Origin of the sequence: Maribacter spongiae (genome assembly GCF_047345125.1) — a bacterium.
Taxonomy (GTDB): domain Bacteria; phylum Bacteroidota; class Bacteroidia; order Flavobacteriales; family Flavobacteriaceae; genus Maribacter.
On sequence record NZ_JBLFEQ010000010.1, the window covers coordinates 57,672 to 105,361 of the forward strand.

Sequence of the window (47,690 nt, forward strand, 5' to 3'; positions counted from 1 at the left end):
CCCATGTTCATAGGTAATACTTATGGATGCCCCATCATACTTTAGTTCACAGGTATATTCTACAGGAACATCGCCCAGGTTTCGCTGGATACGCTTTTCCCAATCCTCCAAATCTTCCTTGGAATAGGAGTTGGCCAAAGAATACATACGATGCTCGTGTACTATGGTCTCGAAATTTTTGGTAATCATGCCCCCTACCCGCAAGGTGGGCGAATTGGCATCATAAAACTCGGGGTGTTCACCCTCCAATTTCTGAAGTTCCTTCAATTTCATATCAAATTCAAAATCCGAAATGGTGGGACTGTCCAATACATAATAATTGTAATTATGTTCACGCAGTTCGTCCCGAAGTGCATTAATCTGAAACTCAATATTCATCTATAATTGTTCTTTATTGATCCATTTGGGCAACGGAAGCGGTCTGTAATTTTCCATTTTGTCGATTAATTTTTCAATATCCGTATCTTCCATGACCATCGTATAACTTTCCTGCGCCACAAAGCCTTTGCCGACCATTTTCCTGAGCATTGCCAACAGTTCATCATAAAAGCCGTTGGTGTTCAGAATACCGATCGGGTATTGGTGCAATCCCAATTGTGACCAGGTAAGCATTTCAAAAAACTCCTCTAAAGTACCATAACCTCCGGGCAACATAATAATAGCATCGGACAGCTCATGCATTTTCAGCTTGCGTTCGTGCATGTTTTGGGTAACGATCAATCGGGAAAGCGAATCGTGGAATACTTCTTTCTTCTTTAAAAATTCCGGGATGACCCCGATTACCGTCCCACCTACATCCAAGGCACCCTGGGCTATCTTTCCCATAACACCGATCTTTGCACCGCCGTATACTAACCTTATGTGTTGTTTTGCCAAAAATCGACCCAAAGCATACGCTTGGGCAGTGTATTCCCGCTCCAAACCTTCACTACTCCCACAAAAGACCACAACGCTTTTCATCCGCTCATTTTTAAGGTTTATCCCTTTCTTGCTTTTAGCATCCGGTCGTTCCCGAACATATCCTTTCGCAATTCAATATCCTTAAAATTATAATTTTTGAGCAGTTCTATCATTTCTTTTCCTAAATATTGATTGATTTCCAAAAATATCCACCCATCCTGGGAAAGGTTATGTTCACCAAAGTTTAAAATATGCCCATAAAACAATAATGGGTTTTCGTCCTCCACAAATAAAGCGATATCGGGTTCATGGTCTTTTACATTATTGCGCATTTCCACCTTTTCCTGCATACGTACATAAGGGGGATTGGAAACAATGATATCAAACTCAAGGTCAAGGTCAAGGTCAAGGTCAAGAATATCCGCCTGAAAAAAATCAACGTCCACCTTATTCGCCTTTGCGTTCATTTTTGCAGTATTCAAGGCTTCTGTTGAAATATCCAACGCCTTCAGGTTTACATTTTTCATGAACTTGGCCAATGCGATCGGAATACATCCGCTTCCGGTACCCATATCCAGAATAGTTATCGGTCTATGGGAAGTCTTTACATCACTCAATATCCAACGCACCAATTCCTCCGTTTCTGGTCTAGGGATAAGTACGCCGGGCCCCACTTTAAGGTCCATCTCCATAAAATGCGCAGTACCCATAATATATTGAATGGGTTTTTCTTCTTTTAACTGGCTCAAGGCCTCGAAAATCAGGCTTTCCTGTTCTTTGGTGATTATATAATCCGGTTGAACCACTAAGATGAATCGTTCCAAATTAAAATAATGTGCGATCAACAGATAGAAGAAACTGGCCGTTTCTTCTTGTCCGTATATTACATCCAACTCCGTATGAAAGATATTTTTGATTTCCCTAAGCAGCATTGTCATATGTCTTTGATCATCCAAACCGGACAGGAATAATGTCCCGTATTTCCCATAGGGGCATCAATATAGGTAAATCCCGATTTTTGATATAATTTCTGGGCAGCCTCCATATAGGGCATGGTCTCTAAATAGCATTGGTCAAAACCAAATTCCCGGGCCCTTTCCAAACACACATTCATCATTTGGGTTCCCAGGCCCCTTCCCCGGGCCGCTTCTAAAAAATACATTTTTTGAAGTTCGCACACATTGCCCTCAAAATTATCCAATTGCGCCACTCCGGCACACCCTATTATTTTTCCATCCTCTTCAATAACAAAATAAGTGGCCCTGGGCACATTATAATTTTCATACATATGATCTAACGCTTCATCGGCATAGGCCGTACCCACTTTTGGTACGCCCAGATCTACCAAAACCTTACGGACGACCTTTGCCACTTCTGGGTTGTCATTCTTTTGTATTTCCCGTATAACAGCACTTCCCATGTTATTTTCGGTATAGCTTTAAAGTGTTATTTTTGATGAGTGAATATACATGAAATGACCATAAGGATAAAGTGGGATCTACAGAAAAAACAGGATAATGTCAACAATATCTGAACATAGCACTCCCTTATTGCATGTTGATGAAAAGCACATGTTACGCAGTATCCAAATTGCCAAAAACGGACTGGGTTTTACCGCTCCCAATCCCATGGTAGGATGTGTAATCGTTCATGAAGGAAACATTATCGGCGAAGGGTTTACCAGCCCCTATGGAGGTTCCCATGCCGAGGTAAATGCCATTAACGCCATTGCCGATGTATCCAAGTTGGAAAAATCCACACTCTATGTAACCTTGGAACCTTGTTCTCATTTTGGCAAAACCCCGCCCTGTGCGGATTTCATCATAAAACACAAAATCCCAAAAGTTGTTATAGGGCTTAAAGACCCCCATAAAAAAGTAGCGGGAAAAGGAATTGAAAAGCTTAAAAACGCTGGCTGTACGGTAAAAGTGGGAGTGGCAAAAGAAGCCTGCCGGGAGCATCACAAACGTTTTTTGACCTATCAAATCAAAAAACGCCCTTTTATTATTTTAAAATGGGCAGAGACCCAAGACGGGTTCATTGCGCCCGAACATAACCAACGAAATGAAAATCCCGAACCCTATTGGATTACCAATCCGTTCTCAAGACAACTTGTACACCAGTGGCGAAGTGAAGAACAGGGTATTTTGGCAGGCACCAATACGATTCTGGCGGATAACCCTAAACTGGATGTCCGGGATTGGACGGGAAAATCCCCCGTTCGTATCGTTTTGGATGCAAAAGGAAAGCTATCCAAAAAATTTCATGTGATGGACGGTTCACAACCTACCATGGTATTTACGTCACTTGAAAATCCCAAAGGGGATATGGATGGAATTGAATACAGGACCATTGATTATAAAAAGGACATGGCCTTTCAAATCTGTGAGGAGCTATATCGGTCAAATATGCAAAGTATTATTATAGAGGGAGGGGCACAGACCCTGCAAACGTTCATTGATGCCGGATTATGGGACGAAGCCCGTATATTCAAAGGTCCGTCCATTTTTAAAAATGGGGTCGGGGCCCCAAAAATTTCAGGAAGTACCGTGTACTCCAGATACATTCGAGAAGATCAACTTACTGTCCTAAAAAATGATTAAAAACATCATCTTTGATTTTGGCGATATTTTTATCAATTTGGATAAAGCCGCTTTTTTTAAGGCCATGTTCCGTTTGGGTTGTACTACGTTGACCCCGGAACTAGATGTTCTGTCCAAAAACTATGAAATGGGCCTTATAAGTTCCCGAGAATTTACCTTGGACATACAAAAGGTTTTCCCAAAGGTTACGGAAAAGGCAATCCGTTCCGCATGGAACTCCATGATATTGGATTTTCCGGAATATCGTTTGGAATTTATAAGGCAATTAAAATCGGAAAACAAGTACCGCCTCTTCCTTTTAAGTAATACCAATGCATTGCATATAGATCATGTAATCAAAACCATGGGAAAAGGCAGGTATCTTAAATTCAAAAATTGTTTTGAGCAATTTTACCTTTCGCATGAGATTCATCTACGAAAACCAAATGGCGATATTTACGAGTTTGTCCTGAAGGAAAACAATTTGATCGCCCGTGAAACTTTTTTTATTGACGATACCAAAGAGAATACGGATACCGCCGAAAGCATGGGAATTAGATGCTGGAACCTTAAGGTAGGGAAAGAGGATATTGTTCAATTAACCAACAAGCTATAAATGTTTTATCTCATACTCAGCGTTCTTTTTTCGAGTCTTATTTTTGTGATCTTCAAACTGTTCAGTGTTTATAACATTCAAACGCTTTATGCTATTATAACCAATTACATTGTAGCGTGCCTTGTAGGTTTAATAGTATATACCGGGGATATGTATTTGATGGGGATTCCCTCAAAAAAATGGTTTTTGGGGGCTATGGCCTTGGGGGTATTGTTCATTATCGTTTTTAATCTTATGGCCGCCACCTCCCAACGATTGGGGGTTTCGGTCGCATCCGTAGCTACAAAAATGTCTTTTGTAATGCCGGTAATCGTTGGGGTTTTGTTATATAAAGAAGTACTGGGGAGCATAAAGATCATTGGAGTTTTAGTCGCTATTTTAGCCGTTTATTTGGCTTCCCTTAAAGAAAGGGCCATAAAATTCCGCTCTTCGATGCTGGTCTTGCCCTTATTGGTATTTTTAGGTTCTGGTTTGATCGATACTGCTATAAAGTACTTTCAGGAAACCTTGGTGCCACAAGAGGAATTCCCCATTTTTTGCGCAACGGTTTTTGCCGCTGCCGCAGTCACGGGGCTTTTGTTCATCGGCATTAGTGCCATAAAAAAACCAATAAAAAAGAATTTTAGAAACGTATTGGGAGGCATAACATTAGGTGTTCCCAACTTTTTCTCGATCTACTTTCTTTTAAAAGCATTGCAATTTGAAGGGCTTACCAGCGCGGCCATTTTCACCTTGAACAATGTTGCCATTGTAATGCTTTCAACTATTTTTGGCATACTGCTCTTTAAGGAACGTCTAAGTGTAAAGAATTGGATAGGAGTGGGAATGGCGGTAATCAGTATCCTGCTGGTCGCTATATTCTAAATTGAACCCTAGTTTTTGAGCAATGAATACGAGCAATGGAAATAAAAGATACGTATAGGACCATTTCCAAGGCCTCCGAGGAAGTGCTTTTTAAGGATAGAAAAAGTAAGTTTTTTGGATATGCCTTCCCTATTGAAAGCGAAGAAGCCGTAAAGGATCACATTGATCGGTTAAGAAAACAACACCCTACGGCAAACCATGTATGTTATGCCTGGCAAATAGGTACATCTACCATAAGCTACCGTGCAAATGATGATGGGGAACCCAATAATTCTGCGGGAATGCCCATTTACGGTCAAATACAATCCTTTCAACTCACTAATATATTAGTAGCCATAGTCCGTATTTTTGGTGGCACCAAACTTGGGGTGGGCGGTTTGATAAATGCCTATAGGAATGCTGCCAAAATGGTACTGGAAAGTTCAACAACCGTAGAAAGGATATTAAAGGAACACTTTTTCATAAAATTTGATTACGATCAAATGAATACGGTCATGCGTTTTATAAAAAAGTATGATCTTATACTCCATTCCCAAGATTTAGGACTTCATTGTGAAATGGAAATTGCCGTTCGAAAAAGAGATCTTGAACACATAAAGGAATCCCTAAATGCTTTACATAAGGTCAAGGTGAGTTTCAGGAAATAATGGGATCCTTATTTTAATTTATCAAGGATATAATCGGGACATTTTATGGGCTTTTTCCTATTAGCGTCCATGAAGGCCAAAACAGTATTTGCCCGTACCAGAATTTCACCCTGTTCATTGTTAATGATATAATCAAATTCAATTCTTACGGAAGGTATTTTTTTTAAAACGGTCTTAACGGTTATTACATCATCATATAAGGCGGGTTTTAAATATTTTGCTTCAAGGCTTATAACGGGCAACATAATGCCCCTAGTTTCCATTTCTTTATAGGAAACTCCCAATTTTCTCAACCATTCCACACGTCCCATTTCAAAATACTGCGCATAGTTACCATGGTACACTACGCCCATCTGATCCGTTTCCCCATATCTGACCCTAAAAGAAATCTCGTTAAAAACCATTATTTTTAAAGTAAAAAGTATATATTTAAAGCACCCCCATATCGGCAAGCGAACATGAGAAAAAAAAAGGTCAAATTCAATAGGAATTGATTTTTTTTTTAGAATTTTTGTTCACATATTTGTCTACCATATAAAACCAGATTCGACCCGGTTAATTTTGGCTCTATAAGTTTAGTACCGACCAACAATTAGATTGATTTTAAATAATGAGTGTGACTGCAAATTCCGTTTGGAAAAACTGTTTAATGTTTATCAAAGATAACATTCAGCCGCAGGCATTTAAAACATGGTTTGAACCTATAAAACCTGTTAAGTTAACGGAGAATGCGCTCAGCATCCAAGTCCCCAGTAAATTTTTCTATGAATGGCTGGAAGAACATTATGTAAAATTGCTTAAAGTAGCCTTAACAAAAGAGTTGGGGGAATCCGCCAAATTGGTCTACATTATCCGCATGGAGAACACTTATGGCAACAAGGAACCTTTTACCGAAAAAATCCCCAGTTCCAACAGGGGCAATATGAGTCCTCAAGAAATGGACGTTCCCATAAAATCCAAGAACCCGGAACTCAGAAATCCCTTTGTCATTCCCGGAATCAGGAACATAAAGATAGAATCCCAATTAAATCCGAGTTATAATTTCGATAACTTTCTGGAAGGGGATTCCAACCGCCTGGCCCGTTCCGCAGGTATGGCCGTTGCCAATAAACCTGGCGGCACCTCCTTTAACCCCTTATTGGTCTTTGGGGGGGTCGGACTTGGCAAAACACACTTGGCACATGCCATTGGTGTTGAAATAAAGGATAAGTATCCGGAACGTACCGTATTGTATATTTCCGCCGAAAAGTTTACACAACAATACATAGATTCGGTAAAAAAGAATACCCGAAACGATTTTATTCATTTCTATCAATTGATAGATGTGCTTATTATTGATGATGTTCAGTTCCTTTCGGGGAAATCGGGCACACAGGATGTTTTCTTCCATATTTTCAATCATTTGCACCAAAACGGAAAGCAAGTAGTACTTACATCCGATAAGGCACCCGTGGACATGCAGGATATTGAACAACGTTTACTATCCAGATTTAAATGGGGGCTCTCCGCTGAATTACAAAGTCCGGATTATGAAACCCGCATATCTATTCTTAAGAACAAATTATACAGGGACGGTGTTGAAATGCCTAACGATATTGTGGAGTATGTTGCCAAGCATATTAAGACGAATATTCGGGAGTTGGAGGGTGCTATCATTTCCCTGATCGCACAATCTACCCTGAACAAGCGGGAAGTAACGTTGGAACTTGCGCAACAGGTAGTGGAAAAATTCGTAAAGAATACCAAGCGGGAAGTGTCCATAGATTATATCCAAAAAGTAGTATCGGATTATTTTGAAATGGATGTGGCCACTTTACAGTCCAAGACCAGAAAAAGGCACATTGTCCAGGCAAGACAACTTGCCATGTTCTTTGCCAAAAAATTCACCAAAGCCTCACTTGCCAGTATTGGCTCACAAATAGGCAAAAGAGATCATGCCACCGTTTTACACGCATGTAAAACGGTAGATAATCTCGCCGAGACCGATAAACAGTTCCGCAAGTACATAGACGACCTGACAAAAAAACTCTCCTGATCTTTAATGAAGACGAAAGTGTTAATGGTTTGCCTTGGGAATATCTGTAGGTCGCCATTAGCGGAAGGTATTTTACAGAGCAAGGTACATCCCGATACGGTTTTTGTAGATTCCGCCGGTACGGCCGGTTATCATATTGGGGAACCGCCCGATAAAAGATCCATAGCCGTTGCTAAAAAATACGGTGTAGATATCAGTGGGCAGAAGTCAAGAAAATTTACGGTTTCCGATTTTGATAATTTTGATGTGATCTACGCCATGGACAAAAGCAACTATGCCAATATCATCGGTTTAAGCAAAAATAAAGAACAGGCCGCCAAAGTTTGTTTGTTATTAAGCGAAGTAGATGACTTTGAAAAGGAAGTACCAGACCCTTATTACGGCGGAATCAATGGGTTTGAGCATGTTTATAGGTTAATAGACACCGCCTGTGATATTATAACCGAAAAACTTAAAATGGTATAACAAGCTATGGAAATACAAAAAAAAGGGAAACTGTACTTGATACCTTCAACTTTGGGCGATATTGCCCCGCTCGAAGTACTGCCCATCTCCATAAAAAGAGCCATTGAACATATTGATCATTATGTGGTCGAGAACGAAAAAACGGCACGGCATTTTATAAAAAAGGTAAGTTCCAGAAAATCCCAGCCCGCACTGCAGTTATTTTTGCTGAATAAGTTTACCGAACCTTCGGAAATACCAGGGTTCCTCGATCCCTGTTTGGATGGGTTGGACATGGGTATCCTTTCGGAAGCCGGCTGTCCGGGGATAGCGGATCCCGGAGCCGCTGTTGTAGAAGTGGCCCACGAAAAGGGAATTCAGGTAGTTCCACTTGTTGGCCCTTCCTCTATATTCCTGGCATTAATGGCCAGTGGCTTTAACGGTCAAAATTTTGCGTTTAACGGTTACCTGCCCATAGATACCACCGAGCGTAAAAAAGAAATAAAAAGACTGGAAAAAAAATCAAGGGAAGAAAAGCAATCCCAAATATTCATTGAAACGCCCTATAGAAACAATAAATTAAAAGAAGAATTGGAACGTACCCTGGTTCCAAACACCAAATTATGCATTGCCGTGGACATTACCTTAAACACGGAATATATTGCCACCAAGACCATAACACAATGGAAAGGCGAGCAAATTGACCTCCATAAACGCCCTGCAATCTTTATCGTTCAGGCATAAAAAAAACCTTGACAAAAAAAGCCAAGGTTTCCCATTTTCATATTTAGATTTAATCTTAAATTCTTGGATTGCGCTTTGCGGAGACCAAAGAAATATCATAGCCCGAAAATTTCTTGATATAGGTCGCTATGGTTGTTCCGTACCCATCCATAACATCTGTTCTCCCATAAGACCTAAGGTAGTGCTGTACATTACCGGGACCTGCCAAATGGGCCGCGGCCAAAATACCCGATTCCGTAATCTCCGTACCCTTTATAATCTGGCCTACATATCTTTTGATGTCCCTCCTTAAAATCCATTTGTTACGTGAAAGGTTCATACGGAATACTTTTTCCTGTAGGATGGGGTCACCAAGAAAATGGTCGCCGTTATATACCCCGATCAACGCCAGCGTATGTATACCAAATTGGTACTTTCCTAAATAGCCATACGTGTTTACGGAAAAATAATTACCTCTGGACTCCTTGAACGCCAAGGCTTCCTTAAAGCCAACATACCGGCTTCCGAGATAAGGGGGCATAATTTCAGTTTCAATCTTTGAAATTTTGTCTTTGGGAAACAAGACTTCAGTAGGTTCATTTGCTCTAAGCAATTCCGGTACTTCTACTTTAGAAACACTAAACCCGAAACCAAATAAAACAAATATCACGATAAGTTGACAGAAAGTTACTATCCATCTTCTCATACATTGTTTTTCTTAAGACTCATAGCCACAAGGGCTTGCTTAAATTTCACAAGGCAAAGTTAAGGTGGAAAATACGGTACTTTGGAAAGGATTTGTTAAAAATATCCAATTTTAGTTAACATGTCTTAAAATTCGGACAATTAACCTATCTATTGATTTTTTGGGCATTTATCCAACGGATATATTGCTTCTTATTCCGGTTGTGCTGTGTTAAATTTTCAGCAAACATATGGTATCCAAAATTCTTTACATTGGCCACAAAATAGTAATAGTCATGCTTTTCGGCATTGAGCACGGCATCCACGGCACTAATGTCGGGCATAGTAATAGGGCCTGGCGGTAATCCGGCATATTTATAGGTATTATAGGGGGATTCCAATTCCAGATCCTTATACAAAACTCTTTTGATGACCTGATCAAAATTTCCCGACGCTTTCTTTAGGGCATAAATTACGGTAGGATCGGCCTGAAGGAGCATCCCTTTTTTAAGTCTGTTTATATATACCCCGGCCACTCTGGGGCGCTCATCTACTTTTGCCGATTCTTTATGTACGATCGAGGCCAGGGCAACGACCTCTTTTGGGCTCATTCCCAGGGCATCCGCCTTCTTTTTTCGCTCCCTGTTCCAAAAGCGGTCGTACTCCTTTAGCATACGTTTCCTAAAATCGAAGGCAGACGTATTCCAAAAAAACTCATAACTATTAGGAATATAAAGGGACAGGGCATTGTCTTTATCAAAACCGTTTTCTCGTAGAAAATCGACCTCCTCGAATGCCCGGAGCAAAGACAGGCTATCCGCTTCAATCTGAATGGATATCCTTCCCGCCAAACTCTGAAGTGTCTCCTGATTGTTAAAGGCCACTTTTACGGGAATGTTCCCACTTCTTAAAGAGTTGATCAGTTCATTGTTGTTCATTCCCTTCTTGATCCGGTATTTCCCTCCCTTGATATTACTGGCATACCCTTTCCTTTCTGCAGCGGACTCAAATGTGTCCAAATTCTCAAGCAGCGGTTCCAATTGATCCTTTACCTCCTTAAATGAAGCCTCAGAGGGAATATATAGATAAGCTTCCGGATTGTTAAATTTTGTATTTGGGACAAAAAAGGCATTGTAGACCATATAAGCAAAGGCTCCCCCGACCAAAAGACCACCCAGGACTATCACCAAAAGTATGCGTTTAATGTACATTAGTTATTTATCTTTTGAAATAGGATTTCGTTTTTATAGGTTCCGTTACTACGGATCCAATCCGTTTTTACACCCACTTGTTCGAAACCAAGTTTTTGGAACAAATGGACACTCCGGGAGTTTTCCTCCAAAATATTGGCATAGACCTGCCTTAATTCCAATGCTTCAAAAGCATAATTGCAGAGCAACCGAATAGCCGATGCCCCTGTTCCTTTGTCCCTATCTTGTTTTTGTGAGATGATAATTCCTATTCCCGCCCTTTTGTTGATCGGATCAAAATCGAACAGATCTATCAATCCCAATGGTTTATCGTTCAAATCACAAACGACCAATCGCAATTGCTTTACATCATAAATATCCCTATGGGCATTATCCAAATACAATTGAAGCACATTTCTTGAATAAGGGGTAACGGTCCCACTAATTTCCCAAACGGCCGTATTATTTTCCAACTGGTAGAGAAAATCCAGGTCCTCTGGCTCCAGAGCCCTTAAATATATTTGTTTTCCTTTTAATGTTACCACGTTATTTCCCCTTTAAAAACCTGTTTGGCGGCACCTTTCAAATAAATATTTCGATAACCTTTGCCGTTAGCGGTAAAGCTCACTTCCAATTCGCCCCCCAGTGCCTTAATGACGACTTTGTCCGAAACCGCTTTTTCCAAATGATGCATGGCCAGGGCAGCGGCCGTAACTCCCGTTCCACAAGATAAAGTTTCATCCTCTACCCCCCTTTCATAAGTTCTTACGGCAAATGTTTCATTATCTATAGGACTCACAAAATTTATATTACTCCCTTTTTCGCCATAGAGTCCATACCTTAATTTCGCTCCCTCTTTCACTACATCGTAATCCTTAAGGCCATCCACCAATTGTATATGGTGTGGAGAACCCGTATCCATAAAAATGGAGTTGGGTTTTGTTTTAATTTCGGAAACTTCCTGCATTTTAAGACTAACATTTTCCCCCTGGATCGTGGCTTCATGCAACCCATCCACGGCCATAAACGAGGTTTCATCTTTTATAACCCCCAAAAACCGGGCAAAGGCCACTATACATCTTCCTCCGTTCCCGCACATACTACCTTCCTTTCCATCCGCATTAAAATAGACCATTCTAAAATCGGTCCGCTCATCATGCTCCAATAAGATCAATCCGTCGGCACCAATACCAAACCTCCGATCACATAGGTTTGCCACCAAGTTCGAATCCGATTTAGGAAAGCTATTGGACCTATTGTCAATAACAACAAAATCGTTCCCCGTACCTTGATATTTATAAAAAGTCAATTCCATCTATCGATCCTTAATTTGTTTTTTATCAGTACCCGTAATTCTTTGATCGGCATTCTTAACGATATTGGCTTAATGGCCATGGTTCGTTTCACACCTAGGGCAAAGCACAAAGATAATGCTTTATTCAAGGATTCTTAGCCGTTAAAAAGTCGTTAAACACAGAAGAAAAAATAGAAAATCGATTAATTTTACGATGAATTTGTTAAAAAATTACCGGGTTATGAAGAAAATAGGAAGTCTGTTTTTCGTTTCCGTTTTTGCAGGGGCAATTACCCTGGGAGCTTATAAATTTTTCTTTGAGCGACCAAATTATACGGTCATTGCACCGGAAAATAATGGCAGTAGTATCGTAAATACGAGCTTTACCCCTACTTCCGCCAAGGGAGCAGGGATCAATGAAGTGGATTTTACCTTAGCTGCCGAAAATACGGTAAATGCGGTGGTGCACGTTAAAAATGTATCGTTAAACAAAGGAACGAACAATCTATTCGATTTTTTTTATGGGTCGGGCGGAAACGCCAAACCTCAGGTAGGTACGGGATCCGGTGTCATCATTTCACAGGACGGATATATCGTTACCAATAATCATGTTATTGCCAATACCAGTCAATTACAGGTAACGCTGAACAATAATAGAATATATAATGCGGAACTGATCGGAACAGATCCCAATTCCGATATCGCCCTGATCAAAATTGAGGCCGATGACAAATTGCCTTACTTGGTTTTTGGTGATTCCGATAACACTAAAGTCGGGGAATGGGTATTGGCCGTGGGCAATCCTTTTAACCTTACCTCTACCGTAACCGCAGGGATCGTTAGTGCGAAAGCCAGAAGTTTGGATATTCGTAAAAACCAATCTTTTATACAAACCGATGCTGCCGTAAATCCTGGAAATTCGGGCGGAGCGTTGGTAAATACCAATGGGGAGCTGATCGGCATCAATACGGCGATCACATCCCAAACAGGATCCTATGTCGGTTATTCATTTGCGGTACCCAGCAATATTGCCAAAAAGGTAATTGATGATATTTCCGAATATGGCAATGTACAAAAGGGGATTTTGGGTATTGAATCCCCAAGGTTAAATACCCAATATGCCATAGAGAATAAATTCAATGAAATTGATGGTGTTTACGTTGACGGGGTAAATGAGGATTCCGGAGCATACGATGCAAATATCGAAAGAGGGGATATCATCAAAAAAGTAGATGGCCAAAAAGTAAGAAAGTTTCCAGATCTTACCGGATATACTTCCACAAAACGACCGGGCGATGTAGTCATACTCACCGTTCTAAGAGAGGGGGAAGAACTTACGATTCCGGTAACCTTAAAGAAAAGACAGACCATCACCGTACCCAATATGGGCTTGGAAGTTAAAAATCTAACGGAAAAAGAACAGAAAAAATTAAAAACAAAATACGGCGTAAAGATTATAGGTGTTCCGGAGCGCTATAGGGGATATGGCCTATATGGCAAAATTATCCTTAGTGTGGACAACAAGGAAATAAAGGACATTACCGATGCCAAAAATGCATTCGGGGCCATTTCCAGATGGGGCAAGACCGTAATAACCATGCTCAACGAAGATGGTGAAAAAGAGCGTTTAATATTTCAATAATACTCTTAACGAGTTCATTTTGACATTTTCCATTCCTTAAAAAATGGTCTAAACCCATCTATATTTCGTTGCTTTTCTTATCCGTATCAGTGCTGTGTATTTCAAAAAGTATCTGGTCTGGATAAATTTCAACTCATTTTCGGTCAAGAAGACGCGTTTAATATATTGATTTTGAACCTCTATTTTAATGAATGCTTTTTTATTTGAAATTTGTTACAAAAACATTTAAAAAGACTAATTTTGAACAAAAATACAACAACTAACAATCAAAATGTCCAATAAAGTGTCCTACGAAAAAGAATTGGCCTTTCAGGCGGATAGAAGAAAAGCGACTACTGAATTTATAAAAATCGCCAGTAATCTATGGTATGATAAATCCATAGAAATCGTACTCTTTAAAAATCAGGTGATCGATAGAAATGTCAGTGATATTATTCATTTACATGAATATGCCGGGGAATTTGTACAAAAGCCCATTTCCATTTTCGATTCCGTTGAAATATTAAGGGCCATAAACGATATAAAACTGCCTCCTTCCAAATTGGATATTGGCAAATTAACCTATGAATATCATTCCGACGACAATAATTTTAACAACGTAAAGGCATTTGTCATTGAAAAACTCAAATCGGCACATAACGCTACAGATATAAAGGCAAAGGATGTCGTGCTTTATGGTTTTGGCAGAATTGGTCGTTTACTGGCCCGAGAATTAATGTCCAAGATCGGTAAAGGAAACCAACTGCGATTACGGGCCATTGTCGTTCGCGGTAATGCAGATGTGGAGACACTGGAGAAAAGAGCAAGTTTATTACGAACGGACTCGGTCCATGGAAATTTTATGGGAACCGTTACCGTAGATGTAAAAAACAAAGCACTCCTGATCAACGGAACAACGGTTCATGTCATCAATACGGAAAACCCTGAAAATATTGATTATACGAAGTACGGTATATCCAATGCTTTGGTCATTGACAATACCGGTGCATTCAGAAACAAGGCACAACTATCCAGACACCTAAAGGCGAAAGGGGTCAATAAGGTATTGTTAACGGCCCCTGGAAAAGAAGTACCCAATATTGTACACGGCGTAAATCATTTGAATTACGATCCTGACAAAACAAAAATATACTCGGCCGCTTCCTGTACCACAAATGCCATCTCCCCTATCTTAAAGGTTATTGAAGATTCCTTGGGCATTAAAAAAGGGCACTTGGAGACGATACATGCCTATACCAATGATCAAAATTTGGTGGACAATATGCACGGAAAATATAGAAGAGGAAGAGCGGCAGGCCTTAATATGGTCATTACCGAAACCGGTGCCGGGGAAGCCGTGGCCAAAACCTTGCCTTCGTTAAAAGGCAAATTGACATCCAATGCCATTAGAGTTCCCGTCCCCAATGGGTCCTTGGCCATTTTAAATTTGGAAATAAAAAACCAGACTTCCTTGGATGGCGTAAATACAATATTGAAAAAATACGCCTTGGAAGGGGATTTGGTAGAACAAATAAAATACGCATTGAGCAAAGAGCTCGTTTCTTCGGATATCGTGGGGACTTCCGCTCCTTCCATATATGATAGCAAGGCGACCATTGTTTCCAGCAATGGCAAGAATATCGTTTTGTATATATGGTATGATAATGAATATGGTTATTCCCACCAGGTAATGCGTTTGGCAAAATATATTTCCAAAGTTCGCAGATACACTTATTATTAAAATTTTCAAAGAGCTTAACGTCCTAAAACTACTGTTTTACGTAGATATGTAGTGGGTAACAAACTTTATCCATTTTTTTAGTATTTGATTTTATTCAATTACTTTAGTCCACTCTAAATCAATTTTTAACAGTAATCACTAAGTAAATGAAAATTTGTAGATTGTTAATGGTGTTTACGGTCCTACTTACCGTAAACATTACCTATGCACAAGATTCCAATGTGGACAAACCATCCTTGGACAAGGGTTCTATTAGTTCACAATTTGATTATATTTCAAAAAAATCGGGCAACTACAGGGCAGATGGTGTGCGATATGAGGTCGTAAGAGAATCGAATTTATATAAACTGAGAAAAAACGTCTTGGATTCCATTGCGGCAAAGAACAAAAAAACAGGGGAACTTAAAGTGACCATTTCCGAACACGTAACCACCATTGCCTCATTAAATAAAAAATTAGAGGAAACCACCACTAACCTAACCGATGTAACGGCAGAAAAGGACAGCATGTCCTTTTTGGGTATGCAGGTATCCAAAGGAACATACAATTTTATTCTTTGGACAATTATTAGTGGGTTGTTCATATTGTTGGGCCTTTTCATTTATAAATTTAGAAATAGCAATATACTAACGCAGGAAGCCAAACAAAACCTCTCGGAACTGGAGGTAGAATATGAAGATCACAGAAGAAGGGCCTTGGAACGGGAACAGAAGATCAGCAGGCAATTACAGGATGAACTGAACAAACAGAAGAAACCCAAATAAACCGTAAAGCTCCCATTAGGAGCTTTTTTTAGGATAATAATAGATTATAGAGAACGGATACCTTCCTCCTTTCTTTACGGAAAGCACCCCACTATTAGGAAAAAATGCCAAGAAATAATAATGGCCAACACTGCACCACAAATTTTATGTGGAAAATCGGGATAGAAAAAGGATAACCATTGTTTTCATTATTTTTGACTGCCGATTCTTAATCCAAAGCATACCATGAGAATTGATATTATTACCGTACTACCAGAACTCCTTAAGAGTCCGTTTGAAGCTTCCATTCTAAAAAGAGCGATAGATAAGGGATTGGTCGAAGTTCATTTCCATAATTTAAGGGACTATACGGATAATAAATACAGACAAGTAGACGATTATCAATTTGGGGGCGGAGCCGGAATGGTCCTTATGATAGCACCTATTGATAAATGCATCTCCAAACTCAAAGGAGAAAGATCATATGATGCTGTTATCTACATGACCCCGGACGGGGAAACTTTGGACCAAAAAATGGCCAACAATCTTTCACTTCAAAAAAACATCATTATACTATGCGGTCATTACAAAGGCGTAGATCAAAGGGTTAGGGATGCTTATGTTACCAAGGAAATTTCGATAGGGGATTACGTGCTATCCGGTGGTGAATTGGGTGCTGCCGTACTCTGTGATACCATTATCCGGTTGATTCCGGGAGTACTTGGCGATGAGACATCCGCCTTAACGGATACTTTTCAGGACGGATTGTTGGCGCCTCCGGTCTATACCAGACCGGCGGACTACGATGGAATGAAAGTCCCCGATGTTCTTTTGACCGGAAATTTTGGCAAGATAGAACAATGGCGGGAAGACAAGGCCCATAAAAGAACCGAGAAACTGCGACCGGACCTTTTGGAGTAGAAAAAGTCAAGATGGGTTCATTGTAAAAATCACTTAAAAATACTTGTAGTTTCTAATTTTAGAATTACTTTTGCACTCTGTTAAATTAACCTCTGACGAAAATCGTGAATGTTGCTTTAAAATAAATTCCAATATTAAAAAAATCATGGAATCATTAATTAAGTTTGTTCAGGAAGAATTTGTGACCAAGAAAGAATTTCCAAATTTTTCCTCGGGAGATACCATTACAGTTTACTATGAAATTAAAGAAGGTGAAAAAACACGTACACAGTTCTTTAAAGGTGTCGTAATCCAAAGAAGAGGTACAGGAGCTACAGAGACATTTACCATTCGCAAAATGTCCGGTACGGTTGGGGTAGAACGAATTTTCCCTGTCAATATGCCGGCCCTGCAAAAAATTGAGATCAACAAAAAAGGGAAGGTGCGCAGATCTCGTATCTACTACTTTAGAGGTTTGACCGGTAAGAAGGCAAGAATCAAAGAAGTAAGATCCTAAAAACTAAGGACAACTATTAAAGAGCAAGCCGGTCATAGACCGGCTTTTTTTATGAACATTTGTGAACAACGATAGTTCATAAGGTGTTGATTATTAATTTTTTGCAATAAATATACATTTCGGTTTTTTTTATTATCTTTAAGTATGATTTAAGCAAAACATCGCTAAAGGATGTGCGTGGAGGTCATCATGAGGTTTACGTTCTTTATGTTGTTATTTAGCAAAAAAAGCAAGTTGGACTGTTTAATAAAATGGTTTTTCCTGTATTTGCGAGTAATCGTTCTAAAGGCTGTCGCTTTTATCGAACATTATGGATTTATCGATTTTTTGAATAGACTTGTTTATTCGAAAAGAAATAGGTTAAGATAACGAGAAGAAAAAACAAAGTAATCGCTTGATTGAATAATTGAGGATAAAATGTGATTCAAACGTTGAATTTGTGATGCAGATGCAATCAATGGTTGCCGTTTTAATTGAATAATTGAAACAAAAAGTCTGTAAACTCATTCTAAAAAGCCATATCAATGTATTTATACAATGATATGGCTTTTGTTATTCTAAGTTTTAAGTCAATCCTACATCGGAAACCCTAAAGATTAAGGGCAATCCATGTATTCATGCCTTGGGAAAATTGTATATTTGCTGCGCTTTAAAATAAAATACAGCTAATGTCCAAGATTTTTTATACAAAAACGGATGAGGCACCGGCCTTGGCAACGGAGTCTTTTCTACCTATAGTCCAAGCATTTACAAAAACCTCTGGAATAGAAATAGAGACAAAGGATATTTCTCTTTCGGGAAGAATAACCGCTACTTTCCCAGATTTTTTAGAAACAGGACAAAGAATAAGCGATGATTTGAACGAATTGGGAAAGATGGCGAAAGAGCCGGAGGCCAATATCATAAAATTACCCAATATAAGTGCGTCCATACCTCAATTAAAAGAAGCTATAACAGAACTACAAGCTAAAGGGTACGCTGTTCCCGACTATCCGGACGAACCCAAGACGGACACCGAAAAAGAAATCAAATCAAGATACGATAAAATAAAGGGAAGTGCCGTAAACCCTGTACTCAGAGAAGGTAATTCCGATAGAAGGGCGCCAAGGGCAGTAAAAAATTATGCCAAGAAAAACCCGCACACAATGGGTGTTTGGAGCAGTAGCTCCAAGACGCATGTTGCCACCATGTCCGAAGGGGATTTTAAATCCAATGAGAAATCCTTGACCATAAAGAATAATAGAGCCGTAGAAATTGTATTGATTTCCGATAATACGGAAGAAACCATACTTAAGGATAAGATCGATCTTTTGGCCGGTGAAATTATAGATGCCACGGCCATGAACAAAAAGGCCCTATTAAAATTTCTTGGGGAACAGGTACAGGATGCCAAAGAAAAAGATGTGCTTTTTTCGGTCCATATGAAGGCTACCATGATGAAAGTGTCGGATCCCATAATTTTTGGCCATGTGGTAGAAACATTCTTGAAACCTGTTTTCGAAAAACATGCCGAAACTTTTGAGAATCTAGGTATGGATCCGAACAACGGTCTGGAAGTATTGTTCAATAAATTGGAAAATTTGCCCAGTGATATAAAAACCGATATTGAAAATGACATTAAGACCGTCATGGAGAATGGTCCGGACCTGGCCATGGTAAATTCGGACAAGGGCATTACCAATCTCCATGTGCCTAGCGATATTATTATTGATGCCTCCATGCCGGCCATGATCCGTAATTCCGGGCAGATGTGGAATGCGACGGGTAAACCTCAGGACACCAAGGCCGTAATACCGGATAGCAGCTATGCCAGTATTTACACCGCAACGATAGATTTTTGTAAAGAACATGGGGCTTTCGATCCCACGACTATGGGAACGGTACCCAATGTTGGCCTTATGGCCCAAAAAGCGGAAGAATATGGTTCCCACGATAAAACCTTTGAAATTCCCAAAAAAGGTAGTGTACAGGTTAGGGATATAACCTCTAAAGAAACCTTATTAGAACATAAAGTTGAAGCAGGGGATATTTGGCGTATGTGCCAGGTGAAGGATGCCCCCATTCAGGATTGGGTAAAACTTGCCATTTCCAGAGCAAAGGCCACTCAAGTCCCAGCTGTTTTTTGGCTGGATGAAAATAGGGCACATGATGCGGAACTGATCAAAAAGGTCAACACCTATTTGCCGCAACACAATATTGACGGTTTGGAGATACACATTATGGCGCCGGCCGAAGCTACGAGGTTTACCTTAAAAAGAATGAAAGATGGTAAGGATACCATTTCCGTCTCGGGAAATGTATTGAGAGATTACCTTACCGATCTATTTCCTATTTTAGAAGTGGGTACAAGTGCCAAAATGCTTTCCATTGTTCCATTAATGAACGGAGGAGGGTTATTTGAAACCGGTGCCGGTGGCTCAGCGCCCAAACACGTGGAACAATTCATAGAAGAAGGCCATCTAAGGTGGGATTCTTTAGGAGAGTTTTTAGCCCTTGGTGTATCCTTGGAATTTCATGGTGACAAGAACAACAATGCCAAGGCAAGGGTCTTGGGCAACGCTTTGGACGAAGCGACCGAAAAATTCCTGGACAATGACAGGTCACCTTCCAGAAAGGTCAACGAACTGGATACCAGGGGTAGTCATTTTTATTTATCCATGTACTGGGCAGAGGCTCTGGCCGATCAAGATGAAAACGATGAGCTAAAACAGATTTTTTCAAAAGTCCATGGACGGATAAAGGAAAACGAAAATCAGATTTTACATGAGCTGACCGAAGCACAAGGGAGCCAACAGGATATTGGCGGTTACTATAAACCGGATACCCAGCTGGTTTCGAATGCCATGCGACCGAGCAGGACATTCAATGAAATTTTAGAAGATATTTCTTAAACTATACCAATGACCCTCGAATACCGAGGGTCTTTTTTTTTGAATAAAGTTTGTTAAGATTTTATATATTCCATTATTTCCCGTCTATCTTTAAACGAGTTCTAACAAAAAAAGGATGAACAAAAACCACATAGCTTTACTATTGCTATTTTTTTCCTTTTCAACCCCTCTATTTTCACAACAAAAATATACCCTTAGTGGTACTATTACAGAAAATACCAGTAATGAAACCCTGATTGGCGTGACACTGGTGTTTCCTAGCCTGCAAACGGGAGTCACCACAAACGAATACGGTTTTTATTCCATAACCCTGCCCAAAGGGGAATACCAGGTTTTTATAAGCTATTTAGGTTTTAAGGATATGGCCCGGACCGTCTCCTTGAACCAAAACACCAAGATAGATTTTAAATTGGAGGAAGAAGCAGAGAAACTGGAGGAAGTAATGGTGACCGAGAATGTGGAAAAGATGGATATTCGCAAACCACAAATGAGCGTGAATACGCTATCTGTGGAGACCATCAAAAAAATTCCGGTGATCCTAGGCGAAGCAGATGTTATCAAATCCATTCTTTTGCTTCCCGGTGTCACCAATGCAGGGGAAGGTGCTTCGGGTTTTAACGTGCGGGGCGGGGCGGTAGATCAGAACCTGATTTTATTGGACGAGGCCACCATCTTCAATTCCTCCCATTTATTCGGTTTCTTTTCGGTTTTTAATCCGGATGCCATAAAAGATATCAAATTATACAAAGGAGGTATTCCCGCACGCTATGGCGGTAGGGTTTCTTCCGTATTGGATATTTTTCAAAAAGAAGGAAACAGTAAAGGGTTCAAGGTAAATGGCGGTATCGGTGCCGTTGCCAGTAGGCTTTTGATCGAAGGCCCTATAGAAAAGGATAGAGCGGCCTTTTTGATTGGAGGAAGGGCTTCCTATGCCCATTTGTTCCTTCCACTTTTTGATATTGACAATACGGCCTATTTCTTTGATCTGAATACCAAATTGAACTATAAGTTAAATGAGAACAATAATTTTTACCTCTCCGGTTATTTTGGAAGGGATGTTTTTGGCATTAGTGAAAGCTTTGTAAATACATACGGTAACACTGTGGGCAATTTTAGATGGAACCATCTATTTTCCAATAAATTGTTCTCTAATTTATCACTAATATATTCCGATTATTATTATGGTCTAAAATTGGATTTTGTAGGCTTTGATTGGAATTCGGGTATCCGAAATTTCAACATCAAGTATGACCTTAAACACTATGTAAACGATAAACTACGGGTCAATTATGGATTAAACAATATTTATTATCAATTTAATCCTGGAAAGATAACCCCCAGCAATGCGGATTCCGGTATTATAGAGGAGCAGTTGATCCAAAAATATGCCAATGAATTTGCGGCCTATATTGATGTGGAACATCATGTGACCAAGAATCTTAGTTTAGGATACGGACTTCGTTTCAGTCATTTTATAAGATTGGGGCAAGATGAATTGAATGTATATGAAAATGGCGATCCGGTAAGTTTTGACCCTATATTACTCATCTATCGAGAAGCGGATCCCATAAATGTCATAAGCCCGGGAAGAGGGGGCAGTTTAGCTACATATAGTAATATAGAACCCAGAGCCTCCTTGGCCTACACTTTTGATTCCAAAAGTTCCATAAAGGCCAGTTATACCAGATTGGCGCAATACCTGCACCTGTTATCCAATACCAGCTCCCCCACTCCATTGGATGTATGGACCCCCAGTGGACCTTTTGTAAAACCACAATTATTGGATCAGTATGCCTTGGGTTATTTCAGAAATCTTAAAGATGGAAGGTACACCTTTGAAAGTGAAGTTTTTTATAAGAACATCCAAAATAGGATAGATTATATAGACGGCGCCAACCTTATAGCCAATAACGCCATTGAGCAGGTAATTTTAAGCGGCCAGGCAAGAGCTTATGGCCTAGAGTTGCTTTTGCGAAAGAATGAAGGTAAATTTCAAGGTTGGCTTGCCTATACACTATCAAAGTCCGAACGACGTACACCGGGCAGAGCAGCCTCGGCCGACAATGGAAGAAGCAATTTGGAAACCGGGATCAATTTTGGCGAATGGTACAACACGCCCTATGACAAGACCCATGACATTTCGGTATTCGCAAGCTATGATCTGAATAAAAAATGGAGTTTCAACACCAATTTTGTCTATCAGACAGGGCAGCCCACCAACTATCCTATAGGCCAATTCGAATTTCAAGAACTTGTCATTCCCTACTTCGGTCTGCGAAACCGGGAACGCTTACCCGATTATCATAGAATTGATGTTTCCGCTACACTTACCCCAAAGAAAAACAAAAAAAGAAGGTTACAGGGAGAATGGGTCTTCAGCATCTATAATATTTACAATAGACGAAATGCAGCTTCCATCAACTTTCGTAGAAATCAAGATACGGGTGTAAACGAGGCGATCAGAACTTCTATATTTGGCGTTGTACCGGCCATAACTTATAATTTTAAATTTTAGGGGATGAAGAAACTATTTTATTTTCTAATAACCGTAGGTGCATTTTTATCGTGTGAAGATGTAATTGATATTGAAACCCCTACCGAACCTCCAAGGTTGAATATAGATGCAGTAATACGTATAGATAGAAGTAATCCGATAACAACGGCGTGCATCAAGGTCGGTTTGACCAGTCCTTTCTTTGACAACAACGATATAGCCGAAATTGATGAGATTACCATTCAAAATACCGATTATGAACCCTTGGGGCCATTGGATTCAAATTTCATCGTTTTTGAAGAAATAACACCGGGAATGTATAAAGCATCCAAACGAACCCCGTTTTTTACTTCGGGAGATTTGTTTTTAACCGTAAAACATGGGGGAGAGACCTATTCGGCATCTACCTCCTTTGTTCCTACCGTTCCCATAAATAGTTTGGAACAGGGCGATGAGACCTTATTCTCCGAGGACGAAACAGAGATCAAGGTAAGCTTTACAGATAATGGGGAGCGGGACGATTTTTATTTGTTCGATTTTGATTTTGGAGAATTTCTGGTTACCGAAGACGAATTCTATCAGGGGCAGACTTTTGAATTTTCCTATTTTTATGATGAAGAAGTGGCACCGGGGAGCACTCTGGAAATCAGCATCCTAGGTGTTGACGAATCTTTCTATAATTATATGAATCAGATCATAGTACAATCAGGTGGGGATCAAGGTCCTTTTCAGACCCCTGCGGCCACGGTAAGGGGCAATATTATAAATACCACCAACATGGATAATCCGGCTGTTTTTGATAATATAGTGCGAACCGATAACTTTGCATTGGGTTATTTTGCCATCGTAGAAGAATTTAAGGAAACCCTGACCATAGAATAAATTGAGGACGAACAAGGATTTATTGATCAAAGGCATAAAACGGTTGCTCTATACCGTTTTATTGATGTTTAGTGCCCCATATATCGTTTGGCAAGCGTTCAAGAACACAGGGCATCCTTTTTATTGGCCCGTTCTTATCATTGGGTTATTATTGGGTATTGCAGCGATTATCATGGGGTTTTTGGGCATTAAATCCTTGATGGATGCCCTGTTCGGAAAACAAAAGGATTGACGGTCTAATTCTTTTTACCTAAGGACGTAGGCTTTTTCCATTTATTATAAAGCTCTGCATAATTATAGTCCAAAACCGTTTTCTGCCGATCTAATTTTCCGGATGCAAAGGCCCGCTGTAAAATATCCTCGATCAAATAATCTTCTTCTACCTGATCGGGGTGAAATTCCTCTTTAATACTGATTTTAAAGAATTTGGCCGTAGTGTTATACCAAAAGGCACGCCAACCGTTCCGCAGTTCCTTGACCAGATCAAATGCCGTAGTACCGGTTTGCCTATATATGAGCTTTACCAAGATTTGACCTTCGGTACGTGTCAATTTTTTTAATTCTTCCGAAAATTCCCCCTCTATATATTTCTGTACTTTTTTAGTATATTTTTTGCGTTTTCGGTTTTTCGTGATTTTTGTCAAGCTATCATTCAATTCCACCAACCGCTCTGCGGCCAGTTTTGCATAAGGATAAACTTTATGCGTTTTCCTTCTAAGGATATAGTATCTTAATTTTTCCTTATAGGAGGAAAATTTCAATCTTCCAAAAACATAGGCTTCCTCTAACGTTATAGAACTTTTCACAACGGAATCCCCCTCAACAATAATCAACTTTTCGGTTACCGAATCCAGTGGTCTTTCCTGTACCTGGGGAAATACTTTACACATGGTCAGCAGTAAAAGAATTAAACCGATAAATTTTCTTTCCATAGTCGTTACACCCTAAAGCTGTACCAAAATTAACGATAATTACAGAAGCATATTATTAAAAACAATTGAATATTGCTAAGTTTGCACGCAAACTAATTTTACATGGCCAAAACAGATATCATCACTAAAAAATCATTAGCTTTTTTTGAGAAATACTTGAACAATGCGGCACCCACAGGTTACGAGTGGGAAGGTCAAAAACTATGGATGGACTATCTACAGCCCTATGTGGATACGTTTATTACGGATACCTATGGCACGGCCGTTGGCGTAATTAATCCAGACGCCAAGTACAAGGTCGTAATCGAGGGGCATTCCGATGAAATTTCATGGTATGTAAACTATATTACGGATAATGGATTGCTTTATGTAATCCGAAACGGAGGTAGCGATCACCAGATAGCGCCTTCTAAATGGGTAAATATCCATACCAAAAAAGGCATTGTAAAAGGTGTTTTTGGATGGCCTGCCATTCACACCCGCAAATCCGGAAAGGAAGAACCCCCAAAACTGGACAATATTTTTATAGATATAGGAGCCAAGGACAAGGAAGAAGTAGAAAAAATGGGTGTTCATGTAGGTTGTGTCATAACCTATCCTGATGAGTTCCACGTATTGAACGGCGATAAATTTGTTTGTAGGGCCATTGATAACAGGGCAGGCGGATTTATGATTGCCGAAGTGGCCCGCCTTCTACATGAAAACAAAAAGAAATTGCCTTTTGGACTGTATATTACCAATGCCGTACAAGAGGAAATTGGTTTAAGGGGTGCGGAAATGATCACCCAGACCATTAAGCCCGATGTCGCCATTGTTACGGATGTATGCCATGATACGACCACACCTATGATCGATAAAAAAGTACAGGGCCATACGGAAATTGGTTCCGGACCGGTTATTTCATATGCTCCTGCGGTACAAAATAAGCTGCGCGAGCGTATTATTGAGACGGCAGAATCCAAAAAGATACCATTTCAACGCATGGCGGCTTCCAGGTTTACAGGTACGGATACGGATGCTTTTGCCTATAGCAACGGCGGTGTGGCCTCTGCCTTGATTTCCTTGCCGTTACGTTATATGCACACTACGGTAGAGACCGTGCATAAAAACGATGTGGAAAATGTAATTCGATTGATCTATGAAACGCTGTTGACCATAAAAGAAGGCGAAACTTTTAGCTATTTTGATTAAACCCTGACCCTCCCCAAAAAGGAGGGTCTTTAATTTTTGAATGGACGAGCTTGTTGACATATTAGATCCTGAAGGGAATCTTACAGGAAAAACGGCAATGAAGTCTCTAGCACACCAAAAGGGGCTCTTCCACCCTACCGTGCATGTTTGGTTATATACCCGGCAAGGCGAACTATTACTACAGCAACGTGGTAAGAACAAAGATACTTACCCAATGTTATGGGATGTTTCCGTCGCCGGACACATAGGTGCGGGTGAATCTATCACAGCATCGGCCATTAGGGAAATCGAGGAAGAAATCGGATTACATATAAAACCGGAGGGTTTAAATAAAATAGGGGTTTTCAAATCCGTTCACAAGCACCATGAAGACCTTATAGACTGCGAATTCCATCATACATTTTTAAGTGAACTTAAAGTTCCTTTCGGCAACTTGATCAAACAAGAAAGCGAAGTAGAGGATTTAACGCTTGTCCCAATTGATCAATTTAAAACTGAATTAACGGATAAGTCAAAAAAAGACAAATACGTACCTCATAAAACAGCCTATTATCAGGCCGTTATTTCTGCCATAGAAAGTCTTATAGGGAAGTTATAAAATCTTTAACAGATTCAAGTTTGTAGGTATGCTGTTCACCTGTATTCATGTTTTTCACCACAAAAGACCCATTGTTCAGTTCTTCCGTGCCTAACAAAATCACATAGGGAACTTGGCGGCTATTGGCGTATTTAAATTGTTTCTGAATTTTTGCATTGGAAGGATACAAATCTGCCTTTAGGCCAGACTTACGCAATGTAGTCATCAGTTGTAGAGCGGCAAATGCCTCTTCATCTCCAAAATTAAGGCACAATACATCCAACGACCGGTCAATTGCCTTTGGAAAAAGGCCTAATTCTTCCAAAACCAAATAAATACGATCCAGACCAAAGGAAATTCCAACACCGCTCACATCTTTTAAACCAAAAATACCAGTAAGGTTGTCATAACGCCCCCCTCCTCCAATGGAACCTATTTTAACCCCTTTCGGAGCACCGACTTCAAAAATGGCCCCGGTATAATAATTGAGCCCCCTGGCCAATGTAACATCTATGGCAAGTTTGGCGGATTGCAGTCCAAGGGAAGTTATGTGCTCTATCATAAACCGCAACTCCCTCACTCCCTTACTACCCTCTTCAGAATCACCAAGAAAGGCTTCTAAAATCGCCAACTGGTCGGTATTACTTCCAGTCAATTTAAACAATGGGGCGGCCTTTTGGATGGAAGTTTCCAAAATACCCTTGGCCAACATCTCTTTTTTAACGCCTTCCTCCCCTATTTTATCCAATTTATCCAGGGCAACGGTAAAATCGACCAATGCATGTTTGGCCCCGATAACCTCGGCTATACCGGCCAGTATTTTTCTATTGTTCAATTTTATGGTGGTACCTTCCAGGCCCAAATCCGTAAAGACGGCATCATATAATTGAATCAACTCTATTTCTTGCAATAAGGAATTGGAGCCCACAACATCCGCATCACACTGGTAAAATTCTCGAAACCGTCCTTTTTGCGGCCTATCGGCACGCCAAACCGGTTGTATCTGATAGCGTTTAAAGGGGAAATCAATCTCATTTTGGTGCATGACCACATACCTCGCAAAAGGTACCGTTAGATCATAGCGTAATGCTTTTTCCGAAATTTTTGCTGTCAGGGAATTGGAATTTTTAGAGCTATAGGTAACATCATCGACCTTATTAAGATAATCTCCTGAATTCAATATTTTAAAGATCAAACGATCGCCTTCGTCCCCATATTTCCCCATTAGGGTATCCGAGTTCTCAAAAGAAGGGGTTTCTATGGGCTGAAATCCAAAAGTCCGGAAATGCTTTTTTACGATATCAAAAATATAGTTGCGTTTTGCGATTTCGGAAGGGGTAAAATCCCTTGTACCCTTGGGTATGGATGGTTTCTGGGCCATTTGAATTTAATTGTGCTGCAAATATATGTGTTTAGAGGTTTTGATGGTATCGAAAACCCTTCAAAAACAACCCTAAAACCTTCTATTGATCATTTTAGAATTACTTGAGGAGAGTCTTATCTCTTTGGCAGGTACCAGAAGGATTTTTTTATGAAATATCGATTACCCTATCAAACCATTGATACAGCTCCCCTTTGGTAATAACCGCCCCTTGTTGGATCAATTGAAACTTATCTGCATTCCTATCTTCCGAATACATTTTGGAAGCGGTCAAATACTCTACAAAATCCGATTGCCAATTCTTTTTGAACCAGTCAAAACCGATCTTAACGGTTAAATCCACATCGGGATTCATCACTTTAACGGCGATCAGTTTCATTTCTTTCTCCGTTAAATGGAATAAATGCATCTGTTGGGCAGAGATGTTTTCCAAATAGGTTACTTTGTTCAGGACACCTTCCCATACAAGATCGCTAAACACGTCCAATTCCTCTTCCGCTACTTGAGGTTTATTTTCTTTGATCTTGCCCCATTCATCTGCCGTAATGGATTGTGTAGCCAAAAAATTGATGAACTCCGGGTGCAATTCCTCGAACTGCTCTTTTGAAAGACGGGTATATTTCATCTGTACAGGTGATTTATTTTTAATTATCGATCAGATGTGCTTCACTATGATGAAAATCTTGCGAAAATCCAAGATTATTCGTGGCTCGTTCCGTTCATTAAAAAACAAAGCCTTTCAGTAAACTGAAAGGCTTATACATTATCTAAATCAAATTCTATTTCTTCTGTTCCGCAACGACCTCAAAAGGAAAATCAATGATCACCTCTCTGTGCAAACGGATTTGGGCACTGTAAGATCCCGTTCTTTTAACGGAACCTCCTGGTATAGCAATAAACTTTTTATCGATAGCATGCCCATCTTTTTCAATTGCCGAGGCCAAATCGGTCGCAGTGACAGATCCGAATAATTTATCACCGGCTCCGGTCTTGGCAGGAATCTTCAATTCCAATTTTCTAAGTGCGTCCGCAACCTTGTTGGCGGCATCTATAACTTTCTTCTCCTTGTGCGCTCTTTGTTTTAAATCTTCGGCCAACACCTTTTTAGCGGAAGGAGTAGCCATTGTGGCCAAACCTTGCGGGATAAGGAAATTTCTTCCGTATCCGTTCTTAACGGTTACCAAATCATCTTTAAAACCTAAATTCTGTACGTCTTCCTTTAATATAAGTTCCATGACACTTTTTTTTATTTTAATAGATCACCAACGTAAGGCATTAAAGCCAAATGACGAGCCCTTTTAACGGCCTGGGCAACTTTACGTTGATACTTTAAGGAAGTTCCCGTAAGTCTTCTCGGTAATAATTTACCTTGTTCGTTCACCAATTTCATCAAAAAATCAGCATCCTTATAATCTATATATTTGATGCCCGATTTTTTAAATCGGCAATATTTCTTTTTGGTATTGGTCTCTATGTTCAATGGGGTCAAATACCTGATTTCCCCATCCTTTTTACCTTTTGCTTGTTGTTGTAATGTTGACATCGTACTTAAGCTTTAGCTGTTTTTAACCTTGTTCTTCTCTTTTCTGCCCATGCAACGGCGTGCTTGTCCAATTTAACGGTCAAAAAGCGCATAACACGTTCATCTCTTCTAAATTCCTGTTCGTAAGGCATTATTGCCTCACCGGGAACAGTGAATTCGAACAAGTGGTAAAAACCACTTTTTTTGTTTTGAATAGGGTAAGCCAGTTTTTTTAGGCCCCAATTTTCCTTGGAGACCATTTTGGCTCCATTCTTAATTAAGAAATCCTCGAATTTCTTAACTGTTTCCTCTATCTGAACATCAGATAGAACGGGATTCAAAATGAAAACAGTTTCGTAATGGTTCATATTATATTTATTTTAAGGAGTGCAAAAATAGCTATTATTTTAAAATAATTATAAGAAACCTAAAAATTATTCGTTATAGGAAGAAGCAATAATAAATTGAATATAACCAAATCTTAGTAAATGATCATCACCGATTACACAATGAACAATGCAATGTTTACATCTTTTGTTGCAGTTAAGCATGTTTTTTTGGTAATTTGTCGATGATTTAACCCCACAAATCAGCCCTTATGAAATTAAGAAGTATTATCGTTGACGATTCGTCCATGCAAAGGATGGCCGTCGCAAAGTTGGTAAACAACCATCCCAACTTGGCCATGGTAGCGGAATACAGCAATGCTATCGAGGCAAAGAACGGTATCAAGAACAATGAAATCGATTTGATTTTTCTTGATGTCGAGATGCCGATCATCACAGGATTCGACCTACTCGAGTCCCTAGACAACAGCCCTCAGGTGATTTTGATCACTGGTAAACCGGATTATGCCCTCAAGGCCTTCGACTATGACGTAACGGATTATCTCCACAAACCGATTACCATGGCGCGTTTTGATGCCTCCGTAAAAAGAGCGGTCGCAAAGTATGAACAGATGCACCGGGTAAACGAGGATGAAGAACATATCTTTGTGAAGAGCAATCTTAAGAAAAGGAAGGTCATTTTAAATGATATCAAGTGGATAGAAGCCCTTGGTGATTACATAAAATTGGTTACGGACGAAGCCAATATCGTAATTTTATCAACAATGAAATCTTTTGAAAAGCAATTGCCGGAAGATAAATTTTTACGTATTCACAAGTCATATATTATAAACTTGGAAAAAGTAGAAAAATTCAACAGTAAAAACGTAGAGGTCAGTGGACGTTCTATTCCGTTAAGCAGAAACAAGAAAACAGAGTTGGCGGAAGCACTCAGCAATGTATAAATTGCTTATGATATAAACTTTACTTCTAAACCGTTTCTGATGAAACGGTTTTTTTGTACAAATGTTTGAACGACCATAAAACTGTAAAGGAAAGAATGGCCCGGATTACAAGGTCATGTAGCTCCCTATTTCAATAACCTATTAATCCAATGACCGGAAAAACCAAAACACCTATAAAAATTAGGATATCGGGCAAATTAAATATGATCTACATTATAGATTACCCGAACGCTCCGGTACATTGAAATAGCATGGAAAGATTTTTCTATTCTCTTAATATTGAGTTTTGTTCTTCCTATAGTCTCTCTTTTATCCATTTTGATCATAAGATGCTTTAGGTACTGATTCCGGATCCTGGCCACAGGAGGGTATTCCGGCCCCAGCACATTTCCTCCAAAATTCGTTTTTAACGCATTGCAGAACCAATCTGCCGCCTCATTGAGCACGTTATAGTTTTTGTGTTTAAAAGTTATTTTGATAATCCTATTTACCGGTGGATATTTGTACTGTTCCCGTTCATAAAGCTGTTCGGCATACATACCTTTATAATCCCCTGTGGAGACCTGTTTTAGAATCTGATGATAAGGGTTATAGCTTTGGACGATTACTTTTCCACGTTTTTTTGTTCGGCCTGCCCTTCCGGCTACTTGTGTCAATAATTGAAAACTCCGTTCATGTGCCCTGTAATCCGGAAAATTCAGGAGTGCATCCGCATTCATGACCCCTACTAAATTTACATTCCTAAAATCCAATCCCTTGGTCAACATTTGCGTACCTATAAGAATAGCTATTTCTTGTTGTTCAAAAGCGGTAATGATTTTTTCATAGCCGTGTTTTCCCCTGGTAGTATCCAGATCCATCCGGCCTACTTTAACATCAGGAAACAATGCCTTTACTTCCTGCTCTATTTGTTCGGTACCAAAACCCTTAGTGTCCAATTCCGGACTTCCACAGGCCTGGCAATTTTCGGGCAAAGCGGTATGATGTCCACAATAATGACAACGCAATTGTTTCCGATATTGATGATAGGTAAGACTTACATCACAATTTGGGCATTGAGGCGTATGGCCACAAGTGGAGCATTCTAAAATAGGTGCATACCCTCTCCTGTTCTGAAATAGGATAACCTGTTCCCCAGCCTCCAAGGTCTTGTTTATTTCCTCCAGGAGCCGTTCGGAAAAATGCCCTTTCATTCTTTTTTTTCTATGGGCCTCTTTTATATCTACCAATTCCACATCCGGAAGCAGTACATTCCCGTACCTCCTGTTTATTTCGGCGTATCCATATTTTCTCGTTTGCGCATTATGAAAACTCTCGATACTCGGCGTGGCAGATCCCAGTATTATATTCGCTCCGTGCAAACTGCCCAATACAATGGCGGCATCCCGGGCATGGTAGCGTGGCGCAGGGTCAAACTGTTTAAAAGAGCTTTCATGTTCCTCATCTACTATGATCAATCCCAGATGGTTAAAGGGCAACAGCATTGCAGATCTTGCCCCGATCACAATTTGTGCCTTTGGTTCCCCGGAAAGTACATTGTTCCATACCTCTACACGCTCCTGTACATTGTATTTTGAATGATATACCGATATTTTCTCACCAAAATAATCCCGTAACCGGGCAATAAGCTGGGTAGTCAACGCTATCTCCGGCAACAAGTACAGTACCTGTTTTCCTTTTTCTATATAGGATTCTATGAGTTTTACATACACTTCAGTCTTTCCGGAAGAGGTTATTCCCTTTAATAAGGTGACTTTTTGTTTTTCAAAGTTTTCATTAATGTCTGCTAAAGCTTTTTCCTGATGTTCGTTCAATCCTTTACTGGGCGATTTTTCACCTATCCTTTCATAGTTTATCCGATCTTTTTGAATAAAATATTCTTCCAGGATATCCTTATCCACCAAACTTTTAATTATTGCCCTGGAAACATTCGCCGATTTCTCCAGATCAGCCACGGATATTGGTTTTTTAGAATTTCCCTGCAGTTGAAAAACTGCTAGGACAACCTGACTTTGTTTTGGTGCCCGGGACAAGGACTGTAGCAGTTTTTCCAATTTTTGATCGTCCGCATAAACATCGGTCAATCTAACATATCTGACCAATTTGGGCTTATACTGCTCATATACTTCCTCTTTTAACCGGATGGCCTTTTTTTCCAATAGTCGTTGCAAAACGGGCAAGGCGTTCTTTCTATCGATTATTGCAGCTATCTCCTGGATTTTTAATGTGGATTGGTGCTGCAATGCCTCAAAAATCAAAAATTCGTCATCTTTTAGGGAAAGTTCATCTACAGGGGCATTTTCATTGCGCAATACCAACGTCTCACTTTCCAACAGGAACGCACCGGGTAAAGCGCTCCGCATTACTTCTCCCAGGGTACACATATAATAATCCGCGATCCATTGCCAATGCCGAAACTGTATCGGAGCCACTATTGGATGTTCATCCAAAACCTCATGGATGTCCTTGGCCTCATAGATTTCCGGTGGGGTTGAATGTACACTTTCAACCAATCCTGTATATATTTTTGATTTTCCAAAAGGTACGGCAACACGCATTCCTGTTTTTAGAAGCTCGGCTTCCTCAAGGCTTACGCTATACGTAAAATGCCTTTCCAAAGGAATGGGCAATATTACATTGATAAAATAGGCCATACCGATCAATCTTTCATCCGAAGCCAAGTCTGCGTTCTGTACAAAAAGGCGAGGTATCCCCTAACTTTAAGTTCATTAGGGTTATTGGGGTTCAACCATATCTTGCATCTAAAAGTCATGGCCTGTTCCGGGTCAAAAAGTCTTTTCCCCTTCCACTCCCCATCTTTATTCTCCTTTGCCGCCGTTATAATCTCCATACCAACAACAGGTTTATCCTTAAGGTCGCCCTTACACTTGATACATATCGCGTTCTCTTTACCTTTTTCCAATATCTTTAAAACTTTGCCGTACATGAGTCCATTCTTTTTATATATTTTAATGATCCCCTTAGGTTTTCCCGTGCGATCATCAATGGTCTTCCATTTTCCAAAAACGCTTTGTGCGGTCAAAAAACCTGTAAAACATACACATAGGATAAAAAGCAAACTCTTTTTGCTGTGCGTCATTCTTTTCTAGCCATTTTCCTCAATGAATTTAATGAGGCGTTCAATTCAAAACCGAGCAGCAAGATATTGGAATTTAACCAGATGTAGATCATTAATATCAATAATCCTCCCAACGCCCCGTAAAGCTCATTGTATCGTGCAAATTTTTCAACATAAATTCCGAATAAATAGGAGGTTATCAAAAAAAGAACTGTGGTCATTAATGCGCCAACCGAGAAAAAACGGGCCTGTTTACCTTCTCGCGTACCAAAATAATATAAGATGGCCGTTGTAAAATAAGAAAGTATGATAAAAAACAGCACTTTTGCGATCTGTACACCAATAATTTCGCCGTCCCCCAATACGTAACCTCCTTGCCTGGCCGCAAACTCACTTAGGTATTTAAGAACGTATACCTCAAAGTACACAAAAACCACAAAGCCTATAATAATTAAAATGGAGAGAATAAGGCCCACCATCAATGCAAAAAGGTATTGTCTAAAAAAATTACGGGTAAGTTCTATGTGATAAGAGGTCTCAAAGCCACCAAATATGGCGTTGACCCCATTGGCAACCAAAAAAATAGATAGGATAAAAGCGGATGACAGCAAGCCTCCCCTTTTCTGGTCCTTTATTTGTTGAAAGACTTCTCCAAAATACTCACCGGTCGCCGAAGGTAAAAATGATTCTAAGAAAAGAGGGAAATCACTATCAAAGTTTGTGTTTTCCAGACTAAAAATAGAAATTAAAAAAGGTACGAGCGTAAGCATAAAAATCAACAAGGGAAACAATGCCAAAAACAGGCTAAAGGCAATAGCACTGGCCCTTGTGGAAAGTGTTCCTTCCACAATACCAAGAATATACATTTCTATAAGATCGTAAATAGACAGTCCTTCAAAGCCGGGAAGCCGAATATTTTTCAATAAACGTACCAACCAATTTACAATGGGGATTTTTTGGAGTTTCTCCTCTATTTCTTTAGACATTTAGACTGCTTTTAAGCTTAAATCCATATTGTACACCGAGTGGGTCAGTGCCCCGGATGATATATAATCTACACCACATTCGGCATATTTTCTAATGGTCTTTTCATTGATCCCGCCCGAGGATTCCGTTAAACAGCGATCCCCGATCATTTCTACCGCTTTTCGGGTATCTTTATAATTAAAGTTATCGATCAGGATTCTGTAAACACCTTCAGATCTTAGGATTTCCTCTATTTCATACAAATCCCTTGCTTCTAAGATAATTTTCAAATCCCGCCCGGTCTCCTTCAAATATTTTTTTGTTTTGTCTATCGCTTTTGTAATCCCTCCCGCAAAATCGATATGGTTATCTTTTAACATGATCATATCGTACAATGCAAACCTATGGTTCTCGCCACCACCGATCTTAACGGCCCATTTTTCCAATGCACGGATTCCGGGCGTAGTTTTTCTGGTATCCAATATTTTGGTTCCGGTACCTTCTAAAAGTTTAACATAGGCATTGGTCTTCGTGGCAATGGCACTCATGCGTTGCATGGCATTCAAAACCAACCGCTCCGCTTTTAAAATACTTTGTGCCCTGCCTTCTACATAAAAGGCGATATCGCCATATTTGACCGTGGAACCGTCTTTGATCAATATTTCGACCTTAAAGTCATCGTCCACATGGTCAAAAACTTGCTTTGCAAAATCAATTCCGGCAATTACCCCTTCGTCTTTGACCAACAATTTGGCCTTGCCCATGGCATCTATGGGAATACAGGATAACGAACTATGGTCCCCATCGCCAACATCTTCCCTGATTGCGTTTTTTATGATGTTTTCTATTTCAAAATCGAATTTTTTGGAAGAAATCATAAGTTTAGTTTTGATACGGACGAAATTAACAAATTGTTCGGGTTGTTGGCGGTATTTCCCTTTTGAGTTCTGAAAATTTGGTATGAATTTTACAAATTTACATTGCCCGACAAAAAATGACATTTGGATTTTGAAGCTTGGATTTTGAAATTTCCAAGATTACATTTGCTGCATGACCATAAAACTATTGGCCGTTGGCAAAACGGATCATAAAGCGTTACAAGCCCTTATTTCTATCTATGAAAAAAGGCTTTCACACTACATTAAATTTGAACTTGAGGTAATTCCGGATGTTAAAAACGTTAAAAACCTGTCCGAGGAGCAACAAAAAATCAGGGAAGGGGAACTTGTATTAAAAAAACTGGGCCCTATGGACAGTCTCATATTATTTGATGAAAAGGGAAAGCAGTATTCATCGGTCGAATTTGCTACTTTTTTACAGAAGAAAATGAACTCGGGTATAAAACGCCTGGTATTCTTAATTGGAGGCCCATATGGCTTTAGCGAAGCGATCTATAATACCGCCGAGGGCAAAATCAGCCTCTCCCCGATGACGTTCTCCCATCAAATGGTCCGCCTTTTTATAACGGAACAAATTTACCGGGCTTTTACCATCCTGAAGAACGAACCGTACCATCATAAATAAATCCGGCTCAATTTTCTTCTCAAAAGAAAGGAACACATTATAAAAACTTAGGCGTTTCCCTTCCTCAAGAAAGGAGGGAAAATTAGTTTTTAATACAACACCCTGAACTTAATGGTATGCTCAACTTTTTTAAGGGCCTTAATGACATCTTTGTTGTATTCTTTATCCAAATCCGTAATCACGTACCCCACCTCATTATCCGTTGAAAGATATTGGCTAGAAATGTTCAATTCATACTTGGCCAGTACTTCATTGATTTTGGCCATAACTCCCGGAACGTTCTTGTGTATATGCAAAAATCGATGCGCCTTATTTTGTTTGGGCAATCGGATATTCGGGAAATTTACCGCATCTACCGTATTTCCCGAATTGATGTAATCCATAATCTTATTGGGAACAAAATCGGCAATATCACGTTGTGCCTCCTCCGTACTTCCGCCTACGTGCGGTGTAAGGATTACATTTGAAAAGCCCTGTAATTTGGTCTGGAACGCTCCATTGGCTCTAGGCTCTTCCGGATATACATCTACGGCGGCACCTCCTACCCGACCACTTTCCAAAGCGTTTGCCAAGGCATCGATATCCACTACAAAACCTCTGGAAAGATTAATCAGCATGGCCCCTTTCTTCATCTGGTTGATCTCCCGTTCCCCAATAAAGTTTTTATTGGCCTTGTTATCATCAACATGCAGGGTAACCACGTCCGAAACGTTCAATAAATCTTCCAAGGAACTGCATTTTATGGCATTTCCTAAGGCCAACTTATCGTTCACGTCATAATAATATACCCGCATACCAATGGCTTCGGCCAATACAGAAAGTTGCTTTCCTATATTGCCATACCCTATAATACCCAGATTTTTACCCCTGACTTCACGAGAACCAGCAGCTGTCTTTTGCCACTGTCCGTCATGAATTTCCGTACTGCGGGCAAAAACGCTTCGCATCAACATAATAATCTGCCCTATCGCCAATTCCACTACAGAACGTGTATTGCTATATGGTGCGTTAAAAACCACTACGCCCTTTTTCTTGGCATGGTCCAAATCTATCTGGGTGGTCCCTATACAAAACGCCCCTACGACCAGCAGTTTTTCGGCAGCATCCAATACCTTTTGGGTAACCTTTGTTTTTGAACGGATTCCCAGTACATGGACTTTTTTGATTTTTTCGATCAGTTCATCTTCCGGCAAACTGTGTTTGATCAACTCTACGGAAAAACCATCCTCGGACAAATTTTCAAAAGCTGCGGGATGTACATTCTCCAATAAGAGGATCTTTATCCGGTTTTTAGGATAGGAAATATTTCTAGGTAATTTGTTCACAAAAAGGAATTCATCCAGATTAGGGGCAACATGATCCGCATTATCAGTGGCTTTGTCACGATGAACGTTCTCCGTATATGCAAAGAACTTATCCGCAATACCGGCTTCCCGCATTACATAATCACTATAACCATCCCCTATAACCTGGACCTCCCCATCTAAATCCATCTGCTTTAGGCACTCGATCTTACCATTGTGTTGGGACAGTACGTTGGTTTCATCAAAACCTATGATATTATCCGCATCATCAAACTTAAACGTATTGGCATAGACCCTATTTGAGGGAATGTTGTACTCTTCAACGATCGGGTCTATAAATTCTTTGAAACCACAGGATATTACATAAATATCATCTGAATATTTTTCAAAAAACTCTTTATTGGATGCAATGGATTTTGAGATTTTCTGTCTGAGTTCATCGACCAGACCATCCAAATCATCTTTATGGGCCTTTAAAAGCTTAATGCGGCGTTCCAAAGACTCGGTAAAAGAAATATCCCCATCAATACCCAGATTGGTGATTTTTTGAATATCGGCAATAATTTCGTCCTTATTGGATTTGCCCTGCAATGTCATTTCGGCCAAAACATCCAAAGCTTCTACCCTTGTCAATGTACTGTCAAAATCAAAAACGTACTTTCTTCCCGTATCTACCATTTTTAATCAAAAAAATTGTGATTAAACCAAGCTACAAAAGTAAAAATTAAATTTTTCAAGTACCCTGTTATGAACAAATAAAACAAAAAGTCCTTGGTTTGGTTCAAAAGTGATTGTAATACGGATCACCTTGGGAACCTTGTTATGGGCCGTAATAAACGTATTAAAAAAAGATGGCGGTGGATTATACGTTTAACTTCATATACAGTAACCCGGCAAGTATGGCCAGACCAAAACTCACCAAGGTCCCGATTAAGATATACTCCGTAAGTTTTCTGTTATTGGTCTCTTTTATATCGTTAAACCGAAAAACCGATTTGGCGGTAATGAGCAACCCTATAACCTCCCATCTACCGATCAAAATAAAGATCAACACGAACAATCGTTCTATTATACCGATATATTTTCCTGCATTGGGCAATGATTTATGATCCGTTCCGATCTTATAAGACATATTTCCCAATAATTTACCCATGATAACGGCCGAAGGAAACGTAACAAAAACAACCGCTGTTAGCAATGCCCAATCCAAATCCCTAACGAAATAAACAATATGATCAGGTAATTGGTTAAAATAGGAACAGATATAGAGTACGGCGATATGCAACAATTGATCAATAAAAAATGGTACTGCCTTATTCTTGAAAAACGGATTGATATATAATTTTGCCACATCTATAAAAAAATGGCTCCAAACAATAATCATGGCCATTTTCCAATAGCTTAAATCCCATAAGATTACTAAATAGAGTGCATAATGGAGCAGGACATGTATGTACAAGTATTTGGATCTGGCTTTATTGGACTCCTTATGTACGACCCACTTATTGGGTTGGAGCAAAAAATCACCGATCAGATGTGCCAAAAGTAATTTTATGAACAAGGCCATAGGTTATATTCCATCTTTGATCAAACTTTCATAATATACCAAAAGATCCATCACCAAATCCAGACGTGCCCTTTTTAACCTTTGACTTACGGCGGATTGTTTAATTCCAAGTTTTTCGGCTATTTCTTTTTGCGATGCCTTTGGGTAATCTAGGATCAATGCAATAATTTCTGCGGAGACCACGCTCCAATTATCCATAAAATCCAAGGCCATCCTAAGCATTACATTTAATGTCCGATCATAAAAATCCCTTCCTGTAGCAATACTGAGATTGACCTTACTGTCTTTTAAGGATTCAAATTTACGGCCAGAACGCTGGTATGCCGGACCATTGGATTCGCTCACACCGGAACCCACGAACGTTTCCAGACCAATGCCTATACCCATACGGGCATCAAGCCCTTTAATCGATTTTAAAATAGCCTTGATCTGTATAGCGGTTATCAAGGCATTTTCGCTATTGACCTTTAATTGAAACTCATCTCCCCTATAAATCTCCCAATACAATGGTGACGTACCAAAACGGGAAAAATATTCCTTAAGAATACCTATCCATTCCGATGAAGGGTAATTCTCCGAATTAATGATATCCCCGGTGATAATCGCTATCATAATTATTAATCAAAATGCTAATATACAAAATAATAAGCTAATTTGATAATATTTGCAATTATTATCATTTAAGCTTATAACAGTTAATTTACCTAAACCAATTCCAGGCAGTGTCAACAAAATATTGAAATAAAAACCATTCTCAGAATATATTATCTTGATCAGGGTTCAATACTTATATCCTAATTCTTTAGATCAAAACCACCTTCTCACCAGCGTACAGTATAGTTTATATTCCTTGCCAAATTTGTTCAAAAGCGTATTTTCTTCCGGTATAATCTGAAAACGGTTCATATAAGCTACAAACCCTGCAGCGGTGAGAGCATTAAAGGCATTACCTAATTTTAAACCCAAAGCCAATAAAATCAACAGCATTGCCAAATACATCGGGTTTCGGGAAAATTGATAAATACCGGTAGTGACCAAACGGCTAACCTTAGATAGGTTTGAGGGATCTGTAGTGGTCTTTGCTTTTTTAAACTGGACAATTGCTATAAAAATAATGATCATAGCCATGCCTAATAGGGTTTTGGACAATACCATCCTTCCAAAAAAATCAAAAAGACCAAAGGGCATAAAAGTCCCTAAAAGATACATTACAGCACCAAAAACCAAAAAAACGACGACTGGGGGCAACTTTAACTCCATTCCATAAAATTAGTACATTTGGCCACCTCATCTAAATAAATTCGATATCATTTAATTGCATGGAACTCATATTTGCAACGCACAACCCTAACAAAATAAAAGAAATACGGCAACTATTGCCCAAACACATTCGCCTTATTTCATTAAATGACATAAACTGTACCCGATCCATACCAGAAACTGCCGATACCCTAAAGGGCAATGCAAAACTAAAGGCGGATTTTATAACCACCACATACAACAAACCCTGTTTTGCGGATGATACGGGCTTATTGGTAAATTCCCTAAATGGAGCGCCCGGGGTATTCTCCGCTAGGTATGCAGGCCCCAAGAACGATGCAAATGCCAATATGGACAAACTATTACAGAATCTGGAAGGAAAAAAAGATAGAACTGCTTGTTTCCAGACCGTAATTGCCTTGAACATAAAAGGGGAAACCATTTTTTTTGAAGGGGAAGTACAAGGGGAAATCATAAAAGAAAAAAAGGGCGGGAAAGGATTTGGTTACGATCCCATTTTTAAACCCAAGGGCTTTAATGGCACTTTTGCAGAATTGCCCCTGGAGACCAAAAACAAAATCGGCCATAGGGGAAAAGCGTTTTCCAAATTAATAGATTACTTAGGGCGTGTTACACCACAAGAAAAAAAGGAATCTTAAAAATTTCGGTAACTTCCCAAAAGAATAAAACGGCCGCTTATAAGTTTCTTTGGAACACAAACCACGAAAAGTTATTCCATCTTAATAAATAGAACTACCTTTGCCGCTTTATTAAACGCCGCTGGTATAGCATGTGTTGCGCCGAGTCTAAAGGTTATACGGGATAATCGCTCTATGCAACATTCATATTTGCGATTAAGTATAACATAAATTATGACAAAATTCGAAGCACTGGGACTTCAAAAGTCCTTACTGGATGCTGTTGCGGATATGGGTTTTGAAAACCCCTCCGAAGTACAGGAAAAAGCGATTCCAATTTTATTGGAAGATGAAACCGATTTGGTAGCACTGGCCCAAACAGGAACCGGAAAGACCGCCGCTTTTGGCTTTCCCTTAATTCAGAAAATAGACCGGGAGAGCAGGACAACACAAGGTCTGATCCTATCCCCTACCCGTGAGCTATGTTTGCAGATTACCAACGAACTACAGCATTATTCCAAGTATGAGAAAAGTATAAATGTAGTGGCTATTTATGGTGGGGCGAGCATTACGGAGCAAGCCAGGCAAATAAAAAGAGGTGCACAGATCGTGGTGGCCACCCCCGGAAGGATGAAGGATATGATCGGGCGCCGTTTAGTGGACATTTCCAAGATAGATTATTGCGTGCTCGATGAGGCCGACGAGATGTTGAACATGGGCTTTTTTGAGGATATAAAAGACATCCTTTCCAACACTCCCGATGAAAAGTCCACGTGGCTTTTCTCGGCGACCATGCCAAAAGAAGTATCCCTGATCGCCAAAAAATTCATGCACTCGCCCCAGGAGATTACCGTTGGTGCCAAAAATTCAGGGGCCACTACGGTTCAGCACGAGTATTATGTGGTAGGCGGAAGAGATCGTTACCCTGCCTTAAAAAGGCTGGCGGATACCAATCCGGACATTTTTTCGGTGGTTTTTTGCAGGACCAAGAGAGATACCCAGAAAGTTGCCGAAAAACTTATAGAAGATGGGTATAACGCTGGAGCACTTCATGGGGATCTAAGTCAGAACCAACGGGATCTGGTGATGAACGCCTTTAGAAAAAAACAGATACAGATGCTCGTGGCTACGGATGTTGCGGCCCGTGGTATTGATGTGGACGATATTACCCACGTTATCAATTATCAACTGCCCGATGAGATCGAAACCTATACCCACCGGAGCGGCAGAACGGGAAGAGCGGGAAAATCCGGTATTTCCATGGTCATTGTTACACGAAGCGAACTGCGTAAGATCAAGGCCATAGAAAAAAAGATAAAACAAGATTTTTTGGCCAGGAACATTCCTACCGGAATGGAAATCTGTGAAATACAGTTGTACCATTTGGCCAATAAGATCAAGGATACCAAAATAAATCCCGAGGTAGACAATTATTTGCCCGCCATAAACGATGTCCTTGAAGGTATTGATCGCGAAGAACTCATAAAAAAAATAGTTTCGGTAGAGTTTACCCGTTTTTACAATTATTACAATAAGAGCAAGGACTTGAACAGTGCTACATCTGACAGGGGCAACGAAAGAGGTGGTGCACCTTCTAATGGGGCAGTCCGGTATTTTATAAACGTTGGTGAAAAGGACGGTTATGACTGGATGTCCTTAAAGGATTTTGTTCGGGATACCGTTGGCCTTGGAAAGGAAGATGTCTTTAAAGTAGATGTAAAAGATAGTTTTTCTTTTTTTAATACCGATGCCGAAGCTACGGAACAGATTCTCGCTACTTTTAAAGATTTTAAAGTAGACGGCCGGTTTGTAAACGTTGAAATCTCCAAAAGCCCCGGAGGAGGTGGAAGAAGAAGGGGTGGCTTTAAGGACAAAGGCAAAAGAAAGGATAGGAGTTGGGATAATGATCGCGGAAGAAGTAAGCGCAGGGAAAAAGGAAATTCTTCAAGTCCAAATTCAGGAAAAAGGAGAAGTAAAAAAAGAAAAGGAGACTTCTTTTAGTTAATTGTATATTAAAAAATACGCTCCGGCGTATTTTTTTGTTTTTGTTTGTATTTTTAAAATCAGGCCTAGTATTCATGAGGGATTTTTTTTTAGGGATTTTATGTTTGTTTTGCTTTGTGGGGTTTGCTCAAAATGATTTGGCAATAACAGAGATCAACGCCCTTGTAATGAACGCACAGACGGATAGGCCCATGGAAAGTGTCCATGTAGTCAACCTAAATCAAGTTATCGGAACCATTACCAATGAAAAGGGTGAGTTTACCATTACCGCTGCAGTTAACGACACTTTATACTTTTCCTTCTTGGGTTTTAAATCACAAAAAATTCGGGTCACCAATGATATGTTCAAATTCAAGGACACTAAAATTGCCTTGACGGAACTGGCCTACGCTTTGGAAGAAGTTATTGTTCGTCCCTATCAACTTACCGGTTATTTGGAAATAGATGTAAAAAACCTACCCATTAACAATGCGTATCAATACAGTATTTCCGGATTGTCCATAGCTTATGAGGGTGGAAACAAGAACCCTAGTGCCGTGACCAAGGTACTTGGGGCCATTTTAAACCCGGCCGATCTATTGCGCAATCTTTTTGGCAAAAAGCCCAACCAAATGCGAAAACTGCGCCAGATAAAGGAAGATGACCGGATACGGGACCTGCTCGCCTCAAAATTCGATAGGGAAACACTGACGGAATTACTCCAACTGGAAAAAGTGGATATTCAAGACATTCTCAATAACTGCAATTACTCAAAATCTTTCATTACCACGGCGAACGATCTTCAAATCCTGGATGCCATAAGCAGTTGCTATGAGGAATTTAAGGTATTGAATCGGAAAAAATAAAAATTTTCTGTTTTTATTGCATTTTATAGCTTTGGGAATAAAAGTATTTCCCTTTTGTTAAGCCTCTAATTTGGTCTTCAAGGTCTGTAATCCTTCTTCAAAATCCTTGCCTACCATTTTGTCCATGCTCATAAAAAGCATCATGATACTGAACGGAAACTTATTCTTACCGGAGAACCCCCATGTAACTTTACTTTTACCTTCCGAGGTTTCTTGCAGATCCATATAACAATCGGATTCCGATTTCCACGGTTTAAAAAACCGAAGGGTTCCTTCTACCCTTTCACCCTCGGTTATCTTTGTTATTTCCTGTTCACCTTCCCCTACATCCTTGTTTCCGTTCCAATAATTCACGGCACCTACTTCGCCATCCGTACCCCGTAATTCCCTACTCATATCCGGGTCTTTTTTCGCCCAGGGGGACCATTCCTGCTGTTTTTCCAAAAATTTCAAATAAGGGAATACCACGGCCTTAGGGCTATCGATCTCTATTGACCTGAAAACATCATAGGTCTTAGGTGCTAAAATGGACAGGATCAATACAAGGGCGATAATCGCCACAAGAATATAAATTAATATAGTCATTTGTTTATCAATTAGTTGGTTGTTGCTTCAAGATAATAAAAAAATCAATTCTCCCGGTAAAATCGCATTAGAATCCCTTCGATGTCCTTGATGGATTTTTTCGTCCAATCCAAACGCTTTTCCAGTATTTCATGGGGTTTCAGCCTCCAATCCAAATTATTATTGCGTAGAGCTGTCGTCAAACATTGCAATACTATTGCTGCGGAAACGGAGATATTCAAACTTTCCGTGAATCCGACCATGGGAATCGTCAGAAACCCATCCGCATTTTTAAGCACCTCATCACTAAGACCGTCCCGCTCCGTACCAAAGAACAAAGCCGTTTTTTGGGACAGTTTAAAATCATGGAGTGTCATACCCTCGTGATGCGGAGTGGTGGCAATAATTTGATATCCATCCTTTTTCAATGTTTCTAGGGCGTCCGCCGTTGAATTGTATCGATGTACATCAACCCATTGCTGTGCGCCCATGGCAATGTTCTTGTCCAACTGCTTCCCATACTTATCTTCGATCACATGAATTTCCTGTACGCCAAAAGATTCACAACTTCGTATAACGGCACTGGTATTGTGCATTTGGTATACATCTTCCGTCGCCACCGTAATGAATTTTGTCCTTTGTTCTAAAATAGAAATAAATCGCTCTTTTCTTTCCTCGGAAATAAAGTTTTCCAAATAGGACAAAAGTATCTGGCCTTCCATAAAACCAAGATAATAAAAAGTATATTTTTAGCGTAAATATGTCAATCATGAAAAATATGATATTACCGGTGTGGTGAATCCGTTTACGTGAAAGTTAAAAGAAACGGTAAAATCATTAAGGTGCAAGTGACGAGGATTTGGCTAAAGGAGAAAGTTAGTCATGAAAATGTCAAACAGGACATCGCCAGACACTTCAAAAAACCCTTTGACAAGATAGGTAGAGCGAAGTCTAATCAAAACGGATTCATATAGGTATGTTTTTCAGAAATCAACTCCAAAAGCGTTTTCTAGTCCAGAAAACCCGTAGAACTTTTAGGTTTTTATTCTAAATATAGATAGGGTAATGATATTTTAATGAACTTCACATTCTTTCTTACAAACGAATCCATTACACTTCACTTCATTCCCATTATCTCTTTTACCCTATCTTCAAGCTTTTTGTCAAACTCTTTTTGACTTATTGGTATTCCTTTATTGGGCTTTACAATTTGAATTGGCACACTTCCATTCAACTCAATATCCCTTGCTTTGTATTGAAATTCAGTATGGCCACCTGTTTTATCTATCTCCAAAATCAGTCCAGGTAGATTGATATGGCCATAAGGCCCAAAGGGAACATTAATATCAGGAGCGTACCATGCCACATATTTTATCATAAATGATTTTCCAGTTACCTGAGTGTATTTTATTTCTCGAACTGCTTTTTTACAAACGTATCCCAAGATTTCCTTGGTTTCATCTTTCAAACTCCATTTAACTGCTTCTATATTCTTTGATATAAGATATAGTTTGTCAAATTCGTGGTGGCTATTTAAAAACTCTTTCTTTGAAAAATCATAAAATATTTCTCCTGTTATTTCAAGAGAGATCTCTTTGTACTTCGACCAATTGTTATTGCTAATGGTAGATTCTTCGGCCAAACTACAAAAGGAAGCGTCGTTCTTAAATTCCAAAAGAATACTCTTTGGAGCAAAATCATCATCTAAATTTACTTTGTTAACCCCCAAAGCGCCTATAGACCCTGGCACTTCATTCGTATAGTTGCCTTCATATACATCATACACCACTTTTCCAGATATATCCTTTTGGGCCGAAGAGAAATTAACTGTTGTTATTCCTATCAGAAATATACAAGTGAGAACCTTCCAAATCGAAATTTGGAAGGTCTCTTTACAAGAAATTCTATCCATTGCAACAACTACTAATGCAAGCATTAAACCAAGCAATTATTTGCGCATCCGTCATACTTCCCCCATATAATACTTGGGCATCATTATTACATGTGCTGGAACATGCTGATAATTCACCACCACAATAACCACCAAAACCACCAAAAACGGTTTTTAACTGTTCTTTTTGGAGCAAATCACCAGTGTTAAGGTTCAACTTTTTTAAACTTAATTTTTTCATAATAACAAAAATAACAAAGATTAAATTTGCCTTGGACGGTTTAGGCCTCCCAAGGTTTGTGACCACATTTTGCGAAAATGTATCGTCTTTGACCTGAAGGTTTTTTTTAGGTCATTTTCTTTTAAATCCAGAATCAATCCTAAATTTCGTTCAACAAATCTTTCAACATATCGGAATAGGCATTACAATAAGATTTCGACTTTTTAAATCAGGGAACTAACTATCAGTAAAAGTAGGAATTATTTTATAATATCAATTCTTTTTTCCGTTAAATGCATGTTAGTTATGCATGAAAATAAGATTAGTATTACTTAGGGCAATCTTAAAACATCATAACTATGAGAATGGTTTTGTCAGTGGCACAGTTTAGCGGACCAATCTTCGAATTGGTCTATGTACCACCTGCCAGATAATCCATCCATTCTGCCTTGGTTGCCTTCCACGTTCTTGATTTCTGATTCGATGATATCAAGTTTTTTTGCAATTCACGCCTTTTTCCTCATGGTCGCCCATAAAGGAATTCTTGATGGTATTGTAAAGTTTTCTCTAAATCAAGAGTGTCAAGAATCCATCAAGTATCCATATTGGAAATTACTTCTGTTCACAGATGTTTTCTTTGTACCTCTTGGGAACACAGGCATAGTAGTTTTCCAGTTTGTGGGAGAGCAATCCGTTAAGGGTTTTTCGCAGCCATATTGCGCAGGTATTTATGTTCCGTGTTCTTGTCCCTAAGACTGCCCTTATTACGATTGATGAAGGATTGATTAGTTTTTCCCCATACCACGAGCGGTATAATGATTGGAGCACGATAGATTTCATCATGCTATTTTCTTTCACCCTTATAAATAGGATTTCTTAGGATTTGAAGGGTTGTGCATTTGGCATACATCTTCCATCGCCACCGTAATGAATTTTGTCCTTTGTTGTAAAATAGAAATAAATCGCTCTTTTCTTTCCTCGGAAATAAAGTTTTCCAAATAGGACAAAAGTATCTGGTCTTCCATAAAACCAAGATAATAAAAAACCCGTTGTGCATTTTGATTGAGATATAAAAAGTTGTGCAAACTGCTCAATGGCAGTAAATTGTAATAACGACAAAACAATTAAGATGCACAACTTTGATGAAATTTACGAAAGAATACTGG

At 39.6% G+C, this 47,690-nt stretch carries 51 protein-coding genes and 1 pseudogene (1 of these 52 only partly in view); 23 read left to right on the forward strand and 29 right to left on the reverse strand.

Going from position 1 to position 47,690, the window contains the following annotated elements; genetic code table 11:
- The 4 genes in view from ligA to ACKWB9_RS13310 are tightly spaced (at most 17 nt apart) and all read right to left on the reverse strand, a layout consistent with a single transcriptional unit that may run on beyond the window.
- Positions 1-378, reverse strand: the beginning of a protein-coding gene (ligA, locus tag ACKWB9_RS13295; RefSeq protein WP_414003508.1) for an NAD-dependent DNA ligase LigA. 1,617 nt of this gene lie to the left of the window's left edge; the window shows 378 of its 1,995 coding nt (coding positions 1-378); it begins with the start codon at positions 376-378; its stop codon lies off the left edge, out of view.
- Positions 379-960: an LOG family protein gene (locus ACKWB9_RS13300; RefSeq protein ID WP_414003509.1), complete on the reverse strand. Its 582-nt coding sequence runs from the start codon at positions 958-960 to the stop codon at positions 379-381.
- A gap of 17 nt (positions 961-977) precedes the next feature.
- Positions 978-1,832, reverse strand: coding sequence for a peptide chain release factor N(5)-glutamine methyltransferase (gene prmC, locus ACKWB9_RS13305; protein WP_414003510.1), 855 nt, complete (start codon positions 1,830-1,832; stop codon positions 978-980).
- A gap of 2 nt (positions 1,833-1,834) precedes the next feature.
- Positions 1,835-2,320: a GNAT family N-acetyltransferase gene (locus ACKWB9_RS13310; protein ID WP_414003511.1), complete on the reverse strand. Its 486-nt coding sequence runs from the start codon at positions 2,318-2,320 to the stop codon at positions 1,835-1,837.
- Between the two features lie 97 nt (positions 2,321-2,417).
- Between ACKWB9_RS13310 and ribD the strand changes: the two genes are divergently transcribed.
- The 4 genes from ribD to ACKWB9_RS13330 are packed head-to-tail and all read left to right on the forward strand — an operon-like array spanning position 2,418 to position 5,609.
- Positions 2,418-3,503, forward strand: coding sequence for a bifunctional diaminohydroxyphosphoribosylaminopyrimidine deaminase/5-amino-6-(5-phosphoribosylamino)uracil reductase RibD (gene ribD, locus ACKWB9_RS13315; protein WP_414003512.1), 1,086 nt, complete (start codon positions 2,418-2,420; stop codon positions 3,501-3,503).
- The gene (locus tag ACKWB9_RS13320) at positions 3,496-4,098 is read left to right on the forward strand and encodes an HAD-IA family hydrolase (RefSeq protein WP_414003513.1); all 603 of its coding nucleotides are present in this window, start codon (positions 3,496-3,498) and stop codon (positions 4,096-4,098) included. Before ribD ends, ACKWB9_RS13320 begins: the two co-directional genes overlap by 8 nt.
- Positions 4,099-4,962, forward strand: a complete 864-nt coding sequence (locus tag ACKWB9_RS13325; protein WP_414003514.1) for an EamA family transporter — start codon at positions 4,099-4,101, stop codon at positions 4,960-4,962. It begins immediately after the preceding gene.
- A 35-nt stretch (positions 4,963-4,997) separates the two neighbouring features.
- The gene (locus tag ACKWB9_RS13330) at positions 4,998-5,609 is read left to right on the forward strand and encodes an IMPACT family protein (protein WP_414003515.1); all 612 of its coding nucleotides are present in this window, start codon (positions 4,998-5,000) and stop codon (positions 5,607-5,609) included.
- Between the two features lie 8 nt (positions 5,610-5,617).
- On the opposite strand, the gene ACKWB9_RS13335 is transcribed toward ACKWB9_RS13330, so the two are convergent.
- On the reverse strand, positions 5,618-6,013 hold the full coding sequence (locus ACKWB9_RS13335) for an acyl-CoA thioesterase (protein WP_414003516.1): 396 nt from the start codon (positions 6,011-6,013) through the stop codon (positions 5,618-5,620).
- 206 nt (positions 6,014-6,219) lie between these two features.
- Here ACKWB9_RS13335 and dnaA point away from each other — a divergent pair, with 206 nt between their 5' ends.
- Genes dnaA through ACKWB9_RS13350 form a run of 3 tightly spaced genes read left to right on the forward strand, consistent with a single transcriptional unit; the run spans position 6,220 to position 8,832 of the window.
- Positions 6,220-7,644: a chromosomal replication initiator protein DnaA gene (gene dnaA, locus ACKWB9_RS13340; protein ID WP_414003517.1), complete on the forward strand. Its 1,425-nt coding sequence runs from the start codon at positions 6,220-6,222 to the stop codon at positions 7,642-7,644.
- Positions 7,645-7,650: 6 nt separating this feature from the next.
- Positions 7,651-8,109 carry a low molecular weight protein-tyrosine-phosphatase gene (locus ACKWB9_RS13345; RefSeq protein WP_414003518.1) on the forward strand — a complete coding sequence of 153 codons (459 nt, stop codon included), beginning with the start codon at positions 7,651-7,653 and terminating at the stop codon, positions 8,107-8,109.
- Positions 8,110-8,115: 6 nt separating this feature from the next.
- Positions 8,116-8,832 (forward strand): SAM-dependent methyltransferase, encoded by a 717-nt coding sequence (locus ACKWB9_RS13350; RefSeq protein WP_414003519.1) that lies wholly within the window; start codon positions 8,116-8,118, stop codon positions 8,830-8,832.
- A gap of 55 nt (positions 8,833-8,887) precedes the next feature.
- On the opposite strand, the gene ACKWB9_RS13355 is transcribed toward ACKWB9_RS13350, so the two are convergent.
- From ACKWB9_RS13355 to dapF, 4 genes are all read right to left on the reverse strand, one after another.
- Entirely contained in the window at positions 8,888-9,517 is a 630-nt protein-coding gene (locus ACKWB9_RS13355; protein WP_414003520.1) for a hypothetical protein, read from the reverse strand.
- 145 nt (positions 9,518-9,662) lie between these two features.
- Entirely contained in the window at positions 9,663-10,706 is a 1,044-nt protein-coding gene (mltG, locus tag ACKWB9_RS13360; RefSeq protein WP_414003521.1) for an endolytic transglycosylase MltG, read from the reverse strand.
- The gene (locus tag ACKWB9_RS13365) at positions 10,706-11,230 is read right to left on the reverse strand and encodes a GNAT family N-acetyltransferase (protein ID WP_414003522.1); all 525 of its coding nucleotides are present in this window, start codon (positions 11,228-11,230) and stop codon (positions 10,706-10,708) included. The genes mltG and ACKWB9_RS13365 overlap by 1 nt, the downstream gene beginning before the upstream one ends.
- Positions 11,224-12,000, reverse strand: coding sequence for a diaminopimelate epimerase (gene dapF / locus ACKWB9_RS13370; RefSeq protein ID WP_414003523.1), 777 nt, complete (start codon positions 11,998-12,000; stop codon positions 11,224-11,226). The genes ACKWB9_RS13365 and dapF overlap by 7 nt, the downstream gene beginning before the upstream one ends.
- A 220-nt stretch (positions 12,001-12,220) precedes the next feature.
- Between dapF and ACKWB9_RS13375 the strand changes: the two genes are divergently transcribed.
- The 9 genes from ACKWB9_RS13375 to ACKWB9_RS13415 all read left to right on the forward strand — a co-directional run bounded on the left by ACKWB9_RS13375 (position 12,221) and on the right by ACKWB9_RS13415 (position 24,000).
- The gene (locus tag ACKWB9_RS13375) at positions 12,221-13,621 is read left to right on the forward strand and encodes a trypsin-like peptidase domain-containing protein (RefSeq protein WP_414003524.1); all 1,401 of its coding nucleotides are present in this window, start codon (positions 12,221-12,223) and stop codon (positions 13,619-13,621) included.
- A gap of 271 nt (positions 13,622-13,892) precedes the next feature.
- Positions 13,893-15,341, forward strand: coding sequence for a glyceraldehyde-3-phosphate dehydrogenase (locus ACKWB9_RS13380; RefSeq protein WP_414003525.1), 1,449 nt, complete (start codon positions 13,893-13,895; stop codon positions 15,339-15,341).
- Between the two features lie 146 nt (positions 15,342-15,487).
- Positions 15,488-16,105: a tRNA (guanine-N1)-methyltransferase gene (locus tag ACKWB9_RS13385; protein ID WP_414003526.1), complete on the forward strand. Its 618-nt coding sequence runs from the start codon at positions 15,488-15,490 to the stop codon at positions 16,103-16,105.
- 225 nt (positions 16,106-16,330) lie between these two features.
- Complete coding sequence (gene trmD / locus ACKWB9_RS13390; protein WP_414003527.1) at positions 16,331-17,005, forward strand: tRNA (guanosine(37)-N1)-methyltransferase TrmD; 675 nt, start codon at positions 16,331-16,333, stop codon at positions 17,003-17,005.
- A 145-nt stretch (positions 17,006-17,150) separates the two neighbouring features.
- A complete protein-coding gene (gene rplS / locus ACKWB9_RS13395) occupies positions 17,151-17,501 on the forward strand; it encodes a 50S ribosomal protein L19 (protein ID WP_414003528.1) in 351 nt (116 codons plus the stop codon).
- Positions 17,502-18,169: 668 nt separating this feature from the next.
- Positions 18,170-20,392: an NADP-dependent isocitrate dehydrogenase gene (locus tag ACKWB9_RS13400; RefSeq protein ID WP_414003529.1), complete on the forward strand. Its 2,223-nt coding sequence runs from the start codon at positions 18,170-18,172 to the stop codon at positions 20,390-20,392.
- A gap of 115 nt (positions 20,393-20,507) precedes the next feature.
- Positions 20,508-22,907, forward strand: coding sequence for a TonB-dependent receptor (locus tag ACKWB9_RS13405; RefSeq protein WP_414003530.1), 2,400 nt, complete (start codon positions 20,508-20,510; stop codon positions 22,905-22,907).
- 3 nt (positions 22,908-22,910) lie between these two features.
- Positions 22,911-23,768, forward strand: a complete 858-nt coding sequence (locus tag ACKWB9_RS13410; RefSeq protein ID WP_414003531.1) for a DUF4249 family protein — start codon at positions 22,911-22,913, stop codon at positions 23,766-23,768.
- Between the two features lies 1 nt (position 23,769).
- Positions 23,770-24,000 (forward strand): DUF6095 family protein, encoded by a 231-nt coding sequence (locus ACKWB9_RS13415; protein ID WP_414003532.1) that lies wholly within the window; start codon positions 23,770-23,772, stop codon positions 23,998-24,000.
- Positions 24,001-24,004: 4 nt separating this feature from the next.
- On the opposite strand, the gene ACKWB9_RS13420 is transcribed toward ACKWB9_RS13415, so the two are convergent.
- Positions 24,005-24,700, reverse strand: a complete 696-nt coding sequence (locus ACKWB9_RS13420) for a DUF4294 domain-containing protein (RefSeq protein ID WP_414003533.1) — start codon at positions 24,698-24,700, stop codon at positions 24,005-24,007.
- Between the two features lie 102 nt (positions 24,701-24,802).
- Here ACKWB9_RS13420 and ACKWB9_RS13425 point away from each other — a divergent pair, with 102 nt between their 5' ends.
- Positions 24,803-25,891: a M42 family metallopeptidase gene (locus ACKWB9_RS13425; RefSeq protein ID WP_414003534.1), complete on the forward strand. Its 1,089-nt coding sequence runs from the start codon at positions 24,803-24,805 to the stop codon at positions 25,889-25,891.
- A 40-nt stretch (positions 25,892-25,931) separates the two neighbouring features.
- Positions 25,932-26,489: an NUDIX hydrolase gene (locus tag ACKWB9_RS13430; protein WP_414003535.1), complete on the forward strand. Its 558-nt coding sequence runs from the start codon at positions 25,932-25,934 to the stop codon at positions 26,487-26,489.
- Here the strand turns inward: ACKWB9_RS13430 and hisS are convergent.
- From hisS to rpsF, 5 genes are all read right to left on the reverse strand, one after another.
- Positions 26,473-27,849: a histidine--tRNA ligase gene (gene hisS, locus ACKWB9_RS13435; RefSeq protein ID WP_414003536.1), complete on the reverse strand. Its 1,377-nt coding sequence runs from the start codon at positions 27,847-27,849 to the stop codon at positions 26,473-26,475. The two genes, ACKWB9_RS13430 and hisS, sit on opposite strands and share 17 nt — an antisense overlap.
- Positions 27,850-27,997: 148 nt before the next feature.
- Entirely contained in the window at positions 27,998-28,474 is a 477-nt protein-coding gene (locus ACKWB9_RS13440; RefSeq protein ID WP_414003537.1) for a DUF6495 family protein, read from the reverse strand.
- Positions 28,475-28,628: 154 nt separating this feature from the next.
- Positions 28,629-29,084 carry a 50S ribosomal protein L9 gene (rplI, locus tag ACKWB9_RS13445; RefSeq protein ID WP_414003538.1) on the reverse strand — a complete coding sequence of 152 codons (456 nt, stop codon included), beginning with the start codon at positions 29,082-29,084 and terminating at the stop codon, positions 28,629-28,631.
- 11 nt (positions 29,085-29,095) lie between these two features.
- Positions 29,096-29,392: a 30S ribosomal protein S18 gene (gene rpsR, locus ACKWB9_RS13450; RefSeq protein ID WP_413968512.1), complete on the reverse strand. Its 297-nt coding sequence runs from the start codon at positions 29,390-29,392 to the stop codon at positions 29,096-29,098.
- Between the two features lie 5 nt (positions 29,393-29,397).
- On the reverse strand, positions 29,398-29,739 hold the full coding sequence (rpsF, locus tag ACKWB9_RS13455) for a 30S ribosomal protein S6 (protein ID WP_414003539.1): 342 nt from the start codon (positions 29,737-29,739) through the stop codon (positions 29,398-29,400).
- Between the two features lie 230 nt (positions 29,740-29,969).
- Between rpsF and ACKWB9_RS13460 the strand changes: the two genes are divergently transcribed.
- On the forward strand, positions 29,970-30,662 hold the full coding sequence (locus ACKWB9_RS13460; RefSeq protein WP_414003540.1) for a LytR/AlgR family response regulator transcription factor: 693 nt from the start codon (positions 29,970-29,972) through the stop codon (positions 30,660-30,662).
- Positions 30,663-30,859: 197 nt separating this feature from the next.
- Here ACKWB9_RS13460 and priA read toward each other — a convergent pair whose 3' ends face one another.
- From priA to nadC, 4 genes are read right to left on the reverse strand one after another with little or no spacing between them, the layout of a single operon-like run.
- The gene (priA, locus tag ACKWB9_RS13465) at positions 30,860-33,316 is read right to left on the reverse strand and encodes a replication restart helicase PriA (RefSeq protein ID WP_414003541.1); all 2,457 of its coding nucleotides are present in this window, start codon (positions 33,314-33,316) and stop codon (positions 30,860-30,862) included.
- A 5-nt stretch (positions 33,317-33,321) separates the two neighbouring features.
- Entirely contained in the window at positions 33,322-33,762 is a 441-nt protein-coding gene (locus ACKWB9_RS13470) for a DUF2147 domain-containing protein (protein ID WP_414003542.1), read from the reverse strand.
- Positions 33,759-34,727, reverse strand: a complete 969-nt coding sequence (locus ACKWB9_RS13475; RefSeq protein ID WP_414003543.1) for a YihY/virulence factor BrkB family protein — start codon at positions 34,725-34,727, stop codon at positions 33,759-33,761. The genes ACKWB9_RS13470 and ACKWB9_RS13475 overlap by 4 nt, the downstream gene beginning before the upstream one ends.
- Entirely contained in the window at positions 34,728-35,585 is an 858-nt protein-coding gene (gene nadC / locus ACKWB9_RS13480; protein WP_414003544.1) for a carboxylating nicotinate-nucleotide diphosphorylase, read from the reverse strand.
- A 172-nt stretch (positions 35,586-35,757) separates the two neighbouring features.
- Here nadC and rlmH point away from each other — a divergent pair, with 172 nt between their 5' ends.
- Positions 35,758-36,231, forward strand: coding sequence for a 23S rRNA (pseudouridine(1915)-N(3))-methyltransferase RlmH (gene rlmH / locus ACKWB9_RS13485; RefSeq protein WP_414003545.1), 474 nt, complete (start codon positions 35,758-35,760; stop codon positions 36,229-36,231).
- A gap of 89 nt (positions 36,232-36,320) precedes the next feature.
- Here the strand turns inward: rlmH and serA are convergent, their stop codons facing one another.
- The 4 genes from serA to ACKWB9_RS13505 form a co-directional block, all read right to left on the reverse strand.
- A complete protein-coding gene (gene serA / locus ACKWB9_RS13490) occupies positions 36,321-38,213 on the reverse strand; it encodes a phosphoglycerate dehydrogenase (protein WP_414003546.1) in 1,893 nt (630 codons plus the stop codon).
- Positions 38,214-38,397: 184 nt separating this feature from the next.
- Positions 38,398-39,102 (reverse strand): DUF3307 domain-containing protein, encoded by a 705-nt coding sequence (locus ACKWB9_RS13495; protein WP_414003547.1) that lies wholly within the window; start codon positions 39,100-39,102, stop codon positions 38,398-38,400.
- Positions 39,103-39,105: 3 nt separating this feature from the next.
- On the reverse strand, positions 39,106-39,714 hold the full coding sequence (locus ACKWB9_RS13500; RefSeq protein ID WP_414003548.1) for a SatD family protein: 609 nt from the start codon (positions 39,712-39,714) through the stop codon (positions 39,106-39,108).
- Positions 39,715-39,909: 195 nt separating this feature from the next.
- The gene (locus ACKWB9_RS13505; protein WP_414003549.1) at positions 39,910-40,362 is read right to left on the reverse strand and encodes a methyltransferase family protein; all 453 of its coding nucleotides are present in this window, start codon (positions 40,360-40,362) and stop codon (positions 39,910-39,912) included.
- Positions 40,363-40,421: 59 nt separating this feature from the next.
- On the opposite strand from ACKWB9_RS13505, the gene ACKWB9_RS13510 reads away from it, so the two are divergent.
- The 3 genes from ACKWB9_RS13510 to ACKWB9_RS13520 all read left to right on the forward strand — a co-directional run bounded on the left by ACKWB9_RS13510 (position 40,422) and on the right by ACKWB9_RS13520 (position 43,849).
- The gene (locus ACKWB9_RS13510) at positions 40,422-41,021 is read left to right on the forward strand and encodes a non-canonical purine NTP diphosphatase (protein WP_414003550.1); all 600 of its coding nucleotides are present in this window, start codon (positions 40,422-40,424) and stop codon (positions 41,019-41,021) included.
- 213 nt (positions 41,022-41,234) lie between these two features.
- Positions 41,235-43,001 (forward strand): DEAD/DEAH box helicase, encoded by a 1,767-nt coding sequence (locus ACKWB9_RS13515; RefSeq protein ID WP_414003551.1) that lies wholly within the window; start codon positions 41,235-41,237, stop codon positions 42,999-43,001.
- Between the two features lie 77 nt (positions 43,002-43,078).
- The gene (locus ACKWB9_RS13520) at positions 43,079-43,849 is read left to right on the forward strand and encodes a carboxypeptidase-like regulatory domain-containing protein (protein ID WP_414003552.1); all 771 of its coding nucleotides are present in this window, start codon (positions 43,079-43,081) and stop codon (positions 43,847-43,849) included.
- A 57-nt stretch (positions 43,850-43,906) separates the two neighbouring features.
- Here the strand turns inward: ACKWB9_RS13520 and ACKWB9_RS13525 are convergent, their stop codons facing one another.
- From ACKWB9_RS13525 to ACKWB9_RS13550, 6 genes and pseudogenes are all read right to left on the reverse strand, one after another.
- A complete protein-coding gene (locus ACKWB9_RS13525; protein WP_414003553.1) occupies positions 43,907-44,434 on the reverse strand; it encodes an SRPBCC family protein in 528 nt (175 codons plus the stop codon).
- Positions 44,435-44,478: 44 nt separating this feature from the next.
- Positions 44,479-45,135: a TrmH family RNA methyltransferase gene (locus tag ACKWB9_RS13530; RefSeq protein WP_414003554.1), complete on the reverse strand. Its 657-nt coding sequence runs from the start codon at positions 45,133-45,135 to the stop codon at positions 44,479-44,481.
- 395 nt (positions 45,136-45,530) lie between these two features.
- Positions 45,531-46,349, reverse strand: a complete 819-nt coding sequence (locus tag ACKWB9_RS13535) for a GLPGLI family protein (RefSeq protein ID WP_414003555.1) — start codon at positions 46,347-46,349, stop codon at positions 45,531-45,533.
- Entirely contained in the window at positions 46,318-46,545 is a 228-nt protein-coding gene (locus ACKWB9_RS13540) for a hypothetical protein (RefSeq protein WP_414003556.1), read from the reverse strand. The genes ACKWB9_RS13535 and ACKWB9_RS13540 overlap by 32 nt, the downstream gene beginning before the upstream one ends.
- Before the next feature lie 591 nt (positions 46,546-47,136).
- The gene (locus ACKWB9_RS13545) at positions 47,137-47,367 is read right to left on the reverse strand and encodes a hypothetical protein (RefSeq protein WP_414003557.1); all 231 of its coding nucleotides are present in this window, start codon (positions 47,365-47,367) and stop codon (positions 47,137-47,139) included.
- Positions 47,368-47,408: 41 nt separating this feature from the next.
- A pseudogene (locus ACKWB9_RS13550) lies at positions 47,409-47,549 on the reverse strand (TrmH family RNA methyltransferase); the annotation flags it as partial.
- Positions 47,550-47,690: the final 141 nt, after the last annotated feature.

Excerpts from the sequence above, each read along its gene's own strand:
- dapF (WP_414003523.1), bottom strand. The coding sequence starts at position 12,000 with ATGGAATTGACTTTTTATAAATATCAAGGTACGGGGAACGATTTTGTT.
- ACKWB9_RS13335 (WP_414003516.1), bottom strand. The coding sequence starts at position 6,013 with ATGGTTTTTAACGAGATTTCTTTTAGGGTCAGATATGGGGAAACGGAT.
- ACKWB9_RS13475 (WP_414003543.1), bottom strand. The coding sequence starts at position 34,727 with ATGTCTAAAGAAATAGAGGAGAAACTCCAAAAAATCCCCATTGTAAAT.
- ACKWB9_RS13525 (WP_414003553.1), bottom strand. The coding sequence starts at position 44,434 with ATGACTATATTAATTTATATTCTTGTGGCGATTATCGCCCTTGTATTG.
- ACKWB9_RS13505 (WP_414003549.1), bottom strand. The coding sequence starts at position 40,362 with ATGGAGTTAAAGTTGCCCCCAGTCGTCGTTTTTTTGGTTTTTGGTGCT.
- serA (WP_414003546.1), bottom strand. The coding sequence starts at position 38,213 with ATGGTAGATACGGGAAGAAAGTACGTTTTTGATTTTGACAGTACATTG.
- ACKWB9_RS13320 (WP_414003513.1), top strand. The coding sequence starts at position 3,496 with ATGATTAAAAACATCATCTTTGATTTTGGCGATATTTTTATCAATTTG.
- hisS (WP_414003536.1), bottom strand. The coding sequence starts at position 27,849 with ATGGCCCAGAAACCATCCATACCCAAGGGTACAAGGGATTTTACCCCT.
- prmC (WP_414003510.1), bottom strand. The coding sequence starts at position 1,832 with ATGCTGCTTAGGGAAATCAAAAATATCTTTCATACGGAGTTGGATGTA.
- ACKWB9_RS13400 (WP_414003529.1), top strand. The coding sequence starts at position 18,170 with ATGTCCAAGATTTTTTATACAAAAACGGATGAGGCACCGGCCTTGGCA.
- rpsF (WP_414003539.1), bottom strand. The coding sequence starts at position 29,739 with ATGAACCATTACGAAACTGTTTTCATTTTGAATCCCGTTCTATCTGAT.
- ACKWB9_RS13310 (WP_414003511.1), bottom strand. The coding sequence starts at position 2,320 with ATGGGAAGTGCTGTTATACGGGAAATACAAAAGAATGACAACCCAGAA.
- ACKWB9_RS13470 (WP_414003542.1), bottom strand. The coding sequence starts at position 33,762 with ATGACGCACAGCAAAAAGAGTTTGCTTTTTATCCTATGTGTATGTTTT.
- ACKWB9_RS13425 (WP_414003534.1), top strand. The coding sequence starts at position 24,803 with ATGGCCAAAACAGATATCATCACTAAAAAATCATTAGCTTTTTTTGAG.
- ACKWB9_RS13530 (WP_414003554.1), bottom strand. The coding sequence starts at position 45,135 with ATGGAAGGCCAGATACTTTTGTCCTATTTGGAAAACTTTATTTCCGAG.
- rplI (WP_414003538.1), bottom strand. The coding sequence starts at position 29,084 with ATGGAACTTATATTAAAGGAAGACGTACAGAATTTAGGTTTTAAAGAT.
- ACKWB9_RS13520 (WP_414003552.1), top strand. The coding sequence starts at position 43,079 with ATGAGGGATTTTTTTTTAGGGATTTTATGTTTGTTTTGCTTTGTGGGG.
- mltG (WP_414003521.1), bottom strand. The coding sequence starts at position 10,706 with ATGTACATTAAACGCATACTTTTGGTGATAGTCCTGGGTGGTCTTTTG.
- ACKWB9_RS13420 (WP_414003533.1), bottom strand. The coding sequence starts at position 24,700 with ATGGAAAGAAAATTTATCGGTTTAATTCTTTTACTGCTGACCATGTGT.
- trmD (WP_414003527.1), top strand. The coding sequence starts at position 16,331 with ATGAGAATTGATATTATTACCGTACTACCAGAACTCCTTAAGAGTCCG.
- dnaA (WP_414003517.1), top strand. The coding sequence starts at position 6,220 with ATGAGTGTGACTGCAAATTCCGTTTGGAAAAACTGTTTAATGTTTATC.
- nadC (WP_414003544.1), bottom strand. The coding sequence starts at position 35,585 with ATGATTTCTTCCAAAAAATTCGATTTTGAAATAGAAAACATCATAAAA.
- ACKWB9_RS13300 (WP_414003509.1), bottom strand. The coding sequence starts at position 960 with ATGAAAAGCGTTGTGGTCTTTTGTGGGAGTAGTGAAGGTTTGGAGCGG.
- rlmH (WP_414003545.1), top strand. The coding sequence starts at position 35,758 with ATGACCATAAAACTATTGGCCGTTGGCAAAACGGATCATAAAGCGTTA.
- ribD (WP_414003512.1), top strand. The coding sequence starts at position 2,418 with ATGTCAACAATATCTGAACATAGCACTCCCTTATTGCATGTTGATGAA.
- ACKWB9_RS13495 (WP_414003547.1), bottom strand. The coding sequence starts at position 39,102 with ATGGCCTTGTTCATAAAATTACTTTTGGCACATCTGATCGGTGATTTT.
- ACKWB9_RS13535 (WP_414003555.1), bottom strand. The coding sequence starts at position 46,349 with ATGCTTGCATTAGTAGTTGTTGCAATGGATAGAATTTCTTGTAAAGAG.
- ACKWB9_RS13460 (WP_414003540.1), top strand. The coding sequence starts at position 29,970 with ATGAAATTAAGAAGTATTATCGTTGACGATTCGTCCATGCAAAGGATG.
- rpsR (WP_413968512.1), bottom strand. The coding sequence starts at position 29,392 with ATGTCAACATTACAACAACAAGCAAAAGGTAAAAAGGATGGGGAAATC.
- ACKWB9_RS13540 (WP_414003556.1), bottom strand. The coding sequence starts at position 46,545 with ATGAAAAAATTAAGTTTAAAAAAGTTGAACCTTAACACTGGTGATTTG.
- rplS (WP_414003528.1), top strand. The coding sequence starts at position 17,151 with ATGGAATCATTAATTAAGTTTGTTCAGGAAGAATTTGTGACCAAGAAA.
- ACKWB9_RS13410 (WP_414003531.1), top strand. The coding sequence starts at position 22,911 with ATGAAGAAACTATTTTATTTTCTAATAACCGTAGGTGCATTTTTATCG.
- ACKWB9_RS13345 (WP_414003518.1), top strand. The coding sequence starts at position 7,651 with ATGAAGACGAAAGTGTTAATGGTTTGCCTTGGGAATATCTGTAGGTCG.
- ACKWB9_RS13350 (WP_414003519.1), top strand. The coding sequence starts at position 8,116 with ATGGAAATACAAAAAAAAGGGAAACTGTACTTGATACCTTCAACTTTG.
- priA (WP_414003541.1), bottom strand. The coding sequence starts at position 33,316 with ATGGCCTATTTTATCAATGTAATATTGCCCATTCCTTTGGAAAGGCAT.
- ACKWB9_RS13510 (WP_414003550.1), top strand. The coding sequence starts at position 40,422 with ATGGAACTCATATTTGCAACGCACAACCCTAACAAAATAAAAGAAATA.
- ACKWB9_RS13440 (WP_414003537.1), bottom strand. The coding sequence starts at position 28,474 with ATGAAATATACCCGTCTTTCAAAAGAGCAGTTCGAGGAATTGCACCCG.
- ACKWB9_RS13330 (WP_414003515.1), top strand. The coding sequence starts at position 4,998 with ATGGAAATAAAAGATACGTATAGGACCATTTCCAAGGCCTCCGAGGAA.
- ACKWB9_RS13355 (WP_414003520.1), bottom strand. The coding sequence starts at position 9,517 with ATGAGAAGATGGATAGTAACTTTCTGTCAACTTATCGTGATATTTGTT.
- ACKWB9_RS13545 (WP_414003557.1), bottom strand. The coding sequence starts at position 47,367 with ATGATGAAATCTATCGTGCTCCAATCATTATACCGCTCGTGGTATGGG.
- ACKWB9_RS13405 (WP_414003530.1), top strand. The coding sequence starts at position 20,508 with ATGAACAAAAACCACATAGCTTTACTATTGCTATTTTTTTCCTTTTCA.
- ACKWB9_RS13515 (WP_414003551.1), top strand. The coding sequence starts at position 41,235 with ATGACAAAATTCGAAGCACTGGGACTTCAAAAGTCCTTACTGGATGCT.
- ACKWB9_RS13500 (WP_414003548.1), bottom strand. The coding sequence starts at position 39,714 with ATGATAGCGATTATCACCGGGGATATCATTAATTCGGAGAATTACCCT.
- ACKWB9_RS13430 (WP_414003535.1), top strand. The coding sequence starts at position 25,932 with ATGGACGAGCTTGTTGACATATTAGATCCTGAAGGGAATCTTACAGGA.
- ACKWB9_RS13380 (WP_414003525.1), top strand. The coding sequence starts at position 13,893 with ATGTCCAATAAAGTGTCCTACGAAAAAGAATTGGCCTTTCAGGCGGAT.
- ACKWB9_RS13325 (WP_414003514.1), top strand. The coding sequence starts at position 4,099 with ATGTTTTATCTCATACTCAGCGTTCTTTTTTCGAGTCTTATTTTTGTG.
- ACKWB9_RS13385 (WP_414003526.1), top strand. The coding sequence starts at position 15,488 with ATGAAAATTTGTAGATTGTTAATGGTGTTTACGGTCCTACTTACCGTA.
- ACKWB9_RS13375 (WP_414003524.1), top strand. The coding sequence starts at position 12,221 with ATGAAGAAAATAGGAAGTCTGTTTTTCGTTTCCGTTTTTGCAGGGGCA.